Source organism: Massilia horti (genome assembly GCF_004614195.1).
Classification (GTDB): domain Bacteria; phylum Pseudomonadota; class Gammaproteobacteria; order Burkholderiales; family Burkholderiaceae_D; genus Telluria; species Telluria horti.
This window is the reverse complement of sequence record NZ_SPUM01000130.1, coordinates 1-45,068: the sequence shown is the minus strand read 5'-3', so window position 1 is coordinate 45,068 and position 45,068 is coordinate 1. Positions and strand designations below refer to the sequence as shown.

36 protein-coding genes and 1 other RNA gene are annotated in these 45,068 nt (G+C 64.4%); 11 read left to right on the top strand and 26 right to left on the bottom strand.

Annotated elements, in window-relative coordinates:
* Nucleotides 1-35: 35 nt before the first annotated feature.
* Complete coding sequence (locus tag E4O92_RS19690) at nt 36-1,253, bottom strand: nidogen-like domain-containing protein (protein ID WP_135191360.1); 1,218 nt, start codon at nt 1,251-1,253, stop codon at nt 36-38.
* Nucleotides 1,254-1,435: 182 nt separating this feature from the next.
* On the opposite strand from E4O92_RS19690, the gene E4O92_RS19685 reads away from it, so the two are divergent.
* Nucleotides 1,436-2,506 (top strand): AI-2E family transporter, encoded by a 1,071-nt coding sequence (locus E4O92_RS19685; protein WP_135191359.1) that lies wholly within the window; start codon nt 1,436-1,438, stop codon nt 2,504-2,506.
* Nucleotides 2,507-2,996: 490 nt separating this feature from the next.
* Here the strand turns inward: E4O92_RS19685 and secA are convergent, their stop codons facing one another.
* Nucleotides 2,997-5,786: a preprotein translocase subunit SecA gene (gene secA / locus E4O92_RS19680; RefSeq protein ID WP_135191358.1), complete on the bottom strand. Its 2,790-nt coding sequence runs from the start codon at nt 5,784-5,786 to the stop codon at nt 2,997-2,999.
* 96 nt (nt 5,787-5,882) lie between these two features.
* Here secA and E4O92_RS19675 point away from each other — a divergent pair, with 96 nt between their 5' ends.
* Entirely contained in the window at nt 5,883-6,503 is a 621-nt protein-coding gene (locus E4O92_RS19675; protein ID WP_229483573.1) for a DciA family protein, read from the top strand.
* A 312-nt stretch (nt 6,504-6,815) separates the two neighbouring features.
* On the opposite strand, the gene lpxC is transcribed toward E4O92_RS19675, so the two are convergent.
* From lpxC to mraZ, 19 genes are all read right to left on the bottom strand, one after another.
* Nucleotides 6,816-7,751 carry a UDP-3-O-acyl-N-acetylglucosamine deacetylase gene (lpxC, locus tag E4O92_RS19670; RefSeq protein ID WP_135191357.1) on the bottom strand — a complete coding sequence of 312 codons (936 nt, stop codon included), beginning with the start codon at nt 7,749-7,751 and terminating at the stop codon, nt 6,816-6,818.
* Nucleotides 7,752-7,838: 87 nt separating this feature from the next.
* On the bottom strand, nt 7,839-8,705 hold the full coding sequence (locus E4O92_RS19665; protein WP_229483571.1) for a DMT family transporter: 867 nt from the start codon (nt 8,703-8,705) through the stop codon (nt 7,839-7,841).
* 84 nt (nt 8,706-8,789) lie between these two features.
* Entirely contained in the window at nt 8,790-9,293 is a 504-nt protein-coding gene (locus tag E4O92_RS19660; RefSeq protein WP_135191356.1) for a peroxiredoxin, read from the bottom strand.
* A gap of 100 nt (nt 9,294-9,393) precedes the next feature.
* Nucleotides 9,394-9,816 (bottom strand): hypothetical protein, encoded by a 423-nt coding sequence (locus E4O92_RS19655; RefSeq protein ID WP_135191355.1) that lies wholly within the window; start codon nt 9,814-9,816, stop codon nt 9,394-9,396.
* A 231-nt stretch (nt 9,817-10,047) separates the two neighbouring features.
* The gene (gene ftsZ / locus E4O92_RS19650) at nt 10,048-11,244 is read right to left on the bottom strand and encodes a cell division protein FtsZ (RefSeq protein ID WP_135191354.1); all 1,197 of its coding nucleotides are present in this window, start codon (nt 11,242-11,244) and stop codon (nt 10,048-10,050) included.
* A gap of 204 nt (nt 11,245-11,448) precedes the next feature.
* The gene (gene ftsA, locus E4O92_RS19645; RefSeq protein ID WP_135191353.1) at nt 11,449-12,681 is read right to left on the bottom strand and encodes a cell division protein FtsA; all 1,233 of its coding nucleotides are present in this window, start codon (nt 12,679-12,681) and stop codon (nt 11,449-11,451) included.
* Nucleotides 12,682-12,697: 16 nt separating this feature from the next.
* Entirely contained in the window at nt 12,698-13,513 is an 816-nt protein-coding gene (locus E4O92_RS19640; RefSeq protein WP_135191352.1) for a cell division protein FtsQ/DivIB, read from the bottom strand.
* Between the two features lie 6 nt (nt 13,514-13,519).
* Nucleotides 13,520-14,491, bottom strand: a complete 972-nt coding sequence (locus tag E4O92_RS19635) for a D-alanine--D-alanine ligase (RefSeq protein ID WP_135191351.1) — start codon at nt 14,489-14,491, stop codon at nt 13,520-13,522.
* The gene (murC, locus tag E4O92_RS19630; RefSeq protein WP_135191350.1) at nt 14,488-15,885 is read right to left on the bottom strand and encodes a UDP-N-acetylmuramate--L-alanine ligase; all 1,398 of its coding nucleotides are present in this window, start codon (nt 15,883-15,885) and stop codon (nt 14,488-14,490) included. The genes E4O92_RS19635 and murC overlap by 4 nt, the downstream gene beginning before the upstream one ends.
* Nucleotides 15,882-16,964, bottom strand: a complete 1,083-nt coding sequence (gene murG / locus E4O92_RS19625) for an undecaprenyldiphospho-muramoylpentapeptide beta-N-acetylglucosaminyltransferase (protein ID WP_135191349.1) — start codon at nt 16,962-16,964, stop codon at nt 15,882-15,884. The genes murC and murG overlap by 4 nt, the downstream gene beginning before the upstream one ends.
* Nucleotides 16,961-18,175, bottom strand: coding sequence for a putative lipid II flippase FtsW (gene ftsW / locus E4O92_RS19620; RefSeq protein ID WP_135191348.1), 1,215 nt, complete (start codon nt 18,173-18,175; stop codon nt 16,961-16,963). The genes murG and ftsW overlap by 4 nt, the downstream gene beginning before the upstream one ends.
* Nucleotides 18,175-19,671: a UDP-N-acetylmuramoyl-L-alanine--D-glutamate ligase gene (murD, locus tag E4O92_RS19615; RefSeq protein ID WP_135191362.1), complete on the bottom strand. Its 1,497-nt coding sequence runs from the start codon at nt 19,669-19,671 to the stop codon at nt 18,175-18,177. Before murD ends, ftsW begins: the two co-directional genes overlap by 1 nt.
* A gap of 3 nt (nt 19,672-19,674) precedes the next feature.
* Complete coding sequence (gene mraY, locus E4O92_RS19610; protein WP_135191347.1) at nt 19,675-20,844, bottom strand: phospho-N-acetylmuramoyl-pentapeptide-transferase; 1,170 nt, start codon at nt 20,842-20,844, stop codon at nt 19,675-19,677.
* 1 nt (nt 20,845) lies between these two features.
* Nucleotides 20,846-22,312, bottom strand: coding sequence for a UDP-N-acetylmuramoyl-tripeptide--D-alanyl-D-alanine ligase (locus E4O92_RS19605; RefSeq protein ID WP_135191346.1), 1,467 nt, complete (start codon nt 22,310-22,312; stop codon nt 20,846-20,848).
* A 2-nt stretch (nt 22,313-22,314) separates the two neighbouring features.
* Nucleotides 22,315-23,850, bottom strand: a complete 1,536-nt coding sequence (locus E4O92_RS19600; RefSeq protein ID WP_135191345.1) for a UDP-N-acetylmuramoyl-L-alanyl-D-glutamate--2,6-diaminopimelate ligase — start codon at nt 23,848-23,850, stop codon at nt 22,315-22,317.
* The gene (locus E4O92_RS19595; protein WP_135191344.1) at nt 23,850-25,625 is read right to left on the bottom strand and encodes a peptidoglycan D,D-transpeptidase FtsI family protein; all 1,776 of its coding nucleotides are present in this window, start codon (nt 25,623-25,625) and stop codon (nt 23,850-23,852) included. The genes E4O92_RS19600 and E4O92_RS19595 overlap by 1 nt, the downstream gene beginning before the upstream one ends.
* Entirely contained in the window at nt 25,622-25,894 is a 273-nt protein-coding gene (gene ftsL / locus E4O92_RS19590; RefSeq protein WP_135191343.1) for a cell division protein FtsL, read from the bottom strand. Before ftsL ends, E4O92_RS19595 begins: the two co-directional genes overlap by 4 nt.
* Entirely contained in the window at nt 25,891-26,871 is a 981-nt protein-coding gene (gene rsmH, locus E4O92_RS19585; RefSeq protein WP_167759838.1) for a 16S rRNA (cytosine(1402)-N(4))-methyltransferase RsmH, read from the bottom strand. Before rsmH ends, ftsL begins: the two co-directional genes overlap by 4 nt.
* A complete protein-coding gene (gene mraZ / locus E4O92_RS19580) occupies nt 26,858-27,286 on the bottom strand; it encodes a division/cell wall cluster transcriptional repressor MraZ (RefSeq protein ID WP_135191341.1) in 429 nt (142 codons plus the stop codon). Before mraZ ends, rsmH begins: the two co-directional genes overlap by 14 nt.
* Before the next feature lie 523 nt (nt 27,287-27,809).
* On the opposite strand from mraZ, the gene E4O92_RS19575 reads away from it, so the two are divergent.
* The 4 genes from E4O92_RS19575 (at nt 27,810) to E4O92_RS19560 (ending at nt 34,644) form a co-directional block, all read left to right on the top strand.
* Nucleotides 27,810-28,760, top strand: a complete 951-nt coding sequence (locus tag E4O92_RS19575) for an AAA family ATPase (protein ID WP_135191340.1) — start codon at nt 27,810-27,812, stop codon at nt 28,758-28,760.
* A 371-nt stretch (nt 28,761-29,131) separates the two neighbouring features.
* Complete coding sequence (locus E4O92_RS19570) at nt 29,132-30,505, top strand: TolC family protein (RefSeq protein ID WP_167759837.1); 1,374 nt, start codon at nt 29,132-29,134, stop codon at nt 30,503-30,505.
* The gene (locus E4O92_RS19565) at nt 30,502-31,533 is read left to right on the top strand and encodes an efflux RND transporter periplasmic adaptor subunit (protein WP_135191338.1); all 1,032 of its coding nucleotides are present in this window, start codon (nt 30,502-30,504) and stop codon (nt 31,531-31,533) included. The genes E4O92_RS19570 and E4O92_RS19565 overlap by 4 nt, the downstream gene beginning before the upstream one ends.
* 12 nt (nt 31,534-31,545) lie before the next feature.
* Entirely contained in the window at nt 31,546-34,644 is a 3,099-nt protein-coding gene (locus E4O92_RS19560) for an efflux RND transporter permease subunit (RefSeq protein ID WP_135191337.1), read from the top strand.
* 159 nt (nt 34,645-34,803) lie between these two features.
* On the opposite strand, the gene E4O92_RS19555 is transcribed toward E4O92_RS19560, so the two are convergent.
* The 4 genes from E4O92_RS19555 to E4O92_RS19540 all read right to left on the bottom strand — a co-directional run bounded on the left by E4O92_RS19555 (nt 34,804) and on the right by E4O92_RS19540 (nt 38,343).
* The gene (locus tag E4O92_RS19555) at nt 34,804-35,334 is read right to left on the bottom strand and encodes a hypothetical protein (protein WP_135191336.1); all 531 of its coding nucleotides are present in this window, start codon (nt 35,332-35,334) and stop codon (nt 34,804-34,806) included.
* Nucleotides 35,335-35,351: 17 nt separating this feature from the next.
* Complete coding sequence (glpK, locus tag E4O92_RS19550) at nt 35,352-36,848, bottom strand: glycerol kinase GlpK (protein WP_135191335.1); 1,497 nt, start codon at nt 36,846-36,848, stop codon at nt 35,352-35,354.
* A 26-nt stretch (nt 36,849-36,874) separates the two neighbouring features.
* Nucleotides 36,875-37,201: RNase P RNA component class A (rnpB, locus tag E4O92_RS19545), an RNA gene on the bottom strand.
* A 35-nt stretch (nt 37,202-37,236) separates the two neighbouring features.
* The gene (locus E4O92_RS19540; protein ID WP_167759836.1) at nt 37,237-38,343 is read right to left on the bottom strand and encodes a S41 family peptidase; all 1,107 of its coding nucleotides are present in this window, start codon (nt 38,341-38,343) and stop codon (nt 37,237-37,239) included.
* A 145-nt stretch (nt 38,344-38,488) separates the two neighbouring features.
* Between E4O92_RS19540 and E4O92_RS19535 the strand changes: the two genes are divergently transcribed.
* Nucleotides 38,489-40,183: a thiamine pyrophosphate-binding protein gene (locus tag E4O92_RS19535; protein ID WP_135191333.1), complete on the top strand. Its 1,695-nt coding sequence runs from the start codon at nt 38,489-38,491 to the stop codon at nt 40,181-40,183.
* Between the two features lie 7 nt (nt 40,184-40,190).
* Here E4O92_RS19535 and E4O92_RS19530 read toward each other — a convergent pair whose 3' ends face one another.
* On the bottom strand, nt 40,191-40,400 hold the full coding sequence (locus E4O92_RS19530; protein WP_135191332.1) for a hypothetical protein: 210 nt from the start codon (nt 40,398-40,400) through the stop codon (nt 40,191-40,193).
* 294 nt (nt 40,401-40,694) lie between these two features.
* Between E4O92_RS19530 and ftsY the strand changes: the two genes are divergently transcribed.
* The 4 genes from ftsY (at nt 40,695) to rpoH (ending at nt 44,986) form a co-directional block, all read left to right on the top strand.
* The gene (ftsY, locus tag E4O92_RS19520) at nt 40,695-41,846 is read left to right on the top strand and encodes a signal recognition particle-docking protein FtsY (RefSeq protein WP_135191331.1); all 1,152 of its coding nucleotides are present in this window, start codon (nt 40,695-40,697) and stop codon (nt 41,844-41,846) included.
* Nucleotides 41,847-41,852: 6 nt separating this feature from the next.
* Nucleotides 41,853-42,512 (top strand): cell division ATP-binding protein FtsE, encoded by a 660-nt coding sequence (locus E4O92_RS19515; RefSeq protein WP_135191330.1) that lies wholly within the window; start codon nt 41,853-41,855, stop codon nt 42,510-42,512.
* Complete coding sequence (gene ftsX / locus E4O92_RS19510) at nt 42,509-43,429, top strand: permease-like cell division protein FtsX (RefSeq protein WP_135191329.1); 921 nt, start codon at nt 42,509-42,511, stop codon at nt 43,427-43,429. Before E4O92_RS19515 ends, ftsX begins: the two co-directional genes overlap by 4 nt.
* Nucleotides 43,430-44,101: 672 nt before the next feature.
* Entirely contained in the window at nt 44,102-44,986 is an 885-nt protein-coding gene (rpoH, locus tag E4O92_RS19505) for an RNA polymerase sigma factor RpoH (protein ID WP_206076910.1), read from the top strand.
* The last annotated feature ends 82 nt before the right edge of the window (nt 44,987-45,068 follow it).

Genomic DNA, 45,068 nt, shown 5'->3' with positions numbered 1-45,068 from the left:
GCGCGAGGCCGGCCGGCAGCCGCTGCAGGAAGCCCTTACGCATGCGCGGCGGCGGACACGCGGCGCCGGCGTGCGGCGAACGCGCCCGCGGCGCCCAGTCCCAGCAGCAGCAAGCTGGCCGGTTCCGGCACATCGGTGGAGGTTTGCACCGTGATCGGGTTCTGCGTCATCGATACCTGGCCAGCGCCGGTGAAGGTCAGGCCGGTCACGAACGCCTGGGTGTTGGCGGGGTCCAGGCCGGCATCGACGTCGATCCCGAGCACGCGGAAGCCCCGGATGCCATCCGGGCCGAAGGTGTAAATTTCGCCGCCCATCACGTGGGCGAGGAAATTGTTGTCCAGGTCCCAGATCTCGTAGCCGTCCAGGTCGCCGGCGATCGTCGGCAACAGCACGCTCGCGAAGTTCGGGCCGGATTGGACAGTGTATTCATAGCCCACCGCCACCAGCGGGTCGATGAATACCCGCTGGTCGAGCACCACGTTGAAGTTGAAGTGATAGCCGTCTTCCTGCACGATGGTCGGCAACAGCGGGGCATCCGGGCTCGAGCCGTCCGAGGTGACGCCGTTGCGGATTGCCATGGTCCACACGCCCGGCGTTTCCTGGCTGAGGTTGGAGGTATTGGCCAGGTTCACGACGCCGGTGGTAAACGAGCCGGGCAGCACGAAGAAGTGCTGGAGGTCGCCCGCGTCATAGCCCGCCTGCGCCGGGTAGCCCTGGCTGACGTCGCCGGTGGTCCATTGCAGCTGGTTGTAGCGGAATTCGATGTCAAAGTTGCCGGCGCCGGTATCGGAGCGGTTCACCAGCGTCAACTGGAAATCGTTGAGCTTGTCGGTATGCTGGTTGTAGTAGCCGACGTTATGCCAGGTGACCACCACCGTGTTCGCATCCGGCGAGGCCACGTAGACCGCGCCGCCGCCCGGTTGAGGGCGGGTGTCGACGTCGGCCCAGAACGGCGCGATCATCGGCTGGTTGGAAATCGGGAACGGGGTAGGCGTATACGACGACACCGGCCCACCAAAGGTGACGTTGCCGTTATTATTGACATAGAACTGGTTGTAATTGTGGTTAAAGAAATTGAGCGTGAAGGGCAGGTTCAGGATACTGGACGAATTGTCGTCCGCCGGAACCAGCGCCAGTTCGCCGTATCCTTCAGGCCCCCCGAAGCCGCTGCGCAGCGGCGCCGCATCGGCCAGGCTCGACAGGGTGGTGGCGGCACCGAGGGCCAGTATGGCCAGCAGTGATCTAATTTTCATTCTACTATCCCCAAAAAATAGTTACAAAAAGTGATTTTCACAATGAAACCAAGCGTCGGATCAGGTAGCAAAATCCATGCCGAAATCAAACTGCGTTTAAAATCAAGTGTTTACATTTCTTGGGAAAATCCGGTGTAAAGCTCACCGACAACCGAACTGCATAAATTGAGTCTGGAGACTTGATGAGACCTGCCCAACGAGACGTACTGAGCGCAATATTTTCGGTAGCAATCATTGCCTTTGCCGCCTTCATCACCCAACGCTTCGTGCTGCCGCTGCTGTGGGCCGCCATCCTGGCCACCGCGACATGGCCGCTGTACGCCCGGGCCAAGCGTTCGCTCGGCGGCCACGAGATCGCCGCCGCGCTGGGCGTGACCCTGCTGTGCGCCGCGGTGTTCATCACCCCGCTGGCGTTGGCGTGCGTGCAGGCGGCGCACCAGGCGCCGGCCCTGGCGGCGCTGGTGGCCCAGGCGAATACCGAAGGGCTGGCGGCACCAAGCTGGCTGCATCGGATTCCGCTGGTCGGCAGTGCAATTTACGAATGGTGGCAGACCACGCTGAGCCAGCCGCACGGCCTCTCCCACCTGCTGACCGACGGCACGGCCGTGCGTCTGCATAACGCCAGCGAATTGCTCAAGATATTCGGCAGCGTGGTCATGCACCGCATGATCGACGTGCTGTTCGCTTTCCTCTCCCTGTTTTTCTTTTACAAGGACGGCCCCGCCCTGCTGTCGCAACTCGATGCGATCGGCCACCACCTGATCGGCGACCACCGCTGGAAGCTGTACGCGACCAAGGTGCCGACCGCGATCCGGGCCACCGTCAACGGCCTGGTGCTGGTCGGGCTGGCCGAAGGCGTGCTGCTCGGCATCAGTTACGAATTCACGAATGTGCCGTCGGCCGTGCTGTGGGCCGCCGCCACCGGCGTGCTGGCGATCATCCCGTTCGGCGCGCCGCTGGCCTTTGGCGCCGTGGCGGCCGTGCTGGCTTTTAACGGCAATATTGGGGGGGCCGTCGCGGTGCTGGTCTGGGGCGGTGTAGTGCTGTTCGTGGCCGACCATTTCGTGCGCCCGGCCATCATCGGCAACGCGACCAAGCTGCCATTCCTGGCGGTGTTGCTGGGAATCCTGGGCGGCGTCGAAATGCTGGGCCTGATCGGCCTGTTCGTCGGCCCGGTCGTGATGACGCTGTTCGTCACCCTGTGGCAGGAAGAAAAGTTGTACCGGAGCGAGCAGGCAGAGCACATGCACTAGCCGACACCCCGATGACAAAGGGCGGCAGGATCGCTCTATGCCGCCCTAACGGGCATTGCAAAGCGACGTGCCGCCCCGTAGGATGAATCACGCAAAACGCAGCGCAATTCACGGTTAGAGGCGCCAGCGGTGGCGCTTGGCCAACATTGCATCGCGTTTTGCGTTTCTTTATCGCATGTTTCGGCGAGGCATAGTCACGCCTTCGACATGCGGTTGATTCACGTTAAGAGTCGGATCAAAGCTAGGGGTTGTAGGGTGCGCACCTGTGCGCACGCGGTGCAGACTGTGCGTCATGTCAGCAACGCCGCGAGCCGGGCAGACTCTGACCGCGTGCGCACAGGTGCGCACCCTACGACCTGCCGAAGCCCTTAGCCAAAGCAAATTGTAGGGGGCGCGGGCATGTGCACCTGCGTGCTACATACGTGGCGCGCGAAAAAAGGGCGGCAGGATTCGCATCCTGCCGCCCTTTTCGTTGGAACTTAAATCCAGGTTAGCCCAGCCTGCCGTGGCACTGCTTGAACTTCTTGCCGCTGCCGCAAGGGCAAGGATCGTTACGGCCGACCTTCATGCCCTCATAGGTGTTGTGGTCCGCCAGCGCGGCGCCGCCCACCCGGTCGGGCATCGCCGCCGCTGTCGGAGCCAGCAGCTCCTCGGGCGCGGCCGCCGGGTTGAAGTCGGAATGCTGGTAGTTGATATTTTCCAGCTGTGCCATCTGGGCCGCCATTGCAGCCTCGGCGGCCTCCACTTCCTCGCGGGTCTGGATGCGCACCGTCATCACCATGCGGATCACTTCGTTCTTGATCATGTCCAGCATGTTGGCGAACAGTTCGAACGCCTCGCGCTTGTATTCCTGCTTCGGGTTCTTCTGCGCATAGCCGCGCAGGTGGATGCCCTGGCGCAGGTGGTCCAGCGCCGCCAGGTGCTCGCGCCAGTGGGTATCCACGCTTTGCAGCATCACGTTGCGCTCGAAGCCGCCGAACGCTTCCTTGCCCACGACCGCGACCTTGGCTTCGTACGACTCCTCGGCTGCCGCCAGGACGCGCTCGAGGATGTCGTCGTCGTTCAGGTTCGGCTCGTCCTCCAGCATCTGTGCCAGCGGCACGGGCAGCGCCCACTCGCTGGCCAGGGTCTGCTCCAGGGCCGGAATGTCCCACTGCTCCTCGACCGAGTCGGCCGGCACGTAGTTGCGCACGACGTCGGTGAACACGCCGGTGCGCAGCGAGGCGATCAGCTCCGAAATGTCGGCCGCTTCCAGCAGTTCGTTACGCTGCGAGTAGATCACCTTGCGCTGGTCGTTGGCGACGTCGTCGTATTCGAGCAGCTGCTTGCGGATGTCGAAGTTGCGCGCCTCGACCTTGCGCTGCGCCGATTCGATCGAGCGGGTCACGATGCCTGCCTCGATCGGCTCGCCTTCCGGCATCTTCAGGCGTTCCATGATCGCGCGCACGCGATCACCCGCGAAGATGCGCAGCAGCGGATCGTCCAGGGACAGGTAGAAGCGCGACGAGCCCGGGTCGCCCTGGCGCGCGGCGCGGCCGCGCAGCTGGTTGTCCACCCGGCGCGATTCGTGGCGTTCGGTGCCGATGATGTGCAGGCCGCCCTGCGACACGACCAGGTCGTGCAGCGACTGCCATTCGTCGCGCAGCTTTTTCGACTGCGCTTCCTTCTGTTCCGGCGACAGCGATTCGTCCGCCTCGAGGAACTGGATCTGCTTTTCGACGTTGCCGCCCAGGACGATGTCGGTACCGCGGCCGGCCATGTTGGTCGCGATGGTGATCATCTTCGGACGGCCCGCCTGCGCCACGATCTCCGCTTCACGTGCGTGCTGCTTTGCATTGAGCACGTTGTGCGGCAGTTTGGCCTGGTTCAGGATCCCGGACAGCAGTTCCGAGTTCTCGATCGAGGTGGTGCCGACCAGGACCGGTTGGCCGCGCTCGTAGCAGTCGCGAATGTCGGTCACCATGGCCTGGTATTTTTCCGTGGCCGACTTGTAGACCTGGTCCTGGCGGTCCTTGCGCTGGTTCGGCTTGTTCGGCGGGACGACCACGGTCTCCAGGCCGTAGATCTCCTGGAACTCGTACGCTTCGGTGTCCGCGGTACCGGTCATCCCCGACAGCTTGCTGTACATGCGGAAGTAGTTCTGGAAGGTGATCGAGGCCAGGGTCTGGTTCTCGTTCTGGATCTTCACGCCTTCCTTGGCTTCGACCGCCTGGTGCAGGCCGTCGGACCAGCGGCGGCCCGTCATCAGGCGGCCGGTGAATTCGTCGACGATCACCACTTCGCCGTTCTGCACCACGTAGTGCTGGTCCTTGTGGTACAGCACGTGGGCGCGCAGCGCCGCGTACAGGTGGTGGATCAGGGTGATGTTGGCGGCGTCATACAGCGAGGCGCCTTCCGGCAGCAGGCCCATTTTGGTGAGGATGGCTTCGGCCTTCTCGTGGCCGGCTTCGGTCAGCAGCACCGTGTGCGCCTTCTCGTCCTTGACGTAGTCGCCCGGGACGTCGATCTTGCCCTTGCCGTCCGGGGTCTCTTCGCCGACCTGCAGCGTGAGCAGCGGCGGCACCTCGTTCATGCGGTAGTACAGATCGGTGTGGTTCTCGGCCTGGCCGGAGATGATCAGCGGCGTGCGCGCTTCGTCGATCAGGATCGAGTCCACCTCGTCGACCACCGCGAAGTTCAGGCTGCGCTGCACCCGCTCGCGCGCCTCGTAGACCATATTGTCACGCAGGTAGTCGAAGCCGAATTCGTTGTTGGTGCCGTAGGTGATGTCGGAGGCGTAGGCCTTCTGCTTGCTGTCGTGGTCCATCTGCGACAGGTTCACGCCGGTGCTCAAGCCCAGCCAGCCATACAGGCGCCCCATCTGCTCGGCGTCGCGCTGGGCCAGGTAGTCGTTGACGGTAATCACGTGCACACCCTTGCCGGCCAGCGCGTTCAGGTAGACCGCCAGGGTCGCCATCAGGGTCTTGCCCTCGCCGGTCGCCATCTCGGAGATCTTGCCGTCGTGCAGGACCATGCCGCCGATCAACTGGACGTCGAAGTGGCGCATCTTGAGCACCCGCTTGGCCGCCTCGCGGCACACCGCGAACGCTTCGACCAGGATGTCGTCAAGCGTTGCCCCGCCCGCCAGGCGCTCTTTGAATTCCGGAGTCTTCGCCTGGAGTTCGGCGTCGGACAGCTGTTCCATCTGCGGCTCGAGCGCACTGATGGCGCGCACGGATTTTTGGTACTGTTTGAGCAGCCGCTGATTACGGCTGCCGAAAATCTGGGTCAGTAAAGACATGCTGTGTTCTAGAAAAATGCCGCGAAAAGAGCCAGGGATGATATCAAAAAAATATCAGTCGAAGACCGCCTATGGCTAAAACCGAGTGATTCTATCATGCAGTCCGGCCACACTTGGGGCCAATGGCAGGAATTACAAGGGTTTTCCATCCAGAAACGCTTTCCCCCCGGCCGGCCCCTGTTCGGCCAGCCAAGATTATCCACAAGATCGCGCATTGGCGCTGCCTGTGCTATTGTTCCCCTCATGCATGTTTACGGAACCCGGAACACCCAGACCTCGTTCGACGTCTTCGACTTCCTGCGCAAGAACGATCGGCTCGCCAGCCTGCTCCCGACCGCGACCCGCATCGCGCGCCTGCAACACGATTGCGCGGGCGCGCTGCCTGCCATGTTCAGCAATTGCGACGTGTTGTCCTTTCAGGAAGGCGTGCTGGTGCTGGCCGTGCCCAGCTCGGCCGTCGCGGCGCGGCTCAAGCAGCAGCTGCCCAAGCTGCAGGCGACGCTGCAGCAGCGCGGCTGGCAGGTCGAGTCGGTACGGCTGAAGGTACAGGTGGCGCGCGCGATGCCGCCCCAGGTACAGATGCGCACGCTGGAGCTGCCGCCGGTGGCGGTGGATGCGTTTGAACAGCTGGGCAATGCCTTGCCGGATACGCCGCAGAATGCGACGCTGATTGCGGCGATCAAGAATATGGCGGCGAAGCGGCGGCAGGAGGGTTGATGCCCGCGAGAGCGCGGCCATGAAATAACCATCGTAGGGTGCGCACCTGTGCGCCCGCGGTACGTGTGCGTACCGGAGCCAACGACATTCAACCGTACAGCGTGCGCACAGGTCCTCGCCGGCCGCGCGCCCCCTACGCTTCCGGCAAGCCGTACGATGCAGTGCGTAGAGTGGGCGGCTCGTTCGTCGGGCATTTAGCCCGACTCACCCCACGCGTTCAAACAGTGCGTGCATCAACCGAACGCACAGCGGCGGTGCCGGCGCTGGCTGGACGCGTGGGCGGGAGACCCGCCCACCCTACCAAGGGCCGGCTCAGGTAAGCGCCCACTCCCGCGCCATCTGGCGCACGTACGACACCGGCGCCGTGCCCGGCGCGTCGAAGGTCACGATCTCATACGCATCCGGCTGTGCCAGCAGTTCACGCAGCAGCAGGTTGTTCAGTCCATGCCCGGACTTGTGCGCCTCGTAGCCGGCCAGCAGCGGATAGCCCACCAGGTACAGGTCGCCGATCGCATCCAAGATCTTGTGCCGCACGAACTCGTCCTCGTAGCGCAGTCCGTCCGCGTTCAGGATGCGGTACTCGTCCATCACGATCGCGTTCTCGAGCGAGCCGCCACGCGCCAGGCCCATGCCGCGCAGGCTTTCCACGTCCTGCATGAAGCCGAACGTGCGCGCGCGCGCCACGTCGTGCACGTACGAGACCACGCCGAAATCGACCGAGGCGCGCTGCGCGGTGCCGTCGACGGCGGGATGGTTAAATTCGATGAAGAAGTCGAGCTTGAAGCCGTCGTATGGCGACAGCCGCGCCCACTTTTCGCTGTCGCCGCTGCCCTGGCGCACCTCGACCGGCTTGAGCACGCGGATGAATTTCTTTGGCGCGGCCTGCTCCTGCACGCCGGCCTGCTGCAGCAAAAACACGAACGACGAGGCCGATCCGTCCATGATCGGGATTTCCTCGGCCGAGATATCGACGTACAGGTTGTCGATCCCCAGCCCCGCACACGCGGACATCAGGTGTTCGACGGTCGACACCCTGGCCTTGCCCTTGACCAGGACCGAGGCCATGCGCGTGTCGCCCACCACGTCGGCGCTGGCAGCGAATTCGACCACCGGGTCGAGGTCGACGCGGCGGAACACGATGCCGGTATCCACGGCGGCCGGGCGCAGGGTCAGTTCGACCTTGGTGCCGGAGTGCAGTCCGACACCAGTGGTGCGAACCAGCTGTTTAATCGTTCTTTGCTTTAACATCTTCCGATTATAGCGTAGGCGTTCCGGAGCGCGTTGCCTGCGGTCCAGCAGGTCGCATCGGCGCGACGCTTTCTACGGATGCTGGACTTAAGCGTGGACCTTTTCGTGGCGGATCAGGTACAGGCCACTGCCGATGATGATGGACGCGCCGATCAGGGTGAACTGGTCCGGGAGCGTGCGCCACAGCAGCCAGTCGATCGCCACACCCCAGGCCAGCGCCGAATACTCGAACGGCGCGACGACCGACGCCTCGCCGCGGCTGAATGCCTCGTTGATCGCCATCTGGGCGAAAAAGCCGCTGACGGAAAGCGTGCACAGGATCGGAAGGTGTTGGCTTTCCACCGGGACCCAGTTCGGCGCGGCAAGCACCGAGGCGCCCGCCGCCATCAGCAGCATCAGCCAGAACATCATGTGTTCCTTGCTGTCGGTGCGCGCCAGCAGCCGCGCCGCGATGGCGGACACGGCGTAGCAGGTCGCCGCCGCCAGGATCGCAAGGCCGCCCAGGCTCAGCAAGCCACTGCCGTCGGGGCGCAGCACCACCATCACGCCGGCCATGCCGACGCCGATCGCCAGCCAGCGCGCCGCGTTGACGGTTTCACCCAGCATCACCACCGACAATGCGGTGATCAGTATCGGGCCGATGAAGAAGATTGAATAGGCCGAGGCCAGCGACAGGTGTTTGACCCCGTAGGCGAACAGCGCCAGCATCACGATGCCCAGCGCCGCACGCAACAGGTGCAGCGGCCAGTTCACCTTGAGCGCAGTACGCAGCGCGCCGCGCCAGCCGACCCACACCAGCACCAGCGGCAGCGAGGCCAGGCAGCGCAGCGCGGCGACCTGCATCGCCGGAAAGCCGGCTGACAGCATCTTCATCGTGGTATCCATTACGGAAAAGAATGCCACCGCGACCAGCATCGCGTAGATGCTGCGCAGGTTGTCCGCCTTGATACTCATTGCCCCGTTCCCATCGTATGCATAACGCGCGTGCTAAAACAAAAGACGGCGCCGCGGCGCCGTCGTTTTCTGTGCTGCGGTCGATCAGCCCAGTTGTTTGAGCATATATTCGGCGCTCGAGACCTCGAAGCCGCCCTGCTCCACGTTCAGCTGCTTGACCACGCCGTCCTCGACCAGCATAGAGTAGCGCTGCGAGCGGGTGCCCATGCCGTACTTGGAGAAGTCGGCGTCCAGGCCCAGCGCCTTGGTGAAGGTCGCGTTACCGTCGGCCATCATGCGCACGATGCCGGTGGCTTTCTGATCGCGGCCCCAGGCGCCCATCACGAACGCGTCGTTGACCGACACGCACCAGATTTCGTCCACGCCCTTGGCCTTGAGTTCATCGAAGTGCTGGACGTAGCCCGGCACGTGCTGGGCGGAGCAGGTCGGGGTAAAGGCGCCGGGCAGGCCGAAGATCACGATCTTCTTGCCCTTGACCAAGTCGGCGACCTGGAACGTGTTCGGGCCGAGCGAACAGCCTGCGGTTTCGGTTTCGATGAATTCGGACAGGGTGCCTTCCGGCAGGCGATCGCCGATCTGGATGGTCATGGTGACTCCTCTGGTTTTTGTGAATCCCTCAAGTATGCCCGATCCTGAGCAAGCGTGCAGAGCAGGCAAAGAAATCCGAAGTGACCAGAGCTCGCAGCAACTACCGCGCCAAGACTGATTGAATCAAATCGCACCGGGCTGCGGGGATAACGGCATCTTCGCCTATCGGTTGGCCGAACGCTTCATTGCCAATGTTTTCGCCTGACACGAATCGAACAATGAAGCGGATCGGTTGTTTGGACAGCCGCTCGATCTTGAAAGCTTCTTTTTTTCGTTCCTTCATCAACGCGCAACTTCCGCTCAGCAGGAACATAGATTTTGCCGCTACGCTTCCGGAAGTCTGCACTGCTTCCACAGTCGATGAGGTTTCGCTACGTTCGACCTCCTGAAACACCATGCTGGGCTGATTGCCGTTGGCAGCCTGTCCTGCATTGGATGTCATGCGAAACAAAGGCGCCTGCGCGGCATAGAGGGTAGAGGTAGCAAAAAAGAGCAGAACAACACACAAGGTCTTAATTTTCATATCAGGCTGGGTAACGAGAGTTAGTTGACACGTTTATGTTCGCGGCCCTCTTCCATCTTCTCATCACTGCCGTTAATCCATTGCAACCAGCGGCAATGGCTAAGTGCACAAGCCCTTTGGTATAAGAATTCGCTACCTCGAAAAGCCGAGGGTAGGCGGTGTGGCGATCGCGCCGTGAAGAACAAAAAAAACCGAGGCACTCGGCCCCGGTAAAGATGCAACGCCGATAAATCAGTCAGCTTGCTTGCGCAGGAAAGCCGGAATGTCGTAGGTCTCAACACCGTTGCGCTGCATCGCCTGCACCTGCTCCGATGCCTGCTCGCGGCGCCACACGGCCGGCTGCTTCATGCCGCCCATCGCGTCGCCGGTGGCCGCTCCCACCGACAGGCCGTTACCCAGGCCGGCGCCGGCGGACATCACCGGGGTGTTGTAGGTACCGGTGCGCAGCATCTGCTGCGGCTGCACCAGCTGGATCTTCTTGTTCTTGCCCAGGCCGGTGGCCACCACCGTCACGCGCAGCTCGTCGCCCATCGAGTCTTCGTAGGCGATGCCCTGGGCGATGGCGGCGTCCGGAGCGGCGAAGGCACGCACGGCGGCCATCACTTCCTTGACTTCCTTACCCTTCAGGCTGCGGCTCGCGGTCACGTTGACCAGCACGCCGCGCGCGCCCGACAGGTCGATCCCGTCGAGCAGCGGCGAGGCGATCGCCTGCTCGGCCGCGATGCGCGCACGGTCCACGCCCGACGCGGTCGCGGTGCCCATCATGGCCTTGCCCTGCTCGCTCATGATGGTCTTGACGTCGTTGAAGTCGACGTTAATGTGACCCGGCACGTTGATGATCTCGGCGATGCCGGCCACCGCGTTGTTGAGCACGTCGTCCGCATGCTTCATCCAGTCGAGCATCGATTCGTCTTCGTAGATCTCTTCCAGCTTTTCGTTGAGGATGATGATCAGGGAATCGACGTGCTTGGACAGTTCTTCCAGTCCGTCTTCGGCGATGTCCATGCACTTCTGGCCTTCGTACGAGAACGGCTTGGACACCACCGCCACAGTCAGCGCGCCCATGGTCTTGGCCACTTCGGCCACGATCGGCGCGGCGCCGGTGCCGGTGCCGCCACCCATGCCGGCGGCGATGAACACCATGTGCGCGCCACGCAGCGCGTCTTCGATGCGCGAACGGGTCTGCTCGGCCAGCTGGCGGCCGATCTCCGGACGCATGCCCGCGCCCAGACCGGTTTCGCCGATCTGGATGATGTTGTCCGCGGTCGATGCGGCCAGCGCTTGTGCGTCGGTGTTGGCGGCGATGAACTCCACGCCCGATACACCCTTGTTGATCATGTGCTGTACCGCGTTGCCACCAGCGCCGCCGACCCCGACGACCTTGATCACGGTTCCCAGTGCTGCATTATCGACCATATCGAAATCCATGATGAAACTCCTAATATCAAAGTGCCGTTTCCAAGCGCTAGACCTCATAAATCGCTATCAGGCCTGGCGATTGGAAACTGCGTTGTACTCAAAAACGACTGTGTGCTTGATCCAAGAACTGCCAACCGAACTACAACCAACCATTCCCCGCAGTCCCCGCATGCCGTCCCCGGACGGGAACGGCGTCAAGGCCGCGGACTGCTTTTAAAAATTCCCCAGGAACCATTCCTTCATTCGCTGCCAGACCGCCTTCACCGAACCGTCCTGGCGCGTGACGATGTGTCCGCGCAGGTACTGCTTTTTCGCTTCCAGCAGCAGGCCGAGCACGGTCGCGTAGCGCGGGCTGCGCACCACGTCGGCCAGCTGGCCGCGGTAGTCCGGCGTGCCCAGGCGCGCCGGCTTGAGGAAGATGTCCTCGGCCATCTCGATCATCCCCGGCATCATCGACGAGCCGCCGGTGAGCACGATGCCCGACGAGAGCACGCCCTCGTAACCGGACTCGCGCACCACCTGCAGCGCCAGTGCGAACAGCTCCTCCACGCGCGGCTCGATCACCGCCGCCAGCGCCTGGCGCGACAGCGAGCGCGGGCCGCGGTCGCCCAGTCCCGGCACTTCGAGCGATTCGCCCGGGTCGGCCAGCACCTGCTTGGCCACGCCGTAGCGCAGTTTGATTTCCTCTGCCTCGCCGGTCGGGGTGCGCAGCGCCATCGCGATGTCGCTGGTGATCTGGTCGCCGGCGATCGGGATCACCGCCGTGTGGCGGATCGCGCCGTCGGAGAAGACCGCGATGTCGGTGGTGCCGCCGCCAATGTCGATCAGCACCACGCCCAGTTCCTTCTCATCGCTGGTGAGCACCGCGTCGGCCGAGGCCATCGGCTGCAGGATCAGGTCCGATACCTCCAGGCCGCAGCGGCGCACGCACTTGACGATGTTCTGCACCGCCGACACCGCGCCGGTCACAATGTGCACGCGCACCTCGAGGCGGATGCCGCTCATGCCGATCGGCTCGCGCACGTCTTCCTGGTTGTCGACGATGAATTCCTGCGGCACCGTGTGCAGCAGTTGCTGGTCGGTCGGGATGTTGACCGCCTTGGCGGTCTCGATCACGCGCGCCACGTCGGTGGCGGTGACTTCCTTGTCCTTGATGGCGACCATGCCGCTCGAATTGAACGAGCGGATATGGCTTCCTGCGATACCGGCATACACGTTGCGGATTTTGCAGTCGGCCATCAGCTCCGCTTCTTCGAGCGCGCGCTGGATCGACTCGACGGTCGCCTCGATGTTGACGACGACGCCCTTCTTCAATCCTTTCGACTCGTGCTGACCGAGCCCGATCACCTCGTGGCGTCCGTCGGGCATCACCTCGGCCACCACCGCCACCACCTTGGAGGTGCCGATGTCGAGGCCGACGATCAGGTTTTTCGCGTCTTTTGTCATTGCTGTATGCCTGCTGTTATGTATGCTTGGTTGTTTTAAGTTTTGGTTTTTTGGCAGCCTTCACCGGCTTGTTCGCGTCTTCCGGCACCAACAGGGCGCTCGACGCCAGCGCCAGTCCGCTCGGATAGCGCATGTCGATGGTGTCGATATGCCCTTCCTGCAGCCGCGCCACCAGTTGCGGGTAGACGCCGACCAGCCGTTCCACGCGCGCCTTGAGCATGCTCGGGTCGTGCTCGCGGCCGAGCGCCACGCTCATGCCGTTGGAAAGCCGGACCGTCCACGCATAGCGGTTCGACAGGCTGAGCGACTCGGGCACCAGCTTGACCGGCGCGAACCATTTGCGCAGCTCGGAAAAGCATGCCAGCACTTCCTTTTCGCTGCCGGGCGGACCGTCGAACTCCGGCAGCTCGTGGTCATCGTCGGCCTCGGCCACGTTGGCGGTGAATACATCCCCCTTCACCGACAGCAGGCGGCCGTCCTCGCCCCAGGTGCCCAGCGCCTCGTGTTCCTCGACCGAGACGATCAGCTGGTTCGGCCACTCGCGCCGCACGGTCGCGCGGCGCACCCACGGCACCGCCTCGAACGTGGTGCGCACCTGCTCCAGGTTCGCGGTGAAGAAGTTGCCCTTGATTTTCCCGAGCACGCTGTTACGCACCGTGAGCTCGTTCACGTGCTGCAGGCCGATGCCATACATGCTCTCCACCGTCACCCGGCGCAGCGTGAACATCGGCAGCTGCGAAACCCACCACACGCCTGACACCACGCAGGCGAGCAGCACCAGCGCGGTCAGGCCGCTGGCGGTCGCATTCAGGGTTCGGACGTCGTGCCACATTCTTCTTTATCCCCGTGCCTGTCCAATTTTCAGGCGCGCCGAGCGCAGGATCTCGACGCACAGGTCCTCGTAGCTCATGCCGATCGCGCGCGCGGCCATCGGCACCAGCGAATGGCCGGTCATGCCCGGCGAGGTGTTCACCTCGAGCAGGAACGGGCGGTTATCCGATTCGCGCAGCAGCACATCGACCCGCGCCCAGCCCTCGCAGCCGATCGCGTTGTAGGCCTCGACGGCGATACGCTCGATCTCGGCCGTGATCGCCGCGTCCAGCGTCGCCGGGCAGTGGTACTTGGTGTCGTCGGTGAAGTACTTGTTGTTGTAGTCGTAGTTGCCCTCCGGGGCCACGATCTCCACGATCGGCAGCGCGCGCGCATTCTCGCCCTGCCCCAGCACGGTGACCGTCAACTCGCGACCGGTCACGAATTCCTCGGCCAGCACCACCTTGTCAAAGCCGGTGGCCACGTCGACCGCGGCCTTCAGGTCCTCGGCCTTGGTGACCTTGGTGATGCCGATGGTCGAACCTTCCAGCGGCGGCTTGACGATCAGCGGCAGGCCGAGTTCAGACGCGACCTTGTCCAGGTCAGTGACGCCCGGTTCGATGGTCGCGTACCTTGGCGTGGGCAGGCCCTGCGCCAGCCAGATCTTCTTGGTGGTGATCTTGTCCATCGCGATACTCGACGCCATCACGCCGCTGCCGGTGTAGGCAATGCCGAGCAGTTCGAGCGCGCCCTGCAGGCTGCCGTCCTCGCCGTAGCGGCCGTGCAGCGCGATGAACACGCGGTCGAATCTTGCCGCCTCCAGTTCGGCCAGCGACTGCGTGCCCGGATCGAACGGGTGCGCATCGATGCCATGGCTCTTGAGCGCATTGAGCACGCCCGTGCCGGACATGATCGAGATATCGCGCTCGGCGGAGCGGCCGCCGAACAGCACGCCAACCTTGCCGAATGCGGCTGCGTCAGTTGAAGAAAGAGTACTCACGATGAAGCCTTTGCATGAGAAATCAGTTGGTTGGGGACGCCGCTGATCGAGCCTGCGCCCATGGTGAGCACGACGTCGCCGTCGCGCGCCACCTCCAGGATCGCGGCCGGCATGTCGCCGATCGCCTCCACGAAAATCGGTTCTGTCTTGCCGCCTGCGCGCAGCGCGCGCGCCAGCGCACGGCCGTCGGCGGCCACGATCGGCGCTTCACCGGCGGCGTACACGTCGGCCAGCAGCAGCACGTCGGGCGTGGCCAGGACCTTGACGAAGTCCTCGAACAGGTCGCGTGTACGGCTATAGCGGTGCGGCTGGAACGCCAGCACCAGGCGCCGGCCCGGATAGGCGGCGCGTGCCGCTGCCAGCGTGACCGAGGTTTCGACCGGGTGATGGCCGAAATCGTCGACCAGGGTAAAGCTGCCGCCGTTCGGCAAAGCCACCTCGCCATAACGGGTGAAGCGGCGGCCGACGCCGCGAAATTCGGCCAGGCCCTGCGCGGTGGCGCTGTCGGGAATGCCGATCTCGCGCGCGATCGCGATCGCCGAGCAGGCGTTGAGAACGTTGTGCATGCCGGGCTGGTTGAGCACGAACCTGGTGTCCGGGTAGCCCTCCTGGCGCACCGTGAACTTCATCTGCACGCCGCTGGCGTGGGCGTCGAGCGCGCGCACCTGGGCGTCCTCGGAAAAACCGTAGGTGGTCACCGGCTTGGTCACCTGCGGCAGGATCGCGCGCACGTGGCGGTCGTCGATGCACAGCATCGCGCGGCCGTAGAACGGCAGGCGGTGCGTGAAGTGCACAAAGGCGGCCTTGAGCTTTTCGAAGTCGTGCTCGTAGGTCTCCATGTGGTCGGCGTCGATGTTGGTGATCACCTCGATCATCGGCGACAGGTTCAGGAACGAGGCGTCCGACTCGTCGGCCTCGGCCACGATGTATTCGCCCGAGCCCAGCTTGGCGTTGGCGCCCGCGCTGTTCAGGCGCCCACCGATGACGAAGGTCGGATCGAGCCCGCCCTGGGCCAGCACCGACGCGACGAGGCTGGTGGTGGTGGTCTTGCCGTGGGTGCCAGCGATCGCGATGCCGCGCTTTAGGCGCATCAGTTCGCCGAGCATGATCGCGCGCGGCACCACCGGCACCTGGGCGGCACGCGCCGCCATCACTTCCGGATTCGATTCGTGCACCGCGGTCGAGGTCACGACCGCGTCGGCGCCGATGACGTTCTCGGCGGCGTGGCCAAGCTGCACGCGCGCGCCCAGCTCCGCCAGGCGCTGGCTGGCCGGATTGCTGGACAGGTCAGAGCCCGACACCTTGTAGCCGAGATTGAGCAGCACCTCGGCGATGCCGCTCATGCCGCTGCCGCCGATGCCGACGAAATGGATGTGTTTGATCTTGTGCTTCATCGGCTCTTATCTGCTGCCAGTTGTTCGAGTTGATTCGCGATTGCCTCGTTCGCGTCCATCCTGCCGGCCGTGCGCGCCGCCTCCGCCATGCGAAGGCACTCCTCGCGCGTGGTCGACTGCAGCAGGCTGGCCAGCCGCTGCGGATCCAGTTCGCCCTGCGGCAGGTGGATCGCCGCCTTCTGCCCCGCCATCCAGGTGGCGTTGTCGCGCTGGTGGCTGGTGGTGCTGGCCACGAACGGCACCAGCACGCTGGCCACCCCGGCCGCGGTCAGCTCGGACACGGTGATGGCGCCGGCGCGGCAGATCACCAGGTCGGCATTGGCGTATTCGGCGGCCATGTCGTCAATAAAAGGGACCACGTTGGCCTTCACGCCCGCGGCGGCATATGCCTCGCGCAGCGCGTCGATGTTCTTTTTGCCCGACTGGTGGGTGACCACCGGACGCAGCCCCTCCGGAATCAGCGCCAGCGCCTTGGGCACGTTGTCGTTCAGGGCCTTGGCGCCAAGGCTGCCGCCGACCACCAGCAGGTTCAGGGGGCCGGTGCGGCTGGCGAAGCGATGCCCGGCGGGCGCGATCTCGAGGATCTCCTTGCGCACCGGGTTGCCGGTCACGACCGCCTTGCCGGCAGCGCTGCCGAAATCGGCCGGGAAGCCGAACAGCACCCGCTGCGCGAGCGGCGTCAGGGTCTTGTTCGACAGGAGCAGCGCGGCGTCGGCGTTCACCAGCGCCAGCGGCACGCCGGCCATGCGCGCCATGGCGCCGCCCGGCACGGTAACGTAACCGCCCATGCCCAGCACCACGTCCGGCTTGCGCAGCTTGAGGTAACGCCGGCAGCTGGCAAAGCTGGCCACCAGCTTGAACGCGCCGGAGACGCTGTGCTTGAGCCCCTTGCCGCGCAGGCCGGAAAAATCGATCAGGTCCATCGCAATGTCGTGCCTGGGCACGATGTCGCGCTCCATGCCGTGCGTGGTGCCCAGCCAGGTGACTTCCCAGCCGCGCTCGCGCATGGTCTGGGCGATCGCGATGCCGGGGAAAATGTGGCCACCGGTTCCGGCCGCCATGATCATCAGCTTTTTCATTGGCGTCCTCCCCGCATCCGCACGCGGTTTTCATAGTCGATCCGCAGCAGGATCGCCAGACCCACGCAGTTGAACAGCACGCCCGATCCGCCGTAGCTCATCAGGGGCAGGGTCAGCCCCTTGGTCGGCAGCAGGCCCAGGTTCACGCCCATATTGATGAAGGTCTGCACGCCGATCCAGATGCCGATGCCCTTGGCGGCCAGGCCGGCAAAGGTCTGGTCGAGCGCGATCGCCTGGCGGCCGATGTCGAACGCGCGCTTGACCAGCCAATAGAACATCGCGATCACGACCAGCACGCCGGCCAGGCCCAGCTCCTCGCCGATCACGGCCATCAGGAAGTCGGTGTGTGCCTCCGGCAGGTAATGCAGCTTTTCGACGCTGCCGCCAAGGCCGACGCCGAAGATTTCGCCACGGCCGAAGGCGATCAGCGAGTGGGTCAGCTGGTAGGCCTTGTCCAGCGCATTGCCCTCTTCCCAGGGATTCAGGTACGCGAACATGCGCGCGCGGCGGAACGGCGAGAGCGCGATGATCGAGGTGAACACCAGCACCAGCACCGCGCCGATGCCGCCGAACCAAATCATGTTGAATCCGCCGAGGAACAGGATGCCCATGGCGATGCAGACGATCACGCCGAACGCGCCCAGGTCGGGCTCGAGCAGCAGCAGCATGCCGACCACACCCATTGCAGCGGCCATCGGCATGAAGCCTTTGGTCAGCTTGTGCATGTACTGCTGCTTGCGAACCGTGAAGTCGGCCGCGTACAACACGGCCACGATCTTCATGATCTCCGATGGCTGCAGGTTGAACACCTTCAGTGACAGCCAGCGGCGCGATCCGTTCACCGACACGCCAATGCCGGGCACAAGGACCAGCACCAGCAGGAACAGGGTCGCGACGAACATCAGGGGCGCAAGACGCTGCCAGGTGGCGATCGGGATCCGGAACACCACCATCGCAGCCACCATCGAGACGGCAATGAACAGCGCCTGGCGCGTCAGGAAGTAGTCGGACTTGTTGCCCAGCCAGGAGAACTTGGGCGAATCATGCAGCGCGATGGAGGCCGAGTAGACCATCACCATCCCGAGCAGCATCAACAGCAGCACCACCCACACCAGCGGCTGGTCGTATTCCATCATGCGCGACGGACGGCTGCCTGCCGCGGCGGCATCGCTCGACGATCCGGAAAACTTGAAGGGAATCTGGAAGGCCATCAGATGTCCTGCCCCTTCTCCAGCGCGATGTCGCGCACGGCATCGACGAACACCTGCGCGCGGTGTGCGTAGTTGGTGAACATGTCCAGGCTGGCGCAAGCAGGCGACAGCAGGACCACGTCGCCGCTTCTGGCCAGGCCGGCGGCGCGGCGCACCGCGGCCGGCAGGTCCGGCAGGTCGAACACCGGCACGCCGGTCGGCTCGATCGCGGCGCGCAGCAGCGGCGCGTCGCGGCCGATCAGCAGCACTGCGCGGCAGTAGTGCGAGCATGGACCGGCCAGCGGCGAGAAATCCTGGCCCTTGCCGTCGCCGCCCGCGATCAACAGGATCTGCTGGTCCTGGCCGGTGAACGACTTGCCCAGGCCCTCGAGCGCAGCGACCGTTGCGCCGACGTTGGTGCCCTTGCTGTCGTCGTAGTACTCGACGCCCTCGATCGAGGCGACCAGTTCGACCCGGTGCGGTTCGCCCTGGTATTCGCGCAGGCCATGCAGCAGCGGCGCGAGCGGCAGGCCCACGGCGCGGCACAGCGCCAGCGCGGCCAGCGCGTTGCTCGCATTGTGCAGGCCACGGATGTGCAGCGCGTCGGCCGGCATCAGGCGGTTGACCGTGACTTCGACTGGTTCAGGCGCCTGGCCTTTCTTCGGCTTTTTCTCGGGTTCTTCGCCCGGCACGGCGGTGGCGAGCCACAGCACGCCGCGCTCGCCCACCAGGCCGAAGCTGTTCGGCTCCTGCGGTTCGCCGGTGCCGAAGGTAGCATTCGCCGCGCCAGGGGCGGCCATGCGCATCACGGCCGCATCGTCACGATTGAGCACGCGCACCGTGTGTTCGCCGAAGATGCGCGCCTTATCAAGCGCATAGGCCGCCATCGAACCGTGCCAGTCGAGGTGGTCCTGGGACACGTTCAGTACCGTGGCGGCGTCGGCGTCCAGGCTGAAAGTGGTATGCAACTGGAAGCTCGACAGTTCGAGCACCCAGGCCTGCGGCAGCTCGTCGTTGTCCAGGACCTCGCGCAGCACGTCGAGCGCGGCCGGGCTGATGTTGCCGGCCACGCGCGTGGACAGGCCGGCGCGGCGGCACAAGAGGCCAGTCAGGCTGGTCACGGTGGTCTTGCCGTTGGTGCCGGTGATGGCGATCACCTTCGGCGCATAGCCGCGCTCAAGCTTGAGCGCGGCCAGCGCCTGCGCGAACAGCTCGATCTCGCCCCAGACGGGAATCGAACGCGCTGCCGCGGCCGGGCCGATCTGCGCCAGTTCGCGGTTCGGGGCCAGGCCCGGGCTGACCGCGACGAAGTCGACGCCGGTGAGCAGGTCCTCGGCGAATGGGCCGCCGATGAATTCGGCGTCCGGCACTGCCTGGCGCAGCGCCGGCAGGCGTGCGGGGTCGACGCGGGTGTCGGCCACGCGCACGCGCGCGCCGCAGCGCGCGAGCCATTGCGCCATCGCCAGCCCGGATTCCCCGAGCCCCAGCACCAGTGCCTGTTTGCCTGAGTATGTCATCAATCAGCGAAGCTTCAGTGTCGAGAGTCCAACCAGGACCAGCATCATGGTCACGATCCAGAAGCGGACCACGACCTTGGTCTCCTTCCAGCCCTTTTGTTCGAAATGGTGGTGCAGCGGCGCCATCAGGAAGACGCGGCGTCCGGTGCCGTAGCGCTTCTTGGTGAATTTGAACCAGCCGACCTGGATGATCACCGACAGGGTCTCGGCCACGAAAATGCCGCCCATGATGAACAGGACGATTTCCTGGCGCACGATGACGGCGATGGTGCCCAGTGCGCCGCCCAGCGCCAGCGCGCCGACGTCGCCCATGAACATTTGCGCAGGGTGCGCGTTATACCAGAGGAAGGCCAGGCCCGCGCCCGCCATGGCGCCGCAGAAGATCAGCAGCTCGCCTGCGCCCGGGATGTGCGGGATGAACAGGTACTTGGAATAGGTGGCGTTGCCGGTCAGGTAGGCGAACAGGCCGAGCGCAGCGCCGACCATCACGGTCGGCATGATCGCCAGGCCATCGAGGCCGTCGGTGAAGTTCACCGCGTTGGACGCGCCGACGATCACGCAGTAGGTCAGCGCGATGAAGCCCCACACGCCCAGCGGGTAGCTGATGGTCTTGAAGAACGGGACGATCAGGTCGGCCTTGGGTGGCAGGTCCATCGAAAAACCGGACTGCACCCAGCCGAAGAACAGTTCCCACACCTGCCAGGGGTTGCCGGCCGAGACGGAAAAAGCGAGGTACAGCGACGAGGCGATGCCGATCAGGGACATCCAGAAGTACTTCTCGCCCGAGCGCATGCCTTCGGGGTCCTTGTAGACCACCTTGCGGTAGTCGTCGACCCAGCCGACCGCGCCAAAGCCCATGGTCACCACCAGCACCGGCCAGATCAGGCGGTTGGACAGGTCGCACCACAGCAGCGTGGAGATGCCGATCGCGATCAGGATCAGCACGCCGCCCATGGTCGGGGTGCCGTGCTTTTGCAGGTGGGTCTGCGGGCCGTTGGTGCGCACCGCCTGGCCGACCTTCATTTCGGTCAGCTTGCGGATCACGGCCGGACCAAAGCCCAGGCCGAGCGTAATCGCGGTGATCGTGGCGAACACCGCGCGGAAGGTGATGTAGTTAAAAACACGCAGGAAGCTTAGATCCTGCTGAAAGTATTGTGCGAGCCAGAGCAGCATTTTAATGGGCTTCCTTGCCAGTGTTTTGAGATCCAGTCAGGTGCTCGACCACGCGCTCCATCTTCATGAAGCGCGAGCCCTTCACCAACACAGTCGCGTCAGATTTGCTGCCCAGTTTTGTATCCAGTGCTGCCAATAATTCGTCAAACTGCTCAAAGTGTTGTGCCCCAGAGGCGGCCAGGTGGCGGGCCAGCTCTCCGGTTACGAGCACGGTATCGATGCCGCGGCTTTTGGCGTAAGCGCCGATTTCTTCGTGAAACTGCCGTCCTTGCGTGCCGACTTCGCCCATGTCGCCCAGGACCAGGATGCGCTCACCTAGATACCCGGCAAGCACATCGATCGCGGCGCGCACGGAGTCGGGGTTGGCGTTGTAGGTGTCGTCGATGACGGTTGCGCCGATTGCCGCCTGCTTGAGTTGCAGACGGCCGCCGACGGGGGTGAAGCTCTCCAGGCCGCGCACGATCGCGTCGTGGTCGATGCCGGCGGCGCAGGCGCACGCGATCGCGGCGAGCGCATTTCTTACATTGTGTTCGCCGGCGGCGGCCAGCTTCACGCTGAACTGCCCGTCGTTTCCGCGCAGGCGGGAATCGCCTGTGGCGATTCCCCCCATGCTGAGTGTGCTGGAATGCGGCGTGTCCATGGGTTCCCGCCTGCGCGGGAACGACGGGGTTACGCTGACACTTAAGTCGCTGCCGAAGCCGTTCGAAGTGTACGTAGCGTGCACGTCGCATGCATCGGTAAGACCGAAGGTCAGCACGTCGCACTTCGCCAGGCCGCGCCACAAGTCCGTGTACTCGTCATCCCCCGGGAACACGGCCACGCCATCGACCGGCAGCGCCTGCAGCACCGAGCCGTTCTCGCGCGCCACCGCTTCCACGGTGTGCATGAATTCCTGATGCTCGCGCTGGGCGTTGTTCACCAGGCCGACGGTCGGCTCGGCGATTGCGGCCAGCCGGCCGATCTCGCCCGGATGGTTCATGCCCAGTTCGACCACAGCGGCGCGGTGCGACGGCGCAAGGCGCATCAGGGTCAGCGGCACGCCGATCTCGTTGTTCAGGTTGCCCTGCGTCGCCAGGCGAGCTTCCGCGCCAAACGCGGCGGCCAGGATCGAGGAGATCATCTCCTTGACCGTGGTCTTGCCGTTGCTGCCGGTGACGCCGATCAGCGGAATAGCGTACTGCTTGCGCCAGGAATTGGCGATGCGGCCGAGGGCCGCCAGGGTGTCCGGCACCACCAGCGCCGGCAGGGCAAAGCCTTCCGGCAGCTGTTCGACGACCACGCCGGCCACGCCTCTGGCGGCGACCTGGTCGAGGAAGTCGTGTCCATCAAATTTCTCGCCGCGCAGCGCGACGAACAGCGCGCCAGGGGCTACCTGGCGGCTGTCGGTCGAGACGCCTTCGAAAGCGGCGTCGCGCGTGGCGCGGCTACCTGCGATCGAAGCGGTCAGTTGTGCGAGCGAACCGCGCATGTTCAGTGTGTCCTCATCATCGTTGCCAGCGCCGTCAAGGCCAGCGCTGCATGGTCGGCATCGGAGAATGGAATCTTCTTGCCTTTGATTTCTTGATAGGGCTCGTGGCCCTTCCCGGCCAGCAGGATCACGTCCTGCTTGCCAGCGTGTTTGATCGCGTACAGGATCGCGGCGGCACGGTCTTCGATCGCCTGTAAGCGCGAAGCCGCATAGTTCTGGTCCATGCCCGCGACGATCTGGGCGATGATCGCGCCCGGCTCTTCGCTGCGTGGGTTGTCGCTGGTGACCAGCACCTGGTCGGCGATCTGCGAGATCGCGCCCATCTGGGGACGCTTGCCCGGATCGCGGTCACCGCCGCAGCCGAACACGCACCACAGCTGGCCGGCGCGCTCCTGCGCCACCTGGCGCAGGGCTTCGAGCGTCTTTTCCAGCGCATCGGGCGTGTGCGCGTAGTCGATCACCACCATCGGCGCGTCCTGGCCGCCGATCTGCTGCATGCGGCCGGGCGCCGGTTCGAGCGCTTCCAACGCTTCGATCGCACTCTTGAACTGCACGCCTTTGGCCAGCAACGCGCCGAGCACCGCCAGTGCGTTGCTGACGTTGAAGTGGCCAACCAGTTTCGTCTTCACGTTGGCCTCGCCGAACGGCGACTGAAGATGGAACTCGGTGCCGGCGTTGCGGCTCTTCGGCTGCACAGCGCGCAGCATCGCCACGCCGTCGATGGCCGGCTGTTCGTGTTCGCTCTTCAAGGTGTAGCCGGTGACCGGCGGTGCCTTGCCGCTCGCTGCCAGGCGTGCGACGAAGCGCTGGCCGGCCGGGTCGTCCAGGTTGATCACCGCCTGCTTCAGGCCCGGCCACTCGAACAGCTTGAGCTTGGCCGCTTCGTAGCTGGCCATGTCGCCGTGGTAGTCCAGATGGTCGCGCGTAAGGTTGGTGAAGATCGCCACGTCGAAGTGCATGCCGGCGGTGCGGTGCTGCTCCAGGCCAATCGACGACACCTCGATCGCGAGCGCGCCCGCGCCAGCGTCGCGCGCACCGGCCAGTTTTTCGGCCAGCAGCACGGCATCGGGCGTGGTGTAGCCGGTGGCATCGAACTCGGCTTCGCCGCGGCCCTTGAACAGGCCCACGCCAAGGGTGCCGATCACCGCGGCCGTTTCGCCCAGCCGGGCCAGCGCCTGGCCGATCCAGACCGCGATCGAGGTCTTGCCGTTGGTGCCGGTGACGCCGACGGTAAACATGCCGGCATCTGGCGCGCCGTAGCAGGCGTGCGCGATGGGGCCGGCGTTCTTCTTCAGGTCGGCCACGGCCAGGTGCGCTGTCGCCAGCGATTCGTCCCACGTGAAGCCGCGCTCGTCATACACGACGGCGGCGGCGCCCTGTCCGATGGCGGAGGCGATGTACTGGCGCCCATCGCTGGCCTCGCCCGGATAGGCGAAAAACACGTCACCCGGTTGCACACGCCGCGAGTCCGAAACGAGTCGGCCGCCTGGTGCGGCGGCTCGGATCCACTGGCAGATGTCGTGCAGGCTCATGGCCATCACATGCTCTCCTCTAGAGGATGTTCCGGGATGATGATGTCGGTGACCGACGAATCGGGCGGCACGTTGGCCGCGCGCAGTGCGCTGGCGGCCAGTGCAGCAAAGGTCGGCGAGGCGACGTCGCCGCCGTAGTGCGACCCGGCGCGCGGATCGTCGACCATGACGGCGATGATGAAGCGCGGGTTCGACATCGGCGCGATGCCGGCAAACGAGCCGACGTAACGGGTCTGCGAATAGCGTCCGTCGATCACTTTCTGCGCGGTGCCGGTCTTGCCGCCCACGCGGTAGCCGGCGATCTGCGCCTTCGGTGCGGTGCCCTCGGGGCTTACGACCGATTCGAGCATTTCGCGCATTTCGGCCGCGGTCTTCTTCGAGATCACCTGCTGGCCCACGGGCTGTTCGGTCACCTTGGTGAACGACAGCGGAATGATGTCGCCGTCACGCGCGAAGATCATGTACGCGCGGGCCAGTTGCAGCAGCGAGACGGTAAGACCATGGCCGAAGGCCATGTTTGCCTGCTCGACCGGACGCCACGATTTGTACGGCCGCACCCGCCCCGCCACTGCACCGGGAAAGCCGAAACGCGGCGCCTGGCCGAAGCCCACCTTGGTAAACAGCTCCCACATCTCCTGCGCCGGCATTTGCTGCGCGAGCTTGATCACGCCCACGTTGGACGATTTTTGGATCACCTGGCTGACCGTCAGCAGGCCGTGCGCATGCGAGTCGCGGATGGTTTTGCCGGTGACCACGATGCGGCCGGGCGCGGTGTCGATCACGGTGTCGGGCTTCGCGCGTCCGGTCTCGAGCGCGAGCGCCACCGCAAACGGCTTCAAGGTCGAACCGGGCTCGAAGGTGTCGGTAATCACGCGGTTGCGCAGCTGCTCGCCGGTCAGGTTGCGGCGGTCGTTGGGGTTGTAGCTGGGCCAGTTAGCAAGCGCCAGCACTTCGCCGGTGTGCACGTCGAGCACCACCGCCGCGCCGGCCTTGGCGTTGAACTTCTCGACCGCGGCCTTCACGTTGGTAAAGGCGATGTACTGCAGCTTGCTGTCGACCGACAGGGTGATGTCCTTGCCGTCGTGCGGCTCGCGCGACAGGCCGACATCCTCGATGATGCGGCCCAGGCGGTCCTTGATCACGCGGCGGCTGCCGGGCTGGCCGACCAGCGCCTTCTGCTGCGCCAGCTCGATGCTCTCCTGGCCCACGTCCTCGACGTTGGTAAAGCCGACCATGTGGGTCATCACCTCACCCTGCGGGTAGAAGCGCTTATATTCCTTGCGTGTGTCGATGCCGTCGATCTTGAGCTTTTCAATCTGCGCGACGACATCCATCTCGACCTGGCGCTTGAGGTACACGAAGGTACGGTCCGAATCGAGCTTCTTGCGCAGGTCGCTTTCCGGCATCTCGAGCAGGCGCGCCAGTTCGCGCAGCTTTTCGGGCGGCGCCTTGAGCACGTCCTCGGGAATCGCCCACACCGCCTTGACCGGCAGCGACGAGGCGAGCACCTGGCCGTTGCGGTCCAGGATCTTGCCGCGGATCGCGGGCAGCTCGAGCGTGCGCTGGTAGCGCCGCGCGCCCTCCTCTTGCAGGAACTCGGTCGACATCGCCTGCAGCCACAGCGCGCGGCCGCCGAGCGCAAGGAAGGCCGCGAACAGCGCGATCAGCACCAGGCGCGAGCGCCAGTCCGGCAGGCGCATGGCCAGCACCGGGCTCTTGGAAAACGCGACGCCCTTGGAGGCGGCGACGCGCGAGCTGCTGTTCCCGTTGGAGCGCTTCATTTGCCGCCCTCCGTCAAATACTGGGTACGGGCAGGGGTCAGCGGCGTCATGTTCAGCTCCGTGCGCGCGATCTGCTCAATGCGCTCATTCTTGCCGAGCGTGGACTGGTCGAGCTGGAGCTGGGCCCAGTCGATGTCGAGCTGGCGCTGTTGCTGCTGCAGGCGCTCCAGGTCGATGAACAGGTGGCGCGCCTGGTAGCGCGCGTTCACGACCGACAGCGCGCAGCCGACCAGGAGCGTGGTGAGCACGACGTTGATCTTGCCGATCATGCCCCGCCTCCCAGGCGTTCGGCCACGCGCAGCACCGCCGAGCGGGCGCGCGGGTTGGCGTCGACCTCGTCGTCGGACGGCTTGATCCTGGCGACCAGTTTCATCTGCGGTTGCGGCAGGTCGGCGGCGCGGATCGGCAGGCGGCGGTCGGGCTGTTCGACCTTGGCCTTGGAAGCGAGGAACTGCTTGACCATGCGGTCTTCCAGCGAATGGAAGCTGATCACGGCCAGGCGCGCGCCGGGGGCGAGCATGTCAAACGCGGCGCTCAGGCCGACTTCGAGGTCCTCAAGCTCTTGATTGATGAAAATCCGGATAGCCTGAAAGGTCCGGGTTGCCGGATCCTTGCCCTTTTCGCGAGTCTTGACCGCGTCTGCCACGATTGAGGCAAGCTGCCGTGTGCCTGAAATTGGCTCGATTGCCCGGCGAGCAACAATCGCCTTTGCAATCTGAAAAGCAAACCGTTCTTCCCCATAATCGCGTATCACCTTTTCCAATTGTTGTTCTGGCACGCTCGCCAGCCAGTCGGCCGCCGACATCCCGCGCGTCGTGTCCATCCGCATGTCGAGCGGACCATCCTGGCGGAACGAAAAGCCGCGCGCGGCATCGTCCACCTGCGGCGACGAGATGCCCAGGTCGAGCAGGATGCCGTCGACCTGGCTAATGCCGCGCGCCGCCAGCGCTTGTTTCATCGTCGCGAAACTTTCATGAACGATGGAAAAGCGCGGATCGTTGACCTGTTCGGCTGTCGCAATCGCCTGCGGGTCCTTGTCGAACGCGATCAGGCGGCCGGTGTCGTCCAAATGCGACAGGATCAGGCGGCTATGACCGCCGCGGCCGAACGTGCCATCTATATAAATACCGGACGCACGCGCGCCATCCAACTGGAGCGCGTCGACCGCTTCGTCTAGCAGCACCGTACGATGCTGAAAACCGGGCACCGTCAATGGAGTCGTCACAGGTGCCTCAGAAGGAGAAATTAGAAAGAACATCGGGCATACCACCGGCCACGGCTTGCGCCTCGTTTTCGGCCAGCTTGGCGGCATCCCAGATTTCGAAATGGCTACCCATCCCGAGCAGCATCACTTCCCGGTCCAGCCCGACTGCGGCGCGCAATTCAGGCGAAATAAGCACGCGCCCGGCGCCATCCATCTCGACATCGCAGGCGTTCCCGAGGAAAATGCGCTGCCACGCGCGCGCCTGCATCGGCCACGCGGCGATTTGCTCGCGGTGCTGTTCCCAGACCGGACGGGGGAAAAACAACAGGCAGCCGTGCGGGTGCTTGGTCAGCGTCATGCGGCCTTCGCACTGCTGCGCGAGGGCGTCACGATGCTTGGCCGGTATTGACATCCGCCCTTTTGCATCGAGATTGATTGCTGACGCGCCCTGAAACACGTTGTACCTGGTTTTGGAGAGTTATCAGTTTAGTTGTTTTGGGTGTCCGGGGTGTTCAATTCCCCCCACAAAACTACACTTTTTGCCACCATTTCCCACTTTAGAGGAAGCATTGACCGTGGTCAAGCGAATTCACACTTGGAAAATGCGAAATTTTCCAATTAAATTAAGGACTTAGCGCGCTTCGCTGAAGTTAGGTAAAGTAAAAATATCCCGTAAAATTAGACACTTAGAAAAGACAGTGAAAGTGCTACCTCATCTGTACACATGGGTTTGAAGCGGGTTTCACGCGAGTTTTACGTTTACTTACATCTTCAAAATGACAGGTGGTTGGTCTGTCACAGCACCGCGCGAACCTGTCAGCCACGCTCTGCTGTTCCAAATTGCAGATTCACGCGCGAAGGTTTAGGATGAGACCAAGCGATGACCCGGACCGTTCTCGGCTCGCTCAGCGGTCCTGGTAGCGGTTGGCGTGAGCGAGCCTGCGCTGGCGAGCAATTTTTCGCCGCAAAAGGAGATAGCTGTGAGCATCACCCTCGCCCGGACCCGCGCCGTCTACGACTTGAACGAAGTACAAGGCGCGCTCGACCGAAGCCGCGGGCGGTCACCCGAACTCGAAGCGTTCTACGAACGCATGCTCGATTCTGGGGCCGAACGTTTCGTTACCACTCCCTCTTCCGTTGACGCCCTCGATCCGCTGTTCGAGGAATGCCCGAATTTCGACGAAGTGCTGGACGACCTGTCGCGCTACCTGCGCCTGGCCCAAATGGGCGACCGGGGCTTTAATGTCATGCCAATCCTGCTGCTGGGCGGGCCGGGTGTCGGCAAGACGCACTTTGCCAAACGCCTGGCCAAGGTAATGCAGACCGACTGTGAATTAATTAGCATGAATGCGCTGACCGCCGGTTTTGTCATCACCGGCAGCTCGGCGAGCTGGCGCGGGGCCAAATGCGGCAAAGTGGCCGAACGGCTGGTGCGCGGACAATTCGCCAATCCGGTGCTGGTGCTCGATGAAGTGGAAAAAGCGAGCGGCTCGAGCCAGTCAGATCCGCTGGCGGCGCTGTACCAGTTGCTGGAACCGGAAACGGCCTGCGCGTTTCGCGACGAATTTATCGACGTCGAAATCGACGCCTCGCAGATTTTTTGGGTACTGACTGCTAACAGCACGGAAGGCATTCCGCATCCTTTGCTGAACCGGATGGCGGTATACGAAGTGCCGGCGCCCACGCCGGAGCAGGCGGCGGGGATCGCGCAGCGCATCTATGCGGGCCTGCTGCGCGAAATGAACCTGCCGGCGTTCGAGGACAAGCTGGCCGCTGCCGTGCTGGACAAACTGGCGTCGGTCTCGCCGCGCGACCTGCGCAAGACGCTGCTTGACGCACTGGGCCATGCGGTGGCGGCCGGGCGCGAGCATGTTCTCACAGAAGATATCCGGCTCAAGACCACTCCGGGCAAAGGGCGCATCGGATTCTGACGAAATGACCGGAACACGTGCAGCATCGTAGGGTGCGCACCTGTGCGCACGCGGTCATCGTATGGGGGCCTGCGGCTGCTGTGCGAGTCCGCTACGTTCGCGAACCGCGTGCGCACAGGTGCGCACCCTACGATCCTCCGCCGCACTCGTAACTTTATCTTGTCGCTTGCGCGCACGCCGTAATTACTTGCGCTTAACAAAAAGCTATTTCTCCCTGTACAATCTGGCTCTTTAAACATGCACTTGGGCAAGCCCGGTGCATGATCCGGAGAGATCAGGGAGCCCGAATTTTGCCAAGCCCGAGCCAATCATTCGAGCCAAGGCAGTCTGCGCGTGGCACGGCCACAAAACGCCAGCTTGGCAAAGCGGCGGTGGCGCTGCTATGCCTGCTGCTCTCTTCCTGCGCTCACCAACGTTACGACCCGCGGCCGGTATCCCTCGACGGCATCGCCAGTCAGATCGAGGCCCATTCCCTCGACTCGCCCGAACTGCGCGCCTTCGTCCAGGCCCACTACCCAGACAAGGCATGGCCGCCGGCGCAATGGGATCTGGACGCGCTCACGCTGGTCGCCTTCTTCTACAACCCCGATCTCCAGGCCGCGCGCGCCAGGCTGGCGAGCGCCGACGCCGCGCAGATCACCGCGGCCCAGCGCCCCAATCCGGTGCTCGGCCTGTCGTCACAGCGCACGCTCAACCAGATGGCGGGGATTTCGCCATGGACGCTCGGGCTGCTGCTCGACATCCCGATCGAAACTGCCGGCAAGCGCGGCTACCGGATGGGCGAGGCGGCCCAGCTCGCGCAATCGGCACAGCTGCAACTGGCGGGCGCGGCGTGGGATGTCCGGAGCCAGCTGCGCACGCAACTGCTCGCGCTGTGGTCCCTGTCCGGAAAGGCCCAGCTGGTGCGGCGTCAGGCCGAACTTGAACAAACCTTGAGCACGATGCTCGAGAAGCGGCTCGCCGAGGGTTATGCCTCGGCGTGGGAACTGAACCAGCAGCGGCTGGCCGCGCTGCAGTCGACCCGGGACGCACTCGCAGCGGAGCGCGACGCCCTCGCCGCCCGGGTCAAGCTGGCCGCGATCCTCGGCCTGAAGGCGGACGCGTTCGCGCACGCCCAGCTTGACCTCGCCGCATTCGACCGGCAGACGCCCGAGCCGCCTGCGCAAGCGATCCGGCGCCAGGCCTTGCTGGGCCGGGCCGACGTGCGCTCTGGCCTGGCCCAATACGAGGCGAGCCAGGCGGCGCTCCAGCGCGAGGTGGCGAAGCAGTATCCGGACCTGCATCTTGGCCCCGCATACACCTTCGACCAGGGCGCGGACAAGCTGGGCTTCGACCTCAGTAATATAGAACTGCCGATCTTTAATCGCAACGAAGGCCCGATCGCCGAAGCGCGCGCGCGGCGCCAGGAAGCCGAAGCCAAGGTCCGGCAGCTCGAGGCCAAAGCCTTTTTTGATGCCGACAGCGCGCTCGTCGCCTACCACGGCGCGCACGCGATTTTCCAGCAGGCCGCAACGCAGCTCGCCGTTCAACGCCGGCAGCTGGGCGTCGCCGGGCGCGCGCTCGAACTGGGCGCGGACGACCGCATGGCGCTGGTACTGGCCGAAAAGGCCGAGCTGGCCGCACGACTCGCCCAGTTCGATGCGACGTTCCAGGTGCAGCAGGCGCTCGGACAGATCGAAGACGCGATGCAGCTGCCGCTTACCTCCACCATGATCCCTTTGCCTCCCAACCCGCCGGCCAAATGAGCGTATCGAAAAAAACCATCTTTAGAGGCGCGCTGCTGCTGGCGCCGACCATCCTGGCCCTGTTGCTGGTCGGCGGATACTGGTTGAGCCGCGAGGAGATCGCCAGGGAACAGGCGCGCGAGGCGCCGGTACCGAGCACGGTGGGCATCGAAGTGGTCAAGGGCGTCACCACGCTGACGGTGGATCGGGTGTCGCAGGAGCGCAGCGGAATCGTCACTCAGCCAATCGGCGCGGCGACGCAGGCGAACGGCCCGGTAGTCTACGGCGTGGTGATCGATGCCCAGCCGCTGGTGGAACTGGCCGCGCGCCACGCAGCAATGACGGCGGAACTGAGCGCGGCAAGGCAGCTGCTGGCATCAAACGGCGCCGAAGCCAAGCGGGTCCAGGCGCTCTACCACGACCAGCAGAACGTCTCGCTCAGGGCGCTGGGTACGGCGCAGGCGGCGGAAGCGGAAGCGGCAGCGCGGGCCAACACGGCCCGGGCCAACCTCGATTCGGTGGCCGCGGCATTGCGGCAGCAGTTCGGACCAGTCCTCGCGACCTGGGCAGATTCGCCCTCCTCCCCGCGGCTGGCGCCGTTCGCGGCCCGGCGCGAAGTGCTGGTCCGCTTCGTGTTCGCATCCGTTGATCAGGCGCCGCCAGCGCTGGCAGTGCAGACGGATAACCACGAGCCGCTCACGGCGACGCGGGTGTCAAGCGCGCCGCAGACCGACCCTGGCGTACAGGGCCACCCGTTCATCTACCGCTCGGCCGCTCCGATCGCAGCCGGCACGCGCGTCATGGCGCACTTGAGCGGCGCGCAGGCAGGCTTGCGCATTCCGGCCGAATCAATCGTCTGGTACGGCGGCCAGCCCTGGGCCTTTGTCCGGACCAGCGACACCCGTTTCGAGCGGCGCGCGGTGGAGCAAGGCATGCCTTCCAATGGCGACTTCATGGTCACGCGCGGGTTCAAGGCCGGCGAACAGGTGGTCACCCAGGGCGCGCAACTGCTGCTGTCCGAAGAAAGCCGCGCCCTGCTGAATAAGTAAAGCGCCAGCGACATGATCACTCGAATCATCGACTTTTCGGTACGCCTGCGCGGCGTGATCCTGGCCCTGGCCTGCTTGGTGTTTGGATACGGGATCTACGCGCTCAGCCAATCGCGGCTGGACGTGTTCCCTGAATTTACCCCGCCACTGGTGACGATCCAGACCGAGGCGCCGGGCCTGTCGGCCGACCAGGTCGAGCAGCTTGTCACGCAGCGCATCGAAAACGTGCTGGGCGGCGCGATCGGGCTGGAATCGATGCGTTCGCAGTCGATCGCGGGCGTGTCCGTGATCACGCTCATCTTCAATGACGCCACCGACATCCACCGCGCACGCCAGACCGTCGCCGAGCAACTCACGACGGTGGCCGGAACCCTGCCCGCGGGCGTGGCCGCGCCGGCGATGACGCCGCTGAGCTCGTCGAGCAACCTGGTGCTGGGGATCGGGCTCACCTCCAAGAAGCTCTCCCTGATGGAGCTGCGCAGCGTGGCCGACTGGACGATCCGGCCGCGGCTGCTGAGCAGCCAGGGCGTGTCCGACGTCGGCATCTACGGCGGCGAGATCAAGCAGTATCAGGTGCGGGTCCAGCCGGACAAACTGGTCAAGTACGGGCTGTCGCTGCAAGACGTGGTCAAGGCGGCGCAGCGCGCAACCGGCATCCGCGGCGCGGGCGTGCTGGATACGGCGAACCAGCGCCTGGTGGTCAACACGATCGGCCAGTCCACCAGCGCCCAGCAGCTCGGGCAGGTCGCGCTGCTGCACAAGAACGGCGCGACGGTGCGGCTCGCGGACATCGGCGAAGTGGTGGTCGGGCAGGAGGTGCCGGTCAGCGGCGCCAATATCCAGGGCGGGCGGGGCGTCGTCCTCATGATCAGCAACCAGTACGGATCGGACATCGTCTCGGTTACCAAGAACGTGGAAGCGGCGCTGGCCGAATTGCGTCCGGCGCTGGAAGCGCGCGGCATCGAGCTGCATGCCGACCTGTTCCGGCCCGCGAACTTCATCGTAGCCTCGATCGACCACCTGCGCATTGCGCTGCTGGTCGGCGGCGCGCTGGTCGTGATCGTGCTGTTCCTGTTCCTGTTTAACGTGCGAACGGCGTTCATCTCGCTCACCGCCATTCCGCTGTCGCTGCTGTCCGCCGTGATCGTGCTCCACCACTTCGGCGTGCCGCTCAACACGATGACGCTCGGCGGCCTGGCGATCGCGTTGGGCGAAGTGGTGGACGATGCGATCATCGACGTCGAGAACATCTACCGGCGCCTGCGCGAAAACCGCCAGCTGCCGCAACCCAGGCCTGCGATCGAGGTCGTAATCGGCGCTTCCACCGAAGTGCGCGGCGCGGTCATTTACGCCACCTTCATCGTGGCCCTGATCTTCCTGCCGGTATTGAACCTCTCGGGCGTGGCGGGCAAGCTGTTCGCGCCGCTGGGCATCGCGTACATCCTCGCGATCATGGCTTCGCTCGTGGTTGCGCTGACCGTCACCCCTGCGCTCTGCTACGCGATGCTGGCCGGGCATGAAGAGGATAAGGAAGAGCCGCGCGTGAACCGCTGGCTCAAAGAGCGTTACACCGGCATGCTCAGACAGGTGGAACGGCACTGGGGGCTGGCCCTCGTCGCGTTTCTCGGCTTCCTGCTGCCGGCGTTGATCGCACTGCCGTTCTTCGGCAGGGTCTACCTGCCGGAGCTAAATGAAGGCCACTTCATCGTCCACATGCAGGCGGCGCCCGGCACCTCGATACAGGAGTCGATGCGGGTCGGCGCGCGCGTGAGCAAAGCACTTCTCGAGATCCCGTCGGTGCGCTCGGTGGCGCAACGCGTCGGTCGGACGGCGCGCGGCGTCGACGTGTTCGGCCCGCAGTACAGCGAGTTCGAAGTCGACCTCAAGCCCGGCCTGGGCGCCGAGGAGCAGGAGCTGGCGATGGCGGACATTCGCGGCAAGCTGGCCAACTTCCCCGGCCTGCTGTTCAGCGCCGAGACCTTCCTGACCGAGCGGGTGGAAGAGACGATATCCGGCTACACAGCGCCGGTGATCGTCAACGTGTTCGGCCCCGACCTCGACGTGCTCGACCGCCTCGGCCGCTCGGTCGCCAAGGCGCTCAATGGCGTGCCAGGGGCTGCGGCCGTCACCGTGCAGGCGCCGCCGGCGCTGCCGGAACTGTCGATCCGGCTGCGGCAGGACCAGCTCACGCGCTGGGGCCTGGCGCCGCTGGACGTAATGGACGCGATCCAGGCCGCTTACGGCGGTGCTGAAATCGCCCAGGTCTTTGAAGAGAATGCGGTGTATGGCGTGGCAGTGATGCTGGCGGACGAAGCTCGCCGCAGCCCCTCACAGGTTGGCAACCTGCCGCTGCGCACCGCGGACGGCGCCATGATCCCATTGGGCCGGTTGGCCGATATCCGGCAGACCGACGGGCGCTACCTGATCCTGCACTCGGGTGGCCAGCGGCTGCAGACCGTGACGTCGCAGGTCCACGGCCGCACCGTCAGCGAATTCGTGACCGAAGCACGCAAGCGGATCGCAGCCGATATCAAGCTTCCGGCCGGGTATGACGTGGCCTTTTCAGGCGAAGCCCAGGCGCAGGCAGCGGCGCAGCGAGAGTTGATCATCAACTTCGCCGTCGTGGCCGTGATCATCTGCGTGCTCGTGTTCCTGGCCTTGCGCAGCACGCGCGCATTGCTGCTGGTGCTGGCCAACCTGCCGTTTGCGCTGGTGGGCGGCGCGCTCACCGTCTTCGCAACGGGCGCCGTGCTGTCGATCGGGTCGATGGTTGGTTTCGTCACGCTGTTCGGCATCACGCTGCGCAATTCGATCATGCTGATCTCGCACTACCAGCATCTGGTGCAGGTGGAAGGCCATCCATGGAATGCCGAAACCGCCACGCTGGGCGCAAGCGAGCGGCTGGCACCGATCCTTATCACGGCGCTGGTGACAGGGCTTGGCCTGTTGCCGCTGGCGGTGACGACCGGAGAACCCGGAAATGAGATCGAAGGGCCGATGGCGGTGGTGATCCTCGGCGGGCTGGTGACGTCGACGCTGCTTAATTTGCTGGTGATGCCGGCGCTGGCGCTGCGGTTTGGACGATTCGAACGCCGGACCGGCCAAGCTTAATACGTTTAGCAAAATCCCTGCTCGCCATCAGGCAGCGGCTAACGAGGAGAAATCTTGGGAATCAGTCTGATTATCGAACGGCGCAACGGAGCGAATGCCATTTCCTTGGAGGAATGGCGACAGCTGGTCTCCAAATGTAATGGTCGAAAACGGGGCGAATCATAGCATTCGAATAAAGTGCAACTTTTCGCGACCATCGCCTTTTGATGCTGCCCACGCCCGCAGTCGTTGTAGAGTGCCAGACTCCGTTGCTTCAGTCACGCCGGGACGCTGGACGATAAAAATCGTATTTGTCGGCGTCTTATCACATTCAACCGCCCGGCTTGCTGAGCCGGCGCTGCCCTGGCTAACACCAGCGGAGCCATCATGGCAGTGATAGTGATGCAAGGCGAGTCCAAGTATTACCCTTCTGTTCAGGTCAACGATCGCACCGAGCTTTTCCACGCAGCTATGCAGTCGGCATGCATCCAAAAGAGGCTCAGAAGATCCCTCCACGATGGGAGTCTGGGCTGGCCCCATCAATTCGAATATCGTCTGACTGGCGAGTGCATCAGGTATATATGAATCCATTCTCTGGGAACGAAAGATTCCCGGGCTATCCGCTTCGATAATTTCACGAATACTATCTTCGATTGACGCCCGTGCCAGCGCATTCGTCGAAAGGAAAAACAACAAAAACAGGAGCGGCATCTGATCTCCCCTCGCATTCAAGCCGATTCGGGCACGGCCCATGACTTCGCGTGCTCGACGGCGCGCGCCCAGCGCGCCATGAGCTCGTCGCGCCGCGCGCTCGTCATCTGTGGCTCGAAGCGGCGTTCGACGCGCCACTGTGCGGCGATTTCTTCCTGCGTCCGCCAGAACCCGAGCGCCAGACCAGCAAGATAAGCGGCGCCAAGGGCGGTGGTTTCGGTCACCTGCGGACGGATCACAGGCACTTTCAACAGGTCGGCCTGGAACTGCATCAGCATGTCATTGCGCGCGGCGCCGCCATCGGCCCGCACCTCGGACACCGCGCAGTCTGCGTCCTTCTGCATCGCCGCCAGCAGCTCGGCGCTCTGGTACGCGATCGCTTCCACCGCCGCGCGGGCGATGTGGCCGGCGGTGGTCCCGCGCGTCATGCCGACGATCGTTCCCCGCGCGTACGGGTCCCAGTGCGGCGCCCCAAGGCCGACGAATGCGGGGACCAGCATGACGCCGCCGCTGTCGGGGACTGAGAGCGCCAGCGCCTCGACCTCGCCCGACTGCCTGATGATGCCCAGCCCATCGCGCAGCCACTGCACCGTGGCACCGCCCATGAACACGCTGCCTTCGAGCGCGTAATCGGTGCGCCCGTCGATCTTCCAGCCTACGGTCGACAGCAGGCGGTTGTGCGAAACGGCCGGCCGTTCGCCCGCGTGCATCAGCATGAAGCACCCGGTGCCATAGGTGTTCTTGACCATGCCCCTGCGATGGCAGGCCTGGCCGAAGGTTGCCGCCTGCTGGTCGCCGGCGATGCCAGCGATGGGAATGCGGCGGCCGAACCATTGTTCATCAGCCGCGCCCACCGCCCCCGAGCTCGCGACCACCTCCGGCAGGAGGGACGGGGGAATGCCGAACAGATCGAGCAAGTCCTCGTCCCAGCGCATGGTGTGGATATTAAAGAGCATGGTGCGCGCGGCGTTGCTGGCGTCGGTGACGTGGCGGCCGCACAGCTTGAACACGAGCCAGCTGTCGACGGTGCCGAAGGCCAGTTCGCCGCGTTCAGCGCGCACGCGGGCGCCTGGCACATGATCGAGCAGCCATTGCAGCTTGGTCGCGGAAAAATAGGCGTCCAGTTCGAGGCCGGTCCTGGACTGGACGAGTTCTGCCTTGCCTTCCCCGCGCAGGCGGTCGCAGGCCTCGGCGGTGCGCCGGTCCTGCCAGACGATCGCGCGGCCTATCGGCGCGCCGCTAGCGCGGTCCCACACGAGCGTGGTTTCGCGCTGGTTGGCGATGCCGATGCCGGTCACCTGTTCGGCCGACACCCCGGCCTGGCGCAGCACCTCGCGTGCGCAGGCTAGCTGGCTGTTCCAGATGTCGAGCGCGTCGTGCTCGACCCATCCGGGCTGGGGGAAATGCTGGGGATATTCGCGCTGCGCCGTGGCATGGACCTGCCCCTGGCGGTCGAACAGGATGGCGCGCGAACTGGTCGTGCCCTGGTCGAGGGCAAGAATGTATTGCTGCATCGTGCCTCCCCAGGGGGTGGGAATTCAAGTAAAGCAGGCCGATAGGCCGGATTCTGTGTAGCGGTTGCCCGCTATGACAGCCATTCCTCTAGGCGCCGAATTACTCCGGCGCTCAAGCTTCCTACCCGCACGCTCCGCGAGCAACATCAACGCGTGCCTATTTGGAATTGCTCCAGGTGGAGGTTACCGCGTTTCACCGTAACTTAATACGCTCGTCTCTGTGGCCCTATTCCTCGCCTTATACCCGAAGGCTTTCGGCGGACGGCCGTTAACCGTCACCCTGCTCTATGGAGTCCGGACCTTCCTCCCGCCAACGCCTTGCGGCGTCGACCAGCGGCTGTCTGGCCTGCTTCACGGAATGTATTTTAACCGATGCAGCCACCACTGGTCACTGCGGCCGCAGCGTGCCGCCGGCGAGCCAGCGCTGCACCTGCCGTACTTCGGCATCGTGGGCGGCGTCGTCAACCGGCTTGGGCAGCAGCAGGACGTCCGGCTGCACGCCGATCTGGTCGATCGGCATCAGCGGCAGGCGCAACGAGCGCGACGTTGCGTACATCAAGGTGCGCTTGCCGGATGGAAGCTTATGGGGACGCATGTTGGAATAATCGAGCGAGCCGTAGGTGGGCCGGCCGACCAGCTTGACCTTGAAGCTGCCGCGCACTGCCAGCAGGAACTGCTCGCAGCTGCTGCCGCATTCGTTATCGACCAACACGGCCACGCGCGCCGGCTGGTGAGTCTCAAGCTTTTCCTGGCGAATGTAGGTAATGCGTTCGTCGCTTGACATCACATAGGTGCCAGGTTTGCCTCCCTGTACCGCGCGCACCACCGGCTCCATATGTTTGGGGCAAGACTCAGTGTCGCCGAGCAGCTCGCAAACTGCCGTATGGCCAATCGCATTGTCCGGCGTCGCCAGCCATTCGATCCTGTGCAAGACGTATTCCCCATCCAGCAGCCACGGCAGCAAGGGCGTGTAGGTCGAATCCGATCCGCCATTGTTCTTGCGCACGTCAATGATCCAGTTCTTGTGCGTTTCCAGCTCGGCCCGATGCCCGGAAATGAGCGCCTCGACCGCGCCCTTGTAGCGGGGGTCGAAAGTGCCGAAGGCGAACAGGATCGTGTCCTTGTCCAGCACCTTGAAGACCGGGGCGCGCGCATCGGCCTGCGCCTTGTCTTGTGCGGCCGGCCCGGCGCCAAAGGGGGAGTTGCCTTCGGTCGACACCGTCAAGTGTCCCGGCCGCCACGCGCGCAGATAGCCTTTCAGGACGGTTTCACAGGCGGCCAGGTCAGCGGCCTTGGCGGCTTCCCCTTGGGCCTTGCGGAACGCTTCCTCGATCGCCTTTCCATGATGGTCAAGCTCGGCTGCCGCGCCGGTATCGTTCGCCGGCAAGTATTTGGCAATGGCGTCGAGGTCGGTCACGCATTCGGACGCGGCATCGGCGGCGTAAACGCTGCCAAAAGGCAGGGACAGCAACAGCGGAAACAGGAACTTGTACATCGCTTTCACCATATCAAACAAACAAGCCGAGCATCATACCGTCGAGGCGCCGCGTTTTCTGTAATTTTGTGTCGCCATTTCAAAAGCCTGCTGTGAGCCGCTCGCATAGAATTTCAGGTATTGAACCAACAAGGATGACTGAACCATGACGTTTCCATCCCGCACCGGCGGCCAGATCCTGGTCGATGCGCTCCAGATCCACGGCGTGGAGATTGCCTTCGGCGTGCCCGGCGAAAGCTACCTCGACGTGCTCGACGCGCTGCACGATTCGGACATCCGCTTCGTGATCAACCGCCAGGAGGGTGGCGCGGCGTTCATGGCCGAAGCCTACGGCAAGCTGACCGGCACACCCGGGATCTGCTTCGTCACCCGCGGGCCGGGCGCGACCAATGCCTCGATCGGCGTGCACACGGCCTACCAGGATTCGACCCCGATGATCCTGTTCATCGGCCAGGTGGGCGGCGACTTCATGGACCGCGAGGCGTTCCAGGAAATCGACTACCGCCGCATGTACGGCCAGATGGCCAAGTGGGTGGCGCAGATCGACCGCGCCGAGCGCATCCCGGAATACATCGCGCGCGCATTCCAGGTGGCGACCAGCGGCCGTCCGGGCCCGGTGGTGCTGGCCCTGCCGGAGGACATGCTGGTCACCAAAGCGGCGGTGGCCGATACCCGCCGCTACCAGCCGGTACAGGCCGCACCGTCCGCCGCGCAGATCGAGACGCTGCGCGCCATGCTGGCCGCGGCCAGCCGGCCCATCGTCCTGCTGGGCGGTGGCGGCTGGAACGCCCAGGCATGTGCGGACCTGCAGCAGTTCGCCATGGCCAACGCGTTGCCGGTGGGGTGCACATTCCGCTTCCAGGACCTGCTCGACAACACGCATCCGAACTACGCCGGTGACGTGGGCATCGGCATCAACCCCAAACTGGCGGCGCGCGTCAAGGACGCGGACCTGGTCATCGCCATCGGCCCGCGTCTGGGCGAGATGACCACCGGTGGCTATTCGCTGCTCTCGGCACCCATACCGCGCCAGCGCCTGGTCCACATCCATGCCGATCCGGAGGAGCTGGGCAGCGTGTATCAGGCCGACCTGATGATCTGCAGCGGCGCGCCCCAGGTGACCGCCATGCTGGCCGCGATGGAACCGCTCGACGCCAGCGCGTGGCGCCACACCGTGGCCGAAGCGAAGGCCGATCTGGAGGCATGGCAGGCCGAGCCCCCGGTGTTCCGCGAAGGCGAGGCGCCGCTCAATTTGTGGCAGGTGGTGCAGGAGCTGATGGAGGCACTACCGCGCGATACGATCATCACCAACGGCGCCGGCAATTACGCGACCTGGGCGCACCGCTTCTACCGTTATGGCCCGATGCGCACGCAGTTGGCGCCCACCAGCGGCGCGATGGGCTATTCGGTGCCGTCTGCCGTGGCGGCCAGGATCGTCGACCCGGAGCGCACCGTGGTCGCCTTCGCCGGCGACGGCGAGTTCATGATGACGGGGCAGGAACTGGCCACCGCCGTGCAGTACCAGGCCGGCGTGCTGTTCATCGTGTTTAACAACGGGACGTTCGGCACCATCCGCATGCACCAGGAACGCGAGTATCCGGGCCGGGTGTCAGGAACGACGATTCGCAATCCGGATTTCGCGGCCCTGGCAAAGGCCTATGGCGCGCACGGCGAGGTGGTGGACCGCACCGAGGACTTCGCGCCGGCGCTGGCACGCGCGCTTGCGCACACGAGGCAGCAGGTGCCGGCCCTGATCGAGCTGCGTTATGACGCCGACCTGATCACGCCGAACGCGAGCCTGGCGACGATCCGCAAGAACGCGCAGGCGGCCAAGGCTTGACTGCCCCTTATGGCACCAGCCCCGGGGCGCTCTCCAGCCCCGGTGGCATCGGCAGCGGCTTGTCGTAGATGCTGGGCGGTTCGCCGCCGGGATGGGTCAGGAACAGTGCGACCAGCGCGATGAACAGCCAGGCGATCACGCTGCGTACCGCCTGCGCGCCGTTGGCCACGACCTTATCGCCGGCGATGATCCGTTTAAGATATCTGGAAATTTTCACGATCGGTCCCATCTGTTTTTCTACTTTTGTTCGTAATCTATACCAGTTAAGAAAGGTTTTCCAGCCGCGCACGGTTGGGATAGCTGTCGCGTTGCAAAAACCGCTTTGCGCGGGCGCAGTTTGCGCCTGCTCAGCATAAGACCACCTGACCCCGCTTTTTGTTCAGTCGGGTGGCCTTGACAAGCAAACATGTGGCGGAGAATTACTCCCCTGCTGGTAAAATACGCGCGACCCGATTCCTGATACCCGCTTGTTGCGGGCCTTTTCACGCAGTCTCCTGCACCAAACCAACGAATGTTTAGTTTTTTCAAGAGAAAAAAAACTGAAGCCGAGCAGGCAGCAGTCGAGCAATCCGCGCCCGAAGCTGCGCCAAGCGCCGCACCCGAGCCCGCTCCCGCTCCCGCTCCCGCTTCGAGCCAAGCGCCCGAGCAGCCGTCGCTGCTGCGCCGCTGGTTCGGCGCAAACGGCCAGGCCGAAGCGCCGCAAGCCGCGCCCGAAGCCGAGCTGTTCCCCGAGACCGCCGAGCGCCCGACCACGGAAGCCGAAAGGAAGACCTCCTGGATGGCGCGCCTGAAGGCGGGCCTGGCCAAGACCTCCAACAACCTGTCGCTGCTGTTCGTCGGCGCGCGCATTGACGAGGACCTGTACGAGGAACTCGAGGCCGCGCTCCTGATGTCGGACGCCGGCATGGACGCGACCCAGTACCTGCTCGACAACCTGCGCCGCAAGGTCAAGGAAGACAAGCTGCTCGATCCGGCCGCGGTCAAGAACGCGCTCAAGGAGCTGATGATCGATTTGCTGCGCACGCTGGAAAAGCCGCTGGAGCTGGGCCGCCATGAACCGCTGGTGATGATGATCGCCGGCGTGAACGGCGCCGGCAAGACCACCAGCATCGGCAAGCTGGCGCGGCACATGCAGACCTACGAGCAGTCGGTGCTGCTGGCCGCCGGCGACACCTTCCGCGCCGCCGCCCGCGAGCAGCTGATGGTCTGGGGCCAGCGCAACAACGTGACGGTGATCTCGCAAGCCTCGGGCGACCCGGCCGCGGTGGCGTTCGACGCGGTCCAGTCTGGCAAGGCGCGGGGCATGGACGTGGTCATGGTCGACACCGCCGGCCGCCTGCCGACCCAGCTGCACCTGATGGAAGAGCTCAAGAAGATCAAGCGCGTGATCGGCAAGGGCATGGAAGGCGCGCCGCACGAAGTCCTCTTGGTCATCGACGGCAACACCGGCCAGAACGCGCTGGCCCAGGTCAAGGCGTTCGACGACGCGCTGCAGCTCACGGGCCTGATCATCACCAAGCTGGACGGCACCGCCAAGGGCGGCGTGCTGGCCGCGATCGCGCGCACGCGACCGGTGCCGGTGTACTTCATCGGGGTCGGCGAAAAGCTGGAAGACCTGCAGCCCTTCAAGGCCGAGGAATTCGTCGAAGCGCTGCTCGGATAAAGGCCCATGATCGAATTTAAGTCCGTCTCGAAAAAATACTCATCCGCCGCATTCGCGCTGCACGACGTCTCCCTTAGTGTCGCCAAGGGCGAGCTGGTCTACCTGGCCGGCCCGTCCGGCGCCGGCAAGTCGACCCTCCTGAAGATGATCGCGGCGGTCGAACGCCCGACCAGCGGACAGGTGATCGTGAACGGCCATGACATCAGCAAGATCAAAAAATCCGCGGTGCCCTTCCTGCGCCGGAACCTGGGACTGGTGCTGCAGCACCAGCGCCTGCTCAACGACCGCGACATCCTGGCCAACGTGATGCTGCCGCTGATCGTGACCGGCGCTTTGACGTCCAATGCCGAACAGCGCGCGCGCGCGGCGCTCGACAAGGTCGGGCTGCTCGAACGCGCCAGGGCCAACCCGATGGAACTGTCGGGCGGCGAGCAGCAGCGGGTGGCGATCGCACGCGCGATCGTCAACCGTCCGCAGATCATCCTGGCCGACGAGCCGACCGCAAACCTCGACCGGGTGGCGGCCGACAAGGTGATCGAGGCCCTGCGCGCCTTCAATTCGGTGGGCGTGACCTGCATGATTTCGACCCACGATGAGCAGGTGCTCGGCTCGGGCGCACGTGTGATCCGGCTCGAAGCGGGCGCGCTTGCGGGAGGCGCGGCATGAGCATCTGGCTGCGTCAACACCGTTTCGCGCTCGGCGCGGCGCTTGCCAACGTGCGCAAGGCCCCGGGCAGCTTCCTGTTCAACGTGGTCGTGATCGCGATCGCGCTGGCACTGCCATTCGCCGGGCTCACACTGCTCGACAACGTGCGGCCGCTGTCGGAACAGTTGTCGGTCGATCCCGAGATCAGCCTGTTCATGAAGCCGGACGCCACGCGCGAACAGGCGCAGGCGGTCGCGCCGCGGCTGGCCGGCATCGTCAAGAACGGCCGCTCAAGAATCGCATTCGTGCCGCGCGAGCAGGCGCTGGCTACGCTCAAGGACAAGAGCGGGCTGGCGGACGTGATCGAGACGCTGGGCGAGAATCCGCTGCCGGACAGCTATGTGATCAAGCTCGAAGGCTTCGCCAGCGCAGGCGACGCGGCGCGGATCGACACGATTGCCCAGGCCTTGCGCGCGCTGCCGGGCGTGGACACGGTGCAGGTCGACTCGGCCTGGGTCAAGCGGCTGGCCGCGCTGCTTGGGGTGCTGCGGCTGGTGCTGCTGCTGCTCGCGATCACGCTGGGCATGGTGGTGATTGCCGTCGTGTTCAACACGATCCGCCTGCAGGTGCTGACCCAGCGCGAAGAGATCGCGGTGTCCAAGCTGTTGGGCGCGACGGATAACTTCATCCATCGCCCGTTCTACTACACTGGCGCCCTGCTTGGCTTGTGCGCCGGCGCGATCGCGCTGGGTGCGGTGGCGCTGTCGCTGCGGCCCCTGAACACGGAGATTGCGCAGTTTGCGCGCCTGTATGCGTCCGAGTTCCAGTTGACGGCGCTGGCGCCGCCGGCGCTTGCGGGGCTGCTCGCGATTAGCGCCGGGTTGGGGTTGGTTGGCGCGATGCTGTCGGTGCAGCGGCATTTGGCACGCCTGAACTGACTGCCGAGGCATCGTAGGGTGCGCACCTGTGCGCACGCGGTCACCGTGTGCCGACTTGCGGCTGCCGCTTCGTTACGCTGCGTTCGCGAACCGCGTGCGCAGCAAAGCTGCACACCCTACGACGCCTCCGCCAAGTCGTGCTGCCGTTCAGGCAATCCTTCTGTTTTTCCGAAGAAATCCTTCTACGAACTTCGCTTTTACCTCCCGGCATCACACCCTATACTGGGTCGCGAACGTGCGTGATCCAACAGAAGTCCGGTTAGCGCGCCTTTAACCTGTCGTTACACCCAGTTCCAGCAATTCGAACGAAACGCTTGATCTATCTCAATAAGAGTTTCTGCGTGTAACTCTACAGTTGAATCTGCCATTTTTTTGCTTCTTGATGGCAACAACTTTGGCCAGGCTTAAAGGCCCATCGTCGGTCCGTTGAGGTTGCTAGCACTCACCACAGGAGAGTGCTAATATATGACCTGACAGCATGACGGCAGAGTGTCCGACAACTGCCGCCAGCGAGGGTAACGGCCGTAACAGTCATGTCTTCGGGAACTTTTTCCGCAGCAGACTGACTTAGAGGTTGTTTCAGAATGCGCAGGGCAAGGAGTCGCAAGCCAGCCATGCCCGTTCTGAAACGGCCTCTCACGCAGCAACGATTACACTACGAGGGAAAAGATTATGTCCGCACAATCCGCATTGGTTCCAGCCGGCAGTCGTGCTCTTGGCTTCTCCGGCAATATCGGCAACATTGACGCCTACATCTCGGCTGTCAACCGCCTGCCGATGCTGAGCCAGGAGGAGGAAGTCTCGCTGGCCCAGCGGCTGCGGGAGAAGAACGACCTGGAAGCCGCGCAAAAGCTGGTGCTGTCGCACCTGCGCCTGGTCGTGTCGATCGCGCGCGGCTACCTCGGTTACGGCCTGCCCCACGCCGACCTGATCCAGGAAGGCAACATCGGCCTGATGAAGGCGGTCAAGCGCTTCGACCCGGGCCAGGGCGTGCGCCTGGTGTCGTACGCGATGCACTGGATCAAGGCCGAGATGCACGAATACATCCTGAAGAACTGGCGTCTGGTCAAGGTCGCGACGACCAAGGCCCAGCGCAAGCTGTTCTTCAACCTGCGCAGCAACAAGCAGGGCCTGGACGCGATGACGCCGGGCCAGGTCGACGAACTGGCCAAGATGCTCGACGTTAAGCGCGAAGACGTGATCGAGATGGAAACGCGCCTGTCCGGCCGCGACATCGCGCTCGAAGCGCCGACCGACGACGATGACGACAAGTTCTCGCCGATCGCCTACCTGTCGTCGGACCAGCAGGAACCGACCAAGGTGATCGAGGCGGAGGAAGTCACGCGCCTGCAGTCCGAAGGGCTGGAAAGCGCGCTGTCCAAGCTCGACCCGCGTTCGCGCCGCATCATCGAGGCGCGCTGGCTCGCCAACGACGACGGCTCGGGCGCGACGCTGCACACGCTGGCCGAGGAATTCGGCGTGTCGGCCGAACGCATCCGCCAGATCGAGGCGGCGGCGCTGAAGAAGATGAAAGGTTCGCTGGCGGCGTACATCTGAGCGTTCAACACTTCACGACAAAGGCATCTGCGGGTGCCTTTTGTTTTGGCCGTCGTAGGGTGCGCACCTGTGCGCACGCGGT

Bases quoted from the DNA above. Each gene is read 5' to 3' on its own strand.
- E4O92_RS19690 (WP_135191360.1), bottom strand. From the start codon at position 1,253: ATGAAAATTAGATCACTGCTGGCCATACTGGCCCTCGGTGCCGCCACC.
- E4O92_RS19685 (WP_135191359.1), top strand. From the start codon at position 1,436: ATGAGACCTGCCCAACGAGACGTACTGAGCGCAATATTTTCGGTAGCA.
- secA (WP_135191358.1), bottom strand. From the start codon at position 5,786: ATGTCTTTACTGACCCAGATTTTCGGCAGCCGTAATCAGCGGCTGCTC.
- E4O92_RS19675 (WP_229483573.1), top strand. From the start codon at position 5,883: ATGCAGTCCGGCCACACTTGGGGCCAATGGCAGGAATTACAAGGGTTT.
- lpxC (WP_135191357.1), bottom strand. From the start codon at position 7,751: ATGTTAAAGCAAAGAACGATTAAACAGCTGGTTCGCACCACTGGTGTC.
- E4O92_RS19665 (WP_229483571.1), bottom strand. From the start codon at position 8,705: ATGAGTATCAAGGCGGACAACCTGCGCAGCATCTACGCGATGCTGGTC.
- E4O92_RS19660 (WP_135191356.1), bottom strand. From the start codon at position 9,293: ATGACCATCCAGATCGGCGATCGCCTGCCGGAAGGCACCCTGTCCGAA.
- E4O92_RS19655 (WP_135191355.1), bottom strand. From the start codon at position 9,816: ATGAAAATTAAGACCTTGTGTGTTGTTCTGCTCTTTTTTGCTACCTCT.
- ftsZ (WP_135191354.1), bottom strand. From the start codon at position 11,244: ATGGATTTCGATATGGTCGATAATGCAGCACTGGGAACCGTGATCAAG.
- ftsA (WP_135191353.1), bottom strand. From the start codon at position 12,681: ATGACAAAAGACGCGAAAAACCTGATCGTCGGCCTCGACATCGGCACC.
- E4O92_RS19640 (WP_135191352.1), bottom strand. From the start codon at position 13,513: ATGTGGCACGACGTCCGAACCCTGAATGCGACCGCCAGCGGCCTGACC.
- murC (WP_135191350.1), bottom strand. From the start codon at position 15,885: ATGAAGCACAAGATCAAACACATCCATTTCGTCGGCATCGGCGGCAGC.
- murG (WP_135191349.1), bottom strand. From the start codon at position 16,964: ATGAAAAAGCTGATGATCATGGCGGCCGGAACCGGTGGCCACATTTTC.
- ftsW (WP_135191348.1), bottom strand. From the start codon at position 18,175: ATGGCCTTCCAGATTCCCTTCAAGTTTTCCGGATCGTCGAGCGATGCC.
- murD (WP_135191362.1), bottom strand. From the start codon at position 19,671: ATGACATACTCAGGCAAACAGGCACTGGTGCTGGGGCTCGGGGAATCC.
- mraY (WP_135191347.1), bottom strand. From the start codon at position 20,844: ATGCTGCTCTGGCTCGCACAATACTTTCAGCAGGATCTAAGCTTCCTG.
- E4O92_RS19605 (WP_135191346.1), bottom strand. From the start codon at position 22,312: ATGCGCGGTTCGCTCGCACAACTGACCGCTTCGATCGCAGGTAGCCGC.
- E4O92_RS19600 (WP_135191345.1), bottom strand. From the start codon at position 23,850: ATGGCCATGAGCCTGCACGACATCTGCCAGTGGATCCGAGCCGCCGCA.
- E4O92_RS19595 (WP_135191344.1), bottom strand. From the start codon at position 25,625: ATGAAGCGCTCCAACGGGAACAGCAGCTCGCGCGTCGCCGCCTCCAAG.
- ftsL (WP_135191343.1), bottom strand. From the start codon at position 25,894: ATGATCGGCAAGATCAACGTCGTGCTCACCACGCTCCTGGTCGGCTGC.
- E4O92_RS19565 (WP_135191338.1), top strand. From the start codon at position 30,502: ATGAGCGTATCGAAAAAAACCATCTTTAGAGGCGCGCTGCTGCTGGCG.
- E4O92_RS19560 (WP_135191337.1), top strand. From the start codon at position 31,546: ATGATCACTCGAATCATCGACTTTTCGGTACGCCTGCGCGGCGTGATC.
- E4O92_RS19555 (WP_135191336.1), bottom strand. From the start codon at position 35,334: ATGCCGCTCCTGTTTTTGTTGTTTTTCCTTTCGACGAATGCGCTGGCA.
- glpK (WP_135191335.1), bottom strand. From the start codon at position 36,848: ATGCAGCAATACATTCTTGCCCTCGACCAGGGCACGACCAGTTCGCGC.
- E4O92_RS19540 (WP_167759836.1), bottom strand. From the start codon at position 38,343: ATGTACAAGTTCCTGTTTCCGCTGTTGCTGTCCCTGCCTTTTGGCAGC.
- E4O92_RS19535 (WP_135191333.1), top strand. From the start codon at position 38,489: ATGACGTTTCCATCCCGCACCGGCGGCCAGATCCTGGTCGATGCGCTC.
- ftsY (WP_135191331.1), top strand. From the start codon at position 40,695: ATGTTTAGTTTTTTCAAGAGAAAAAAAACTGAAGCCGAGCAGGCAGCA.
- E4O92_RS19515 (WP_135191330.1), top strand. From the start codon at position 41,853: ATGATCGAATTTAAGTCCGTCTCGAAAAAATACTCATCCGCCGCATTC.
- ftsX (WP_135191329.1), top strand. From the start codon at position 42,509: ATGAGCATCTGGCTGCGTCAACACCGTTTCGCGCTCGGCGCGGCGCTT.
- rpoH (WP_206076910.1), top strand. From the start codon at position 44,102: ATGTCCGCACAATCCGCATTGGTTCCAGCCGGCAGTCGTGCTCTTGGC.